The 57,671-nt window shown below is 54.1% G+C and carries 51 protein-coding genes and 1 tRNA gene (1 of these 52 running past the window's edge); 22 read left to right on the forward strand and 30 right to left on the reverse strand.

Translation table 11 applies throughout. From position 1 onward, the window contains the following. The first annotated feature begins 457 nt into the window (after window positions 1-457). Genes JRG72_08170 through JRG72_08190 form a run of 5 tightly spaced genes read left to right on the forward strand, consistent with a single transcriptional unit; the run spans window position 458 to window position 4,674 of the window. Window positions 458-1,006 carry a 2-oxoacid:acceptor oxidoreductase family protein gene (locus JRG72_08170; GenBank protein ID MBW2135191.1) on the forward strand — a complete coding sequence of 183 codons (549 nt, stop codon included), beginning with the start codon at window positions 458-460 and terminating at the stop codon, window positions 1,004-1,006. Window positions 1,007-1,018: 12 nt separating this feature from the next. Then, on the forward strand, window positions 1,019-1,321 hold the full coding sequence (locus JRG72_08175; protein MBW2135192.1) for a 4Fe-4S binding protein: 303 nt from the start codon (window positions 1,019-1,021) through the stop codon (window positions 1,319-1,321). Window positions 1,322-1,323: 2 nt separating this feature from the next. Further along, the gene (gene porA, locus JRG72_08180; protein MBW2135193.1) at window positions 1,324-2,505 is read left to right on the forward strand and encodes a pyruvate ferredoxin oxidoreductase; all 1,182 of its coding nucleotides are present in this window, start codon (window positions 1,324-1,326) and stop codon (window positions 2,503-2,505) included. Beyond that, window positions 2,505-3,548 (forward strand): pyruvate synthase subunit beta, encoded by a 1,044-nt coding sequence (locus tag JRG72_08185; protein ID MBW2135194.1) that lies wholly within the window; start codon window positions 2,505-2,507, stop codon window positions 3,546-3,548. The genes porA and JRG72_08185 overlap by 1 nt, the downstream gene beginning before the upstream one ends. 58 nt (window positions 3,549-3,606) lie before the next feature. Beyond that, window positions 3,607-4,674 carry a GAF domain-containing protein gene (locus tag JRG72_08190; protein ID MBW2135195.1) on the forward strand — a complete coding sequence of 356 codons (1,068 nt, stop codon included), beginning with the start codon at window positions 3,607-3,609 and terminating at the stop codon, window positions 4,672-4,674. Window positions 4,675-4,792: 118 nt separating this feature from the next. Here JRG72_08190 and JRG72_08195 read toward each other — a convergent pair whose 3' ends face one another. From JRG72_08195 to JRG72_08225, 7 genes are all read right to left on the reverse strand, one after another. Then, window positions 4,793-5,887, reverse strand: a complete 1,095-nt coding sequence (locus tag JRG72_08195) for a carotenoid 1,2-hydratase (protein ID MBW2135196.1) — start codon at window positions 5,885-5,887, stop codon at window positions 4,793-4,795. A 1-nt stretch (window position 5,888) separates the two neighbouring features. Then, entirely contained in the window at window positions 5,889-6,113 is a 225-nt protein-coding gene (locus JRG72_08200; GenBank protein MBW2135197.1) for a hypothetical protein, read from the reverse strand. 526 nt (window positions 6,114-6,639) lie between these two features. Then, a complete protein-coding gene (locus JRG72_08205; protein MBW2135198.1) occupies window positions 6,640-7,530 on the reverse strand; it encodes a complex I NDUFA9 subunit family protein in 891 nt (296 codons plus the stop codon). Between the two features lie 20 nt (window positions 7,531-7,550). Then, a complete protein-coding gene (locus JRG72_08210) occupies window positions 7,551-7,931 on the reverse strand; it encodes a holo-ACP synthase (GenBank protein ID MBW2135199.1) in 381 nt (126 codons plus the stop codon). 50 nt (window positions 7,932-7,981) lie between these two features. Next, on the reverse strand, window positions 7,982-10,372 hold the full coding sequence (gene lon, locus JRG72_08215) for an endopeptidase La (protein MBW2135200.1): 2,391 nt from the start codon (window positions 10,370-10,372) through the stop codon (window positions 7,982-7,984). Between the two features lie 62 nt (window positions 10,373-10,434). Further along, window positions 10,435-10,881, reverse strand: coding sequence for an Hsp20/alpha crystallin family protein (locus tag JRG72_08220; protein ID MBW2135201.1), 447 nt, complete (start codon window positions 10,879-10,881; stop codon window positions 10,435-10,437). 178 nt (window positions 10,882-11,059) lie between these two features. After that, on the reverse strand, window positions 11,060-11,920 hold the full coding sequence (locus JRG72_08225) for a DUF89 family protein (GenBank protein MBW2135202.1): 861 nt from the start codon (window positions 11,918-11,920) through the stop codon (window positions 11,060-11,062). Window positions 11,921-12,075: 155 nt separating this feature from the next. Here JRG72_08225 and JRG72_08230 point away from each other — a divergent pair, with 155 nt between their 5' ends. The 4 genes from JRG72_08230 (at window position 12,076) to JRG72_08245 (ending at window position 15,691) form a co-directional block, all read left to right on the forward strand. Then, the gene (locus JRG72_08230; protein ID MBW2135203.1) at window positions 12,076-12,705 is read left to right on the forward strand and encodes a threonylcarbamoyl-AMP synthase; all 630 of its coding nucleotides are present in this window, start codon (window positions 12,076-12,078) and stop codon (window positions 12,703-12,705) included. 32 nt (window positions 12,706-12,737) lie between these two features. After that, on the forward strand, window positions 12,738-13,715 hold the full coding sequence (locus JRG72_08235) for an ROK family protein (protein ID MBW2135204.1): 978 nt from the start codon (window positions 12,738-12,740) through the stop codon (window positions 13,713-13,715). Between the two features lie 1,275 nt (window positions 13,716-14,990). Then, window positions 14,991-15,224 carry a carbon storage regulator CsrA gene (gene csrA, locus JRG72_08240; protein ID MBW2135205.1) on the forward strand — a complete coding sequence of 78 codons (234 nt, stop codon included), beginning with the start codon at window positions 14,991-14,993 and terminating at the stop codon, window positions 15,222-15,224. Between the two features lie 26 nt (window positions 15,225-15,250). Then, window positions 15,251-15,691 carry a flagellar assembly protein FliW gene (locus tag JRG72_08245; GenBank protein ID MBW2135206.1) on the forward strand — a complete coding sequence of 147 codons (441 nt, stop codon included), beginning with the start codon at window positions 15,251-15,253 and terminating at the stop codon, window positions 15,689-15,691. Between the two features lie 100 nt (window positions 15,692-15,791). On the opposite strand, the gene JRG72_08250 is transcribed toward JRG72_08245, so the two are convergent. From JRG72_08250 to fdhF, 3 genes are all read right to left on the reverse strand, one after another. Further along, window positions 15,792-18,572 (reverse strand): UPF0182 family protein, encoded by a 2,781-nt coding sequence (locus tag JRG72_08250; protein MBW2135207.1) that lies wholly within the window; start codon window positions 18,570-18,572, stop codon window positions 15,792-15,794. Between the two features lie 290 nt (window positions 18,573-18,862). Further along, window positions 18,863-20,713, reverse strand: coding sequence for an NADH-quinone oxidoreductase subunit NuoF (gene nuoF / locus JRG72_08255; GenBank protein ID MBW2135208.1), 1,851 nt, complete (start codon window positions 20,711-20,713; stop codon window positions 18,863-18,865). Between the two features lie 68 nt (window positions 20,714-20,781). Continuing rightward, window positions 20,782-23,475 (reverse strand): formate dehydrogenase subunit alpha, encoded by a 2,694-nt coding sequence (gene fdhF, locus JRG72_08260; protein MBW2135209.1) that lies wholly within the window; start codon window positions 23,473-23,475, stop codon window positions 20,782-20,784. A gap of 759 nt (window positions 23,476-24,234) precedes the next feature. Between fdhF and JRG72_08265 the strand changes: the two genes are divergently transcribed. Next, entirely contained in the window at window positions 24,235-24,687 is a 453-nt protein-coding gene (locus tag JRG72_08265) for a cache domain-containing protein (protein ID MBW2135210.1), read from the forward strand. A gap of 263 nt (window positions 24,688-24,950) precedes the next feature. On the opposite strand, the gene JRG72_08270 is transcribed toward JRG72_08265, so the two are convergent. The 8 genes from JRG72_08270 to JRG72_08305 form a co-directional block, all read right to left on the reverse strand. Further along, the gene (locus JRG72_08270; GenBank protein MBW2135211.1) at window positions 24,951-26,198 is read right to left on the reverse strand and encodes a ThiF family adenylyltransferase; all 1,248 of its coding nucleotides are present in this window, start codon (window positions 26,196-26,198) and stop codon (window positions 24,951-24,953) included. Further along, window positions 26,198-26,995: a hypothetical protein gene (locus tag JRG72_08275; protein ID MBW2135212.1), complete on the reverse strand. Its 798-nt coding sequence runs from the start codon at window positions 26,993-26,995 to the stop codon at window positions 26,198-26,200. The genes JRG72_08270 and JRG72_08275 overlap by 1 nt, the downstream gene beginning before the upstream one ends. Next, window positions 26,992-28,095 carry an AAA family ATPase gene (locus JRG72_08280; protein MBW2135213.1) on the reverse strand — a complete coding sequence of 368 codons (1,104 nt, stop codon included), beginning with the start codon at window positions 28,093-28,095 and terminating at the stop codon, window positions 26,992-26,994. Before JRG72_08280 ends, JRG72_08275 begins: the two co-directional genes overlap by 4 nt. A gap of 70 nt (window positions 28,096-28,165) precedes the next feature. Beyond that, window positions 28,166-28,489, reverse strand: a complete 324-nt coding sequence (locus tag JRG72_08285) for a hypothetical protein (protein MBW2135214.1) — start codon at window positions 28,487-28,489, stop codon at window positions 28,166-28,168. 109 nt (window positions 28,490-28,598) lie between these two features. Beyond that, complete coding sequence (locus JRG72_08290; GenBank protein MBW2135215.1) at window positions 28,599-29,753, reverse strand: hypothetical protein; 1,155 nt, start codon at window positions 29,751-29,753, stop codon at window positions 28,599-28,601. Window positions 29,754-29,797: 44 nt separating this feature from the next. Continuing rightward, window positions 29,798-30,610 (reverse strand): GNAT family N-acetyltransferase, encoded by an 813-nt coding sequence (locus JRG72_08295; GenBank protein ID MBW2135216.1) that lies wholly within the window; start codon window positions 30,608-30,610, stop codon window positions 29,798-29,800. 183 nt (window positions 30,611-30,793) lie between these two features. Then, window positions 30,794-31,795: a KpsF/GutQ family sugar-phosphate isomerase gene (locus JRG72_08300; GenBank protein MBW2135217.1), complete on the reverse strand. Its 1,002-nt coding sequence runs from the start codon at window positions 31,793-31,795 to the stop codon at window positions 30,794-30,796. A gap of 52 nt (window positions 31,796-31,847) precedes the next feature. Beyond that, on the reverse strand, window positions 31,848-32,927 hold the full coding sequence (locus JRG72_08305; protein ID MBW2135218.1) for a sensor domain-containing diguanylate cyclase: 1,080 nt from the start codon (window positions 32,925-32,927) through the stop codon (window positions 31,848-31,850). 176 nt (window positions 32,928-33,103) lie between these two features. Here JRG72_08305 and JRG72_08310 point away from each other — a divergent pair, with 176 nt between their 5' ends. Further along, window positions 33,104-33,586: a universal stress protein gene (locus tag JRG72_08310; GenBank protein MBW2135219.1), complete on the forward strand. Its 483-nt coding sequence runs from the start codon at window positions 33,104-33,106 to the stop codon at window positions 33,584-33,586. 41 nt (window positions 33,587-33,627) lie between these two features. On the opposite strand, the gene JRG72_08315 is transcribed toward JRG72_08310, so the two are convergent. The 3 genes from JRG72_08315 to JRG72_08325 form a co-directional block, all read right to left on the reverse strand. After that, window positions 33,628-34,500, reverse strand: coding sequence for a hypothetical protein (locus JRG72_08315; GenBank protein MBW2135220.1), 873 nt, complete (start codon window positions 34,498-34,500; stop codon window positions 33,628-33,630). A 115-nt stretch (window positions 34,501-34,615) separates the two neighbouring features. Beyond that, entirely contained in the window at window positions 34,616-35,188 is a 573-nt protein-coding gene (locus JRG72_08320) for a methyltransferase domain-containing protein (GenBank protein ID MBW2135221.1), read from the reverse strand. A gap of 44 nt (window positions 35,189-35,232) precedes the next feature. Beyond that, window positions 35,233-35,880 (reverse strand): cyclodeaminase/cyclohydrolase family protein, encoded by a 648-nt coding sequence (locus JRG72_08325; GenBank protein ID MBW2135222.1) that lies wholly within the window; start codon window positions 35,878-35,880, stop codon window positions 35,233-35,235. A gap of 267 nt (window positions 35,881-36,147) precedes the next feature. Here JRG72_08325 and JRG72_08330 point away from each other — a divergent pair, with 267 nt between their 5' ends. From JRG72_08330 to JRG72_08345, 4 genes are all read left to right on the forward strand, one after another. After that, window positions 36,148-36,480 carry a hypothetical protein gene (locus tag JRG72_08330; protein MBW2135223.1) on the forward strand — a complete coding sequence of 111 codons (333 nt, stop codon included), beginning with the start codon at window positions 36,148-36,150 and terminating at the stop codon, window positions 36,478-36,480. A gap of 2 nt (window positions 36,481-36,482) precedes the next feature. Beyond that, window positions 36,483-37,325: an ATP-dependent Clp protease proteolytic subunit gene (locus JRG72_08335; GenBank protein MBW2135224.1), complete on the forward strand. Its 843-nt coding sequence runs from the start codon at window positions 36,483-36,485 to the stop codon at window positions 37,323-37,325. Beyond that, window positions 37,326-37,658: a hypothetical protein gene (locus tag JRG72_08340; GenBank protein ID MBW2135225.1), complete on the forward strand. Its 333-nt coding sequence runs from the start codon at window positions 37,326-37,328 to the stop codon at window positions 37,656-37,658. A 118-nt stretch (window positions 37,659-37,776) separates the two neighbouring features. After that, window positions 37,777-38,259 carry a universal stress protein gene (locus tag JRG72_08345; GenBank protein ID MBW2135226.1) on the forward strand — a complete coding sequence of 161 codons (483 nt, stop codon included), beginning with the start codon at window positions 37,777-37,779 and terminating at the stop codon, window positions 38,257-38,259. A gap of 171 nt (window positions 38,260-38,430) precedes the next feature. Here the strand turns inward: JRG72_08345 and JRG72_08350 are convergent, their stop codons facing one another. From JRG72_08350 to JRG72_08365, 4 genes are all read right to left on the reverse strand, one after another. Next, a complete protein-coding gene (locus tag JRG72_08350) occupies window positions 38,431-39,102 on the reverse strand; it encodes a polysaccharide deacetylase family protein (GenBank protein ID MBW2135227.1) in 672 nt (223 codons plus the stop codon). Window positions 39,103-39,232: 130 nt separating this feature from the next. Further along, window positions 39,233-40,993 (reverse strand): chloride channel protein, encoded by a 1,761-nt coding sequence (locus JRG72_08355; protein MBW2135228.1) that lies wholly within the window; start codon window positions 40,991-40,993, stop codon window positions 39,233-39,235. 227 nt (window positions 40,994-41,220) lie between these two features. Further along, window positions 41,221-43,005 carry a chloride channel protein gene (locus JRG72_08360; GenBank protein ID MBW2135229.1) on the reverse strand — a complete coding sequence of 595 codons (1,785 nt, stop codon included), beginning with the start codon at window positions 43,003-43,005 and terminating at the stop codon, window positions 41,221-41,223. A 164-nt stretch (window positions 43,006-43,169) separates the two neighbouring features. Further along, window positions 43,170-44,831 carry a peptide-binding protein gene (locus JRG72_08365; protein ID MBW2135230.1) on the reverse strand — a complete coding sequence of 554 codons (1,662 nt, stop codon included), beginning with the start codon at window positions 44,829-44,831 and terminating at the stop codon, window positions 43,170-43,172. Between the two features lie 104 nt (window positions 44,832-44,935). Between JRG72_08365 and JRG72_08370 the strand changes: the two genes are divergently transcribed. After that, window positions 44,936-45,012, forward strand: a tRNA-Pro gene (locus tag JRG72_08370). 75 nt (window positions 45,013-45,087) lie between these two features. On the opposite strand, the gene JRG72_08375 is transcribed toward JRG72_08370, so the two are convergent. Beyond that, window positions 45,088-45,813, reverse strand: coding sequence for a ubiquinone/menaquinone biosynthesis methyltransferase (locus JRG72_08375; GenBank protein MBW2135231.1), 726 nt, complete (start codon window positions 45,811-45,813; stop codon window positions 45,088-45,090). 232 nt (window positions 45,814-46,045) lie between these two features. Between JRG72_08375 and JRG72_08380 the strand changes: the two genes are divergently transcribed. The 3 genes from JRG72_08380 (at window position 46,046) to JRG72_08390 (ending at window position 47,800) form a co-directional block, all read left to right on the forward strand. Then, window positions 46,046-46,273, forward strand: coding sequence for a hypothetical protein (locus JRG72_08380; GenBank protein MBW2135232.1), 228 nt, complete (start codon window positions 46,046-46,048; stop codon window positions 46,271-46,273). 209 nt (window positions 46,274-46,482) lie between these two features. Next, the gene (locus JRG72_08385; GenBank protein MBW2135233.1) at window positions 46,483-47,376 is read left to right on the forward strand and encodes a bifunctional 5,10-methylene-tetrahydrofolate dehydrogenase/5,10-methylene-tetrahydrofolate cyclohydrolase; all 894 of its coding nucleotides are present in this window, start codon (window positions 46,483-46,485) and stop codon (window positions 47,374-47,376) included. A 238-nt stretch (window positions 47,377-47,614) separates the two neighbouring features. Next, on the forward strand, window positions 47,615-47,800 hold the full coding sequence (locus JRG72_08390; protein MBW2135234.1) for a hypothetical protein: 186 nt from the start codon (window positions 47,615-47,617) through the stop codon (window positions 47,798-47,800). 74 nt (window positions 47,801-47,874) lie between these two features. On the opposite strand, the gene JRG72_08395 is transcribed toward JRG72_08390, so the two are convergent. Then, window positions 47,875-48,444, reverse strand: a complete 570-nt coding sequence (locus JRG72_08395) for a class II glutamine amidotransferase (GenBank protein MBW2135235.1) — start codon at window positions 48,442-48,444, stop codon at window positions 47,875-47,877. 490 nt (window positions 48,445-48,934) lie between these two features. Between JRG72_08395 and JRG72_08400 the strand changes: the two genes are divergently transcribed. Beyond that, the gene (locus JRG72_08400) at window positions 48,935-49,267 is read left to right on the forward strand and encodes a succinylglutamate desuccinylase (GenBank protein MBW2135236.1); all 333 of its coding nucleotides are present in this window, start codon (window positions 48,935-48,937) and stop codon (window positions 49,265-49,267) included. Between the two features lie 339 nt (window positions 49,268-49,606). Here the strand turns inward: JRG72_08400 and carB are convergent, their stop codons facing one another. The 3 genes from carB to carA form a co-directional block, all read right to left on the reverse strand. Beyond that, entirely contained in the window at window positions 49,607-52,855 is a 3,249-nt protein-coding gene (gene carB, locus JRG72_08405; protein ID MBW2135237.1) for a carbamoyl-phosphate synthase large subunit, read from the reverse strand. A 77-nt stretch (window positions 52,856-52,932) separates the two neighbouring features. Continuing rightward, complete coding sequence (locus tag JRG72_08410) at window positions 52,933-54,144, reverse strand: glycosyltransferase (GenBank protein MBW2135238.1); 1,212 nt, start codon at window positions 54,142-54,144, stop codon at window positions 52,933-52,935. An 81-nt stretch (window positions 54,145-54,225) separates the two neighbouring features. Then, window positions 54,226-55,341 (reverse strand): glutamine-hydrolyzing carbamoyl-phosphate synthase small subunit, encoded by a 1,116-nt coding sequence (gene carA, locus JRG72_08415; protein ID MBW2135239.1) that lies wholly within the window; start codon window positions 55,339-55,341, stop codon window positions 54,226-54,228. 531 nt (window positions 55,342-55,872) lie between these two features. Here carA and JRG72_08420 point away from each other — a divergent pair. Both JRG72_08420 and JRG72_08425 read left to right on the forward strand, forming a co-directional pair. Next, on the forward strand, window positions 55,873-56,667 hold the full coding sequence (locus JRG72_08420) for a class I fructose-bisphosphate aldolase family protein (protein MBW2135240.1): 795 nt from the start codon (window positions 55,873-55,875) through the stop codon (window positions 56,665-56,667). Window positions 56,668-56,683: 16 nt separating this feature from the next. Next, window positions 56,684-57,671 carry the 5' portion of a 3-dehydroquinate synthase II gene (locus tag JRG72_08425; GenBank protein ID MBW2135241.1) on the forward strand. Its footprint extends 5 nt past the window's final position, so the window shows 988 of its 993 coding nt (coding positions 1-988); it begins with the start codon at window positions 56,684-56,686; its stop codon lies beyond the right edge, outside the window.

Consider the following 57,671-nt stretch of genomic DNA (forward strand, 5'->3'; position numbering starts at 1 on the left):
AATGCCTGAGGAATCAATCTTAAAAATTAAAATATCTTTTGATTCCCTGGAATTATATGCTAAATTATTAAGTAGTGGGGTCCGGCAGGCACCGAAAGCTCGGGGCGTGGATGCTATTGGTACTTGGATTACTTGAATTTTCCTATACTTCATCATCAATCCGGGAAAATTAATACCGATGCCCTTGGGTTCCCATAAATATCCGGTCACCGTTAAGTAGACCACCCTGGGCAAGTCAGGGGTAGTTAGGAACCCAATAGCTCAAAACGCGGCTTTCTCCTTATCTTCAGTCTATCTCGTTTTATAGAATTCGTTCCGGTAATCTCCAGGCTTGCGGACAGAAAAATCGGATGCGGCCATTGTGAAGGCCGACGGGGACCGGACCTGAAAGCAGTCTCCAAGCCCAACATAGGTGGTTAGCCCAAATGGACGATTTTTTGACCAAAGGAGCTCCGGGGTGATCGAGATCCGTTTTCATGGCCGTGGGGGACAGGGGGCAGTAACTTCCTGCGAAATTCTCAGTATGGCCATCATTGCGGAGGGCCGCTATGCCCAGGGTTTTGCCAGTTTTGGGCCAGAGCGCCGCGGCGCCCCGGTGCTGGCCTTTGTGCGGGCCGGTAATGAAGCCCTGAAATTGCGCGAGCAGATCTATGAACCAGATATTGTGGCGGTCCTCGATCCTACACTGTTGCGTATTGTCGATGTCACTAGTGGTCTTAAAGACGGCGGCTGGCTGATTCTGAACAGCAAAAAAACCTTAGAAGAACACAAACCTAAACTGCGCTCCGATCTCCACCTGGCAGTAGTTGACGCCACCAGTATTTCATTGGAAGTGTTGCACGCGCCGATCGTCAGCGTGTCCATTTTAGGGGCCCTGGTGCGCGCTGCCGGCATTGTGGAGCTGACCTCACTGGAAAAGCCGCTGCTGAAGCGCTTTGGCACCCTGCTGGCCCGAAGAAATAAAGAGGCCCTGATGCAGGCCTATTGGAATACCGCCATCGATTAGGAGGCTGGGGCAATGGCCGAAAAGGTTGAAAAAAGAGCTATCATTGGCTGGCGCAACCTGGCGCTTGGGTGTGCTATTCTGGAACCGGGCAGTTCCACTCACCTGTTGACCGGCACCTGGCGGCTGCAACGACCGGTGGTCGATCCGGAGAAATGTAACCGGTGCGGCCTCTGTTGGATTTATTGCCCTGACCTGGCCATGACCAAAACTGCGTCCGGAAACTATGAGCCCGACTTGAATTATTGTAAGGGCTGCGGCATCTGTGCGGAAGAGTGCCCCAAAGACGCCATCACCCTAGTAGAGGAAGAGGAGTAATCATGCCGACTCGAACCCCGATGGAAGTGTCGATCGCGGTGGCCAAAGCCGTGCAGCAAGCCGATGTCGATGTCATTGCGGCTTACCCCATTACTCCGCAGACCCATATCGTGGAGCACTTGTCCGAACTGGTGGCTAATGGTGAGCTACAGGCCAACTTTATGAATGTCGAATCGGAACATTCAGCCATCAGCGCCATGGTCGGGGCTGCAGCCGCCGGGGCCAGCACCTTTACCGCCACCAGTTCCCAGGGGTTGGCGCTGATGCACGAAATTCTCTTCATTGCCTCCAGCCTGCGGTTGCCTATCGTCATGGTGGTCGCCAACCGCGCCTTATCGGGGCCGATCAGCATCTGGAACGATCACAGCGATATCATGGCGGAACGGGACATCGGCTGGATTCAGGTCTTTTGTGAAAACGGTCAAGAGGCCTATGACTCTATCCTGCACGCCTTTCGGGTAGTGCGCGATCCCCATGTGCTGTTACCTATGGTGGTTAATATTGATGGCTTTAATCTGACCCATGTCATCGAACCGATCTATCTCTTTGACCAAGAAGAACTGGGTGATTATCTGCCGGAACACCGTCAGCAATTGAAACTGGATATCGACCATCCGGTGACTATGGGGCCGGTAGGCATCCCCGAGGTCTATACCGAAGCCAAAAAGCAGGTAGAAGACGCCTTGGTCAACTCGAAACAGACCATCCTGGCTGCCTGGCAGGAATTTGCCCGCCGTTTTGGCCGGACTTATGCTCCGATTGAAGCCTATCGGGTGGAAGGTGCCAAGATTCTGCTGATGACCATGGGGGTCATCAGCCGCACCGCCATGGGCGCGGTGGATCGTCTGCGGGAGAGGGGGAAGGCAGTGGGCCTGATCCGCTGCCGGCTGTGGCGGCCGTTTCCGTTGCCGGAGTTTCGGGAGGCAGTGCGCCAGGCCAGCATTATTGCCGTGGTCGATCGCCATATTTCCCTGGGAGCCCACTCCGGGCCGGTGTGTCAGGAAGTGCGGTCGGCGCTCTATACCTTGCCGAACCGCCCCCAGGTATTTGGTTTTGTGCTGGGTTTAGGGGGCCGCGATGTTACCGTGCACGACTTCTTTGAGATCGTCGAACTGTCCGAACAATACGCCAGCCAAGGCCCTCCAGCCTCGGAATACACCCACATCGGCCTGAGGGAAGTATAATGGAAACCGCACTGGATACTTTTGAGAAATTTGATCCGCAGCACTTGCCGGAGTTTGAGCCGCTGGCCCCGGGACACCGAGCCTGTCAGGGTTGCGGCGAAGTGTTGGCCCTCAGATTGGCGGCCAAGGCGTTGGGGCGGGAAATGATAGTGGTCAGCGCTACCGGCTGTATGGAAATCATCTCCTCGGCCTATCCCCAGACCGCCTGGCGGGTCCCCTGGCTGCATGTGGCCTTTGAGAACGCCGCGGCGGTGGCAAGTGGGGTTGAGGCAGCACTGCGCATCATGAAGGGAAAAGGCAAGATCACCCGGGATGATATTCCCATCCTGGCCGTGGCCGGGGACGGCGGCACCGCCGATATCGGCCTCCAGGCCCTGTCCGGGGCATGGGAACGCGGCCATAACTTTATCTATCTCTGTCTAGATAACGAAGCCTACATGAATACCGGTATTCAGCGTTCCAGCCTGACCCCCTACGGCGCCGCTACCACCACTTCACCTCCTGGTAAATTATCGATTGGCGAAGGCCATTTCAAAAAAGATCTGCCGGCTATTGCCGTGGCCCACAAAATCCCTTACGTCGCCACCGTCAATCCGGCCTACTATCTCGACCTGATGAACAAGGTGAAAAAGGCCGCGCTGATCCAGGGACCGGCGTATCTCCATGCCTTTTCTCCCTGTCCCACCGGGTGGCGACACGAGGGCCGCTATGCCGTGAAAATCGCCCGCCTGGCGGTTCAGACCCGGGTGTTCCCGTTATACGAAGTAATCAACGGCAAGTACTTCTTGAATCGCAAGGTCACCAAGCCCAAGCCGGTGCGGGAATACCTGAAGCTGCAAAGACGCTTTGCGCATCTGACCGAAGAGGACATTGAGATCATCCAGGAAAACGTCAATAATGAATATGACCGTCTTCTGAGACTGAGCGAGGAGGTTGATCTCGAAACCAAACTTACTACCAGTTTCCAGCAATACCTCGATCAACTCAAGCAGCAGATGGATGAGGCCTATAAGAAACTGCGGGAGGAATTTCAACATACCTGACAGCTAAGACTGGACGCACGGCTTCTAAAAATTTAATGTTTAAAAAGGAGATATAAAGATGACCACCAAAGAAAGGCTTTACCTGTTAAGTTTTCAGGAGATCAGCCGGGCCGTCAGTTCCACCCTGTCGGTGCACGAGGTCATGGAGTTGATCGTCAACAAGATGACCGAGGTGATGAATCTCAAGGGTTGCACCATCCGCCTGGTCAACCCCCGGACCAACACCCTGGAATTGATGGCTTCTACCGGCATCAGTGAAAAATACCTGCATAAAGGGCCGGTGGATATGGATAAGAGTGTCGCCGAGGCCTTAAGCGGCCGCCCGGTGGCGATTTATGATGCTACTAGCGATCCCCGCATGCAGTACCCTCAGGAGGCCAAAGAGGAAGGCATCGCCACCCTGGTGGCCATTCCCATTCTGGTAAAAGGCCAGGTTATCGGGGTCATGCGGCTGCTGACCTCAGAGCCCCGGGAATTTACCATGGATGAAGTGGAATTTGCCTGCGCGGTGGCCGAACTGGGGGGTCAGGCGATCATTAACGCCCAGATGTACGAAGCTCGTCTCAAAGAACTGGAGTTGCTGAAAGCCCTGCAACAGGTCTCCAAGGCCATTAATTCCACCCTGGAAGTGCAGAAGATCCTCCATCTCTTAGTTAAGACTGCGACTACCGCCCTGGATATCAAGGCCGCGGCGGTGCGGCTCTTGGATGAAAAACGCCGCCGGATGGAGCTGGTCGCCAGTTACGGTCTGAGCGACCGCTATATCAACAAGGGCCCGGTTGAAGCCGATAAATCGATTGCCGAGGCCATGACCGGCAAAGCAGTGTCTATGTATGACGTCTCTTCCGATCCCCGGGCCCAGTATCCTCAGGCCTGCGCCGAGGAAGGCATCAGCTCCATCCTTTCAGTCCCGATCAGCCTGAAGGGTAATGTTATCGGAGTGTTGCGCATTTATAGCAGCGAACCCCGGGATTATTCCGAAGATGAAATTACCTTCATTTCTTCCCTGGCCGAGCAAGCCGCCCTGGCCTTGGAGAACGCCCGCATGTATCAGAAACTTAAAGGCGAACACGAGGAGATCATGAGCGATCTCTATCGCTTTACCGGTTTTACCCGCAGTATTTAGATCATAAGGACTAGGGGCTGATTTTAGCGCCGCGGCCCCTGGCCCGACTTATCGAGGCTGATCTAGGAAGGAGCTATCCATCCTCGTTTTCCAAGTCTAGCAATTTTTATTTAACTATCTAGAATTTTCCCCCTAGGGGCGTGGCATAGCCGGTAAGTTCGACATAGCCCTGGCCGCTCACCGGTTGGCCGAATCTGGTGCCGATGACCCGGACGCTTCCCTCCCAGTAAGTGATCCGGGTGCTCAGAGTGGTCACCAGTTCCTGGTCGGCGACCGTGGGAGTGATTTTCAGTTTGTAGCCCGACTGTGGAATGGCAATCTGCCAGCCCGCCGGGTAGCGGGCCCCGGAATGCCGGGATTGCCAGGTAGCCGTGGTTCGGACCTGAAAATCCGCCAATTTCAGATGGCGGCCGCGACCCTGGGCATCGACCAGGGTCCCGGAAGAATGGGGATCAACACCTCCGTCCCGGTGGCGCAGCAGATATAGCATAATCTCCTGCCCGTCCGCGAGTTGCAGGGCGAACCAGTCCCAACCCACCTGGTAGTCTTTCAGATGGCTGCTGCTGAACTCATGATCCATCCAGCTCTCACCCCGGACCGGAATAGTGCGGCCATGATAAGTCAATTGGCCCTGGGTGGCCAGACGGGTAAAGGAATAATAGTGGCTGGCAAACCCGGCTCCTTCGGCCTTCTGGCTGATATTGTCGGCGCCGTGCACCACTAAAGGCTTTTCCGGGCTGAGCGACAGCGCCAGGGTTAATTCCGGCGATCGGGCCTGTAGTTGGTGAATCTGACCGTGGAGTTTGACCTGCCAATCATTGATCCACACCCGGTAGCGGTCGGTAGCCGCCCCCGACATGCCCAGCGCCCCCCGGCCCACCTTTTCCTTATAAAAAAAAGTTCCCCGGTTAATATCGGTCAGGGCCAGATGGGCAAAATAAAGCGTGTGCAATGCCCAGGCGGAGCGGGCCTCAGGATCCGGTTTCTTCAAACCCACCCGGAAAAAGGTCAGCTCGTAACCGAACCGTTCGCCACCATCAATGGCTTCCAGATGACCGGTGTAATACCACCACTCAGTCTTAAAATCAGGATGCGCGGCGTGATCTTGGGGAAATTGAAAGGGCCGCCCCGGCAAGGCCATCTTAAAATCGCCCCCAGCAGCCAGGGCCACCCAGCCTAGGACCAGAATTAGCGCGGCGATCAAGGCGCCCATACTAAACAGCCCTGGCCGACGGGTCCCACCGCAAGTTATTCTCCCCCGCCTGTTTGTAATCACCGGCCTGCTCATAGTTGAGCTTGAGACCGCGGTATAGCTCTTCGACGCGGGCATAGTCTTGCCCGCGAACATGGGACTTCGGATCGAGGCGATAAGTAAGCCGCCTCCAGATGAAGGGTTCTTTATCACGTAATAAGACCTCGATATACCGCCTCTCGGCCATGTAAAGAATGCCAGGAGATATTCTTGACTTCTAGGCGCCCCATATCGGTGCCGGAGAATTCAGCCTCGGCCAGCGACAGGTCTTGAAATAGCACACCCCTGGTTCCCGGTCAAAGGCAAGGTTACGGAAATCGGCCTGAAAAGGCCTATTAGAATGAAAAATTGCTCGATCAGTAAATTTTGCGATCCTAAATCCAGCCACACCATTAAATTTGGTCACCATAAAGTTAGCTGTACCAGCAAATTCGGCCTACCCAAAGTAAGCCGCAGCAAATTCGGTCTCCCTAAATTTGGCTGATTTGTCGCATACTTGCCCAGCAAAAGAGACCGGGCCAGAGAAGAAGACTCCCCTAAAATCATAGTCTGCCGTTGAGAGTTTCTCCTGAAGCGCGGGGTCAAAGGCAGTGCCATCTTTATCCGGCTGCCGGGAGTGGAGGATACACAACCCCTCGGTATCGGATGCCAAGGCAGGCAATTGGCACTTGATCATGGGTTTTCTTTGGTGGATCTGGCAGATTATCAAAATCTCAGCTCAGATAACGATCCAAGCCCTCCTTGAAAGAGATCGGTTCAAGGCCGAAGTCCTGGTAGAAGGCGGTCGGGTCGCAGGTGCTGCCTTCCAAGAGCATGCGAATCTGGCCGGGGGTCAGCGGGAACCAGGCAAAGCGGCCCAAATAACCGGCCAGCCAGTGCATCATCCCCACCGGCAGGTGCACCTTGAAGACCCAGCGGTGTAATACCTGGCCCAGGGTATTGATGACTTCATTGAAAGTCAGCGGTTCCGGGCCGCCGACGTCATAGATGCGGTTTTCGGTGGCAGGCTTTTCCAGGGCCAGGGCAAAGGCTTGGGCCATGGTCCACACCGGCACCGGCTGCATCTGATAGCGGCCATCGCCGATGATCGGCACGATCCGATGGGTCTTGATCTGGCGGACAAACAGATTGATCGACTGGTCCTCTGGGCCGTAAATCACCGATGGCCGGAAAATGGTATAGGTCAGGCCCGAACCTTGGACATATTCATCGGCCCGGTAGTTGGTGACATGGTAAGGATCAGCAGGAGCGGGGCGAGCTCCCAGGGCGCTCATGTGCAGATAGCGCTGTACTCCCGCGGCCTGGGCGGCCTCCACCACGTGCTGGGTGGCGTCCTGGTGGAGCTTTTCAAAGGTCACCCCGCGTCCGGGAAATTCCCGGATGATTCCCACCAAATGGATAACCGCATCACAGTCTTTGACCGCGGGCGGCAAGGTGTCGGGGTGGGTAACGTCGCCCGGGGCTACCTCTACCTGATTGAGCGCTTTTAATTTTTTCTCGGAGCCTCGGCGCAGCAGACACCGGACCCGGTGCCCCCGGGCCAATAATTCGGCGACCACCTGATTGCCGACAAATCCGCTGCCACCGGTGACCAGAACCAGCATAGGTACCCTCCCGTTTAATGTCAGGTTTCCAGCACCACCACCGCCACCCCGTACTCGCCCTCGTCGCTCAGGGTAACCAGCATCGCCCGGATACCGGCCTGCTGGCAGAGCTCAGCGGCTCGGCCGTAGATCCGCAAATCCGGTCGCCCGGAAGGGGCTGGCACCACCTCTACCTCCCGCCAGCGAATGCCATTCTGCCGCAGACCCACCCCCAGGGCTTTGGAAAAGGCCTCTTTGGCCGCAAAACGCAGCGCCAGATTGCTCTTCGGTCTAGCCCGTGCCTGGCAGTAGGCGATTTCTTGGGGGGTGAAGACCCGTTTCAGAAAACGGTCCCCAAATCGGGTCACGGTGGCGGCCAGACGCGAGATTTTGACCAGATCAACCCCGATACCGTAGATCATAATTTGTTATCCATATTCTGTCGGGGCCACCCGCCGGGTCGCCCCCAGTATTACCCCAGTTTCGGGGGATGATTGCTGAAGGCAATCTCCAAAACCTGGTCCATCCGCTCCACCAGGTGAAACTTAAGCCGCTTTTTTACATTCTCGGGTATCTCTTCGAGATCTTTGTCATTCCGGGCCGGGAGGATAATCTCCCGAAGACCGGCGCGGTGCGCCGCCAGCACCTTGTCCTTAATGCCGCCGACCGGCAGGACATGGCCCCGCAAGGTAATCTCGCCGGTCATGGCCAGCCCCTTTTTTACCGGCCGGTCAGATAACAGTGATACCAGGGCGGTGAGCATTGCCACTCCGGCGGAAGGACCGTCCTTGGGGATGGCCCCGGCCGGGACATGGATATGGATATCGGTTTTGTCGAAGAAATCCTCGGCCACCCCTAAATAAGGGCCGCGGGCCCGGATATAGCTCAGGGCAGCATCGGCCGATTCTTTCATAACCTCCCCCAGTTGCCCGGTGAGTTTGAGGCGGCTGTTGCCTGGCATGCGCAGGGCTTCAATAAACAGGATTTCTCCGCCGGTCGGGGTCCAGGCCAGACCGGTTGCCACTCCCGGTTCGGGATGTTCCAGGGCTGGCTCCCGGTAGAAGCGCAAAGGCCCCAAATAGGCTGGAATCTCGGCTTCGGTAATCCGCTTCTGGGTGCAAAGGCCCTCAGCGATTTCCCGGGCGACGCCCCGGCAGAGGGCGGCAATCTCCCGCTCCAGGTTCCTCAACCCGGCCTCTCGGGTATATTCGGCGATCACCCGCCGCATGGCCTCGGGGGTAATCTCCAGTTGCTCGGGTTGCAGGCCGTGGGCCGCCAGTTGCCGAGGTAGCAGGTAATCATAGGCAATCTGCAGTTTCTCCTCTTCGGTATAGCCCGGCAGTTCCAGGACTTCCATACGGTCCCGCAAGGCTGGAGGGATGGTGTCCAGCATGTTGGCGGTGGTGAGAAACATCACCTTCGACAGGTCAAAGCCGACTTCCAGATAATGGTCGGAAAAGGAGAAATTCTGTTCCGGGTCCAGGACCTCGAGCAGTGCCGAGGATGGGTCGCCCCGGAAATCGGCGCCGATTTTGTCGATTTCATCCAGGATAAACACCGGGTTGTTGCTACCGGCGCGGCGGATGCTCTGGATGATGCGCCCTGGCAAGGCCCCCACGTAGGTCCGCCGGTGGCCACGGATCTCAGCTTCATCCCGAACGCCGCCCAGAGACATACGGACAAACTTGCGGCCCAAGGCCCGGGCAATGGATTTCCCTAGCGAGGTCTTGCCGGTGCCGGGCGGCCCCACAAAACAGAGGATCGGCCCCTTCATGTCGGGCTTCAGTTTGCGCACCGCCAGATATTCCAGGATGCGCTTTTTGACCTTTTCTAGGTCATAGTGATCTTCATCCAGAATGCGGCGGGCCTGCTGCAGATCCAAGTTGTCTTCGGTGGCCACATTCCAGGGTAACTCGATCATCCACTCCAGATAAGTACGGATGACCTGATGATCGGGAGAGGTGGGCGGGATCCGGCTGAGGCGGTTCAGCTCGCGCTCGGCCTCCTTGAAGGCCGCTTCCGGGAGCTGACTATCTTCCAGCCGGGTCCGCAGTTCCTCAATTTCCCGGGTGCGGTCATCGACCTCGCCCAGCTCTTTCTGGAGGGCCTTGATCTGTTCCCGGAGGTAGTAATCCCGTTGTGCTTTATCTATCTCCCCTTTGACCTGGTTCTGGATTTTTTTGCCCAACTCGAGGATCTCCATCTCTCGATTAACCAGGCTCAAAACCTTGCGCAGGCGTTCCTTGACGTCGATGGTTTCCAGCAGATTCTGTTTATCGTTCTTGGCAATATTCATGCTGCCGCCGATGACATCGGCAAGGACCCGAGGATCATCGATCTCCCGAACCATGGCCCCCAGTTCCGTAGGCAGATAGGGCGACAGCTCCAACATTTTCAGAAACAGGCCCTTGACGTTGGAGACCATGGCTTCGATCTCCATGTCGGACTCAAAGTCCTCAGAGATCGGCGTCACCCGGGCCTGTAAATAAGGTTCCTGGGCCACCACCTCTTCCACCCGGAAACGATACAGCCCCTGAATCAACAGACGCAACACATCGTCCTGGGTTTTGCCCATCTTTAAGATTACCGCGGCGGTGCCGACTTTATGAAGATTTTCCAGGGTCGGGGCCTCTATGGTGGGTTGGCGGCTGGCCAGGATGCCAATGATTTTATCTTTTAGTAGGGTTTCATCCACTAGATGCTGGGCTGAGTCCTCCCACACCGTCAACGGGATTACCACCCGAGGAAAGAGCACCAGCTCGTTCATGGGCAGAATGGGCAATAACCGGGAGGCCTCGGCCTCAGTGGCCGCAGGGATTTCCGGTAGCGCCGATTCTGTCTTTAAGTTTTTCGGTAAGCTCATATTAATATTTTCCATTTAACTTGATAATCTCGTATTAAGGAAGCCAGGGAGCGCATCCTGCACTATTCTTCCTTTACGGGAATGGTTTTAGCCGGAGAAGGCCGACGGAAGGGCAGGCGCACTTCCAGGATGCCGTTATTATATTCCGCCCGAACCTGGCTCTCCTCAATTAATTTCGGAATCTGAAAGGTCCGGTCAAACAGGCCGTAGTCTATTTCCAGTTGCAAAAACCGCTGGACTGGATCATTGGTAAAGAACCGCCGCCGACCGCTGATGTTTAACTGCTGTTGGTTCAGGGTAAGAGACAATTCCTCCTTAATTACCCCGGCCAGTTCCATGCGCAGGACCATTTCGTCGGGAGTTTCGTAAACATCGACCGCGGGTCGGAACCGAGGCAGGGGTGAAGCTACAAAGGGATTCACCGGACCGAACAGGTTTTCCATCATCCGGCGCATCTGCTCTTCCAAGCGCTCAAAATCCTTGGCAATGCGAATTCTAATGGAGCCCATCGAGGCTCTCCTCACAAATTATTTTCCCATTTTAAGGTGACCGCAGGCCGCAGCCGAGAGTCAATCATCGGAATTGAATTAATGTTAAGGCAGGATAACTCTTTTGTAAAGAGTAAGTTAAGGTTTTTGGCGGGCGACAAATTTTCCCTGATAATCAAAGGCAGCAAAATTGGGGCTACTAACAGAGAGAGGATAAGGCCTTGAATACAAAACTAAACCGGGGCACCCCCAGGGCCTCAGCGATAGGACGACATTTGGCTTGCAGGAGAAAAAAGATCCGGGGATCGTCGAGATGAGCAAGGGTTTCAAAATGCCCCATACCTTTGGCAAGGATCAGGTCGGCGGCATCATAATGCTGGCGGAACTCGGGGCTGGCCTCGTCCAGCACCAGCCCGACCATAGGTGCTCCGCTATCCACCACCGGCTCCAGGTCCGGCGCCAGTCCGGAAGCCAATAGATCATTCCGGCTCAGATCGTTCTGGATGGGGCCTCCTTTCACCACATAGATTACCTGCCAGCCCTGTTGTCTAAGCCCGCGTACCAGTGGCAGGTCGAAGAACTGTTCTCCGGCATTGTCGGCCAGATACAGCATCACCCCGGGGCGGGCCAGACGGGCTTGGAACAACTCCAGGTCAGAGTCCACCAACTTCACCGGGCCGGCCAGCTCCTGCATGATTTCGTTGCCGGAGCGGAAAAAATCGATACCATTGCCAATAACCGCTAGCGACAACAGGGAAGACAGATCACGGCCCCAGTGCGGGATAATCTGGGCGGAGAACCGCCGCATCACCTCGGTCTCAGAAGACTTGGACGCGGCAAACGGGTCCGGATTGCCGGTAAGATCTTTGAGGACCTGATGAAACTGATTGGCAATCACCGCGGGAATCGCCCCTGGCAAAAACTGGCGGTCAAGGATCTCCTGGGCCTGCTGCCGGGCCTGGGCCTGCAAAAAGGGATCAGCAGTGGCCAATTCCACGGTCAGATCGATCAGCCGCTGCAAACAAGGATAACATTCCGGTTGCACACTCATCCGAGCCATGTCGCCGACCTCCTGGACAGATCAATTATCGCCCTCCCGGACCCTGGTAGTCAAGAGAGTGAGTCCGGGAAAAGACTTCCTAGGAATTGAGGGGAAAATCAGATCAGCCGATTTATTTGCTAATTGGGGCTGAAAACGGTAAATTGATCTAAGATATGGCACGCGTGATAAGCTGGCATTCACCGGAAGATCGCGCCTTACTCCAGGAGGCGCTGGAGATATTGCGAGCCGGGGGAGTGGTCGCCTGTCCAACCGAGACCTATTATGGTCTGGCGGTTGATGCCTTTCAGGAGGCAGCCCTGAACCGGGTTCTGGCCATCAAGGGTCGGGCTCAGAGCAAACCGCTTTTGGTATTGGTGGCCGATGTTCAGATGGTGGAACAGGTGGCGTTGAGAGTGCCTTCCGTGGCGCTCCAACTGATGGCCCGGTTCTGGCCCGGTCCCCTGACCCTGATCCTGCCGGCCAGCCCGTCCCTTCCGCGTCAGTTAACGGCCGGGACTGGAACTATTGGGGTGCGGCAATCCAGCCATCCCCTGGTCCGCAACCTGACTACGGCTTATGGTTCACCCTTGACCGGCACCAGCGCCAACCGTTCCGGCCAACCGCCCTTAGTTACGGCGATTGAAGTGGAAAGAGAGATGGGAAGCGAATTGGCGCTGATTCTGGACAGCGGCCCCTGTCCCGGCGGCTGGCCTTCCACGGTGTTGGATGTGACACAACAGCCCCCCCGGCTGGTGCGTCCAGGCGCTATAGCCTCTTCCGCCCTGAAGGAGTATCTTATCTGATTCAGTAATTTATTAATTCCAAAGGGATAAATATGCAAGTTGATAAAGAACCGGTAGTCATCGGAGTAGATTTGGGGGGCACTAACCTCCGTCTGGCTCTGGTCACCGGCCAGGGTGAGATCCGGGACCGGCAAGCTTTTCCTACTCCCAAAGGCCGGGGCGCTCAGGTCCTGCTGGAGAAACTGGCAGAGGCAATCACTACTATGGCCCGGAAAACCCAGAATCAGAGCATTCAGATTCAGGCGGTCGGTATGGGCGTCCCCGGTCGGGTGCTGCCTGAAGAAGGTCGGGTAATTTTTTCTCCTAATCTGCCTGAACTAAATGGCTATCAATTGGGCGCCGCGGCCCGGGATTTGCTCCCTTGGCCGCTGGTCATGGATAATGATGCCAATATCTTTACCCTGGGTGAGCAATGGCTGGGGGCCGGGCAGGGTAGGGCAAATATTTTAGGGATCACCCTGGGTACCGGCGTGGGCGGCGGGTTGGTGCTCAACGGCAAGATATGGCCTGGAGAAGCTGGGTCCACGGCGGAAATCGGCCATATTACCATTGATCCCCAGGGCGAGGTCTGCAACTGTGGCAACCGGGGCTGTCTGGAAACCCTGGCTTCCGCACCCTGGACTGTGGCCTGGGTCAAGGCCCGTCTGGCCGCCGGTGAATCTTCCTGTTTACGGGCCAGTTGGGAACAGGATCCGGAAAGTCTGGGCGGCCGTCAGTTGCAACAGGCCGCCGAGGCCGGAGATGCGCTGGCGCAAGCTGCCTTTAACCGGGTGGGCCGAGCCTTGGGTCAGGCTGTTACTGATGTGGTTCACCTCATGGGGCTCTCCCTGGTAGTCATCGGCGGCAAATTCAGCCTGGCCTGGGATCAGTTTATCGGCTCCTTAGAGGATGAACTAGATCACCGTCTGACCCTTTTTCCCCGTCGGCAACTACAGGTGGTCCCGGCCACGTTGGGGGACAACGCCGGACTCTTGGGCGCGGCCAGACTGGCCTGGGACAAGGTCCCATGACGAGCGGAGGTTAAAGGCGCAGAGGTTATCAGCCCCCTGGCTACCTATGATTTTCTAAAAAACAGACAAAAATCGTCTACTAAGGAGTCAATATCGTATCTGGTCCAGGGGGGGAGATTTAGCGAACCTGCTAATTCCGGAGGTGGGGAAGGTTTAGGAAAGTGAACATTCAAAACTTGTAGCAGGTCTTCCGCCGACATTTTCTGGTAAAGCTGGCTCATGGTTATTACCAGCTCAAAATGTTCATGGAATAACCAATGATTATACGGGCGCATGCCATCTTCCCCATGACTTTTGAGCCAATTTACCATAAGTCTGGGTCAAAACGCAAACTCTCGGTCGCAACCCGTCCCCTTAACCTCAGTCCATTTAGCCCCTACCGATACCTCGCCTCAGCTTATTGCCTTCTTTACGACTGCCACTAATACCGATTAGCTTTCAAATGAGTAATTTTATCCTTTATCCCCTCTCCCCCCCTGGCGGGGGAGATGGCGAGGGTGAGGGGGCATTTTAGCTCTTTGATCGCAACTTGGTATAAGTATTTAGAAACAAGGTTATTAAATTTAAGTAGTTTGGCATTAAAGTTGCATATAAAGGGCCCGAAAGGGTCATTTTGGTGAGGATTAGTGTGGTTACTGGTTATGCTATAGCGGCCTTCATGGGAACCACAACGGTTCAACCCCTGGAACTGGTCAGCCCTGACCGACGCCCTTCCAGGTCTGGAAGGGTTAAGAAGCATCGGTCAGGTCTATCTGGAAATGTTCAATGTTATGGCGGTCCAGGGATTGGTCAATTTGCCAGGCCTAAAATAATTTTTAAGGTGTTAAAGTAACACCATGATATTGACGATAAGAAGCTTAGGGAAATGTGAGGTATCGAGGCGTTTTGAGGTTTTGAGGCCCAGGGTTTCAGAGCTGACCCGGCGGGGGAAGGAGACCACCATGATGCCGCCCAGGTCAATAATCCTGGATGATCTGGCCCACAGATTGTTTGCGAAGGGAGAAACCCTGATATAGAGCAGGCGTTTTAGGGATTTCGCTTAAAACCGGTAACTTATCAACCAGAAACCCAAACTAATTCACCAGACCGGTTAGAACCTAGTGTTAGCCAGGTAGAGGGCTACAAGCTGTCGGTTACCATGCAAAAATTAACCTTAACCAGGTTGCTTTTCAAACAACTCAGCTTTCTTCTATCAAGGAAGAGGAATTCTGGTCTGGTAGAATTTTTCTAATTTTGGTAGGATGAAAATGCTGGCAGTTGCCAAGGAAGGGCATCGTGCTGATTTTTACGAGAAAAATTGGAGAAACCATCCGGATCGGAGATAATATCCGGATAAGGGTGGTGGAAATCAAGGGAAAACAGGTCCGGATAGGGATAGAAGCACCCCCAAATGTGGTTGTGCACCGGGAGGAAATCTATCTGAAAATCATTGAAGAAAATCTTCAAGCTGCGGATGTCGAAGGCATTGATCTAAATGAGGTTACCAATCTGTGGAGGTCAGAGAAGTAAATTCTGCCGGCAATAAGCAGAAATTTATGGAAGACGCATTCTCCGTAGAGACCAACCATTTTGGTACTATCAATGTGGCCCGGGACCAGATCATTACTGTACCTCAAGGATTACTGGGATTCCCTGATTGTCAGCGTTTTATTCTGATAGAACACCAAAAGGAATCGCCCTTCCACTGGTTCCAATGCCTAGATAACCCGGGACTGGCTTTTGTAATCATTGATCCCCGGTCTATTGTATCTGATTACCGGATTGGTCGATTAAATAGTTATTTAAGAGAACTCGGGGCAGAGAGTGCTGATGACCTGCAGGTCTTTGTTATCGTTACCATTCCCCGGCAGCGTCCCCAGGAGATGACGGCCAATCTTTTGGGACCCTTGTTAATCAACACCAAAAATCGACAGGCCAAACAGGTCGTCCTCGATATTCCCCGGTTATCACATCAGTACCGGATCATCAAGCGATAATCAGATACGGGATAAGAAAGCCATCGCAAACGGCCCGATTCCGATCGAGAGTAGAAGGATTATATTGTTGCCCCCGCTGATCCCGATCCCGCCGCGGATTTTAATCTCCCTCTGGCTCAGGTGGTGGGGGAGCAGCTTTCCCTGGGCGCTTGGCCCCAAGTTCTTCTAAGACTGCTTGCAAGCTTTGCATTTCTTCCCCAAAGCCTTTCCAATTGCCGGTTTTTAGATATTTTTGGGCCTGGCGTAAATGACTGAGCGCCTGAGCCGGATCTCTGGTCAACAGGGTCGAAGGTTGGACCTCGGTAGGTAACGAAGGGGTAGCCAATTTAGTGCCGACCTTTTTTAATGCTTCTGCCAAAGTGTCGCCAAATACCAACTGTGGTCCATTAACCACCACTACTTTTTTGAGTTCCGGCATCTGGGACTGGCTGGATACCAAAAAAAGCGGCTCGACATAAAGTAGAGAATCTTTGATTGGGAGGGCCAGTAGATCGCCGCGCAGCACCCGAGAACCTCTCTGACCCCAAAGAGTCATGAGACGGGAGATTTCCGGATTCTGATTAATCCGGGCCTCAATTTGCATAGGGCCATAAATCAATTTGTCTTTAGGGAAGGTATAAATCAACATCTGACCATAATTTGGTGGATCACACCTGGCTGCCAGCCAACTCACCATATTTTTCTTTCTAACCGGAGTATAAGGCAGTAATAATAGAAACTCCTCCTGGGACTCCTGAGGCAGGTGCATGACCATATAATAGGGCTCAAGAAATTGTTCCTGATCTTCATAGATTTCGGAAGGGAAATCCCATTGATCTTCCCGGTTATAGAATACCTGTGGATCTTGCATGTGGTAGGTGCGGAAGATGGCGGCCTGCACATAGAAAAAGCCCACTGGGTAGCGGATATGGCTCTTCAGATGATCGGGCATGGCCTCAAAAGGCCGGAAGAGTGTGGGGTAGATCTGACGCCAGGTGGCGGTTAGGGGTTCCTGCGGGTCCATCAGGTAAAATGTGATCTGACCATTATAGGCGTCGACCACTACTTTAACACTGTTTCGGAGATAATTAAACCTGCCCTGCTGGGCAGCAAAGGGAGAGGAATAAGGGTAACGAGAGGTTTGGGTGTAAGCATCCAGAAACCAGAACAGGCGGCCCTGGGAAATTACCGGATAGGGCTGGGCATCGAAGCTTAGAAAAGGCGCCAGCGTCTGTGCCATTTCGTTTACCGTCCGCCGCATCAGAATGCGGGTGTCTGCTCCCAGATAGCTCGAGAGAATGATTTTCAAATCCCCAAATTTTAACGCCATCAGCAAGCGTCTGGAGAAGCTGTCCAATTTGACCCCCCCAGAACCCTGATAATGGGTATATCGGTTTACATCTCCCGCCGGGAAGTCAAATTCTTCGGTTTTGGTATTGACCAGGACATATTCTTTAGTCAGGGTGCCAAAGTAGATTTCTGGGCGCTCCAGTTTGAACTCTTCCTTACCAACCGGCGGCAGGTCTTTTAGCCAGAATTCCGGCATGCCGGTAGGAGTAACTTGATTCACCGGGCTCAGACAGACCCCATAGCCATGGGTAAACTTTAACCGCTCATTGACCCAGGTCCGGGCTTCCAGAGACAGTTGGCTGATGGCCAGCTCGCGCGGCGACAGCATCACCTGGCGGAGTTCCCCCTCCACCCGATAGCGATCTACTGCTACCAAAGGAAATTCATAATAGGGGCGGATTTCCTGAAGTTGCTTGTAGGTGCTCAATATCGGCCGTTTATCCCAGACCTTGATGTTTTTTAGGGTCCCCTGGGCCGCGGCTAGATCTGCGCTGGTCAAGGTATCGCGGGCCGGATAGCTGACTTCTTGGATCTGATCCAGACCATAGGCCAGACGGGTGTATTTTATGTTGTGCTGAATATAAGGGTTTTCTTTGAGAAGCTCGTTGGGTTTTACCAGAAAGTTTTGAAGCAAGGCAGGATAGAGATTTAATCCCAGAATGGCCACCACCACGGTGGAAATCAGGCCGCTCAGGGTGAGACGATAGGCAGGTCGCCATAGATTAGCAAAAACCAGCCCCACCGTAATCAAGGCCAATAAGGTGACCACCGGGTAAATGGTCAAGACCCCTTTATCTTCGGCATATCCGGCTCCAAAGAAGATACTATGATCCTGATAAAGCACTTGGTAGCGATTCAGCCAGAACAGCCAGGTAAACACCAGGAGCAAAATACCCCCTAGGATCAAAAGATGCTTTTGGACGCGGGGGTCCAGATATAGATGATGGGTGTCGGGGCTATAAAAAATGGCCTGGTTCTGGACATATTTGATCAACACCAACAAGACGACAGCAATTCCGGCCAGCAATAGGTCCCCGGCAATGGCTCGATAAAAAGGCAATTTAAAAATATAAAAGGCAACGTCCTGATAGAAAACCGGGTCTTGAACGCCAAAATTTTGGCCATTCCAGAACATCAGGATGGTTTGCCATTCCCGTGCCGCCAGACTTCCGGCCACATACGTGAAAAGGCCCAGACCTCCCCACAAGGCGTATTTTAAAGATTGCTGGATTCCTGCCAAAGCCGAGAGTGATATGCTGAAAGACGATCCCCGCGGTCGAGGACCGCGCGGGGAGAAGCGTTGGGCCAGATAAAGGTTTAAAATGGCCAATAGAAAGAAAAAGGCGCCTCCCAACACGGCCGCCAAGCTCTGCGCCCCCAGGGTTATCAGATAGACTCGAAGATATCCTAGAGAATCGAACCACAGCCAATTAACCAGGAAATCCACGGCAAACAGCAACAGGAACAGTAACAGTCCCAGGGCGATGAACAGGCCAATAAGCAGTTTCCGCAGCCCGCGGTAGTCTTTCCAGTTATCCGGGTAACGCCTCACCTTATAAGTCCTCGACACTTATCGACTTAAGCTGCTTCAGGTTTATCCCTTTTGGTTTCCAAGCCGAACAACCCCAATAATAAGCTACCACTGTTATTTAATATCTTACCAGAAAGCCGGAAATCGAAAACCTAAAACGGTATAATATCTTAAAATTCCATACCATTTTTTGTAAGTTTAGAAAATTCATAACAAAATGGGCAAGTATCTCTACCTGCCCATGCCGCTCCTGTTTTAAGTCTTGGTTTATCAATCAATCTGAAATGTCGCCGGGGGCAATGGTGCCAATTTCAGACCAACCGGCATACCCCCGCCCGGCATTTTTTCTCCCTGATATGCTCCTCGAATTCCGGGCGGAAAAGTTTTAAGGCGCTCATCAAGGGGCCGGGCGCGGTCTGCCCCAGCGGGCAGAACGAAGCGTCTACCATGGTGGCCGCTAGGCGCTCTAGAAAGGCCAGATCATCTTCTTTGCCCTGGCCCTGGCAGATGCGGGTCACCGTTTCTAAAATGCGGGGCGTTCCTTCCCGGCAGGGAGTGCACTGGCCGCAGGATTCGTGAGCGAAAAATTTCGCTACCGAACGGATAAAATCTACCACACAGACACTTTCATCCATCACCAACATGGTGCCTGAACCCAGGGCGCCCCCGACTTGAGCCAGCGAGGCCAGATCCATCGGCAGGTCCAGGGCGTCGGCCGTCACCAACCCGGCGGAGGCGCCGCCGGTCTGACACATCTTGAACTTGCTGCCGTCGCGCAGGCCGCCGCCATATTTGTCGATTAATTCCCGCAAGGTAATGCCCACCGGGACTTCAACGATCTGTGGGGTCTTGACGTGGCCGATGATCTGATAAATCTTGGTGCCGGTGGTATTCTCGGTTCCCAAGGATTTATACCACTCGCCGCCCCGGTTGATGATGGCCGGAACACTGGCCAGGGTCTCGACATTGTTGACAATAGTAGGTTTATGCCACAGCCCAGCGACACCGGGGAAGGGCGGTTTAGCCCGCGGATAACCGCGATGGCCCTCAATCGATTCAATCAGCGCGGTTTCCTCCCCACAGACATAAGAGCCAAAGCCGGAGCGGACTTCGATATCAAAGGAGAAATCAGTGCCAAACAGTTTTTCTCCCAGATATCCCTTGGCCCGCGCCTGCTCAATGGCATTTTGCAGCCGGTACTTGGAGAGATAATATTCACCCCGCACATAAATGAAACCTTTACTGGCGCCGACCGCATACCCCGCGATGGCCATGCCTTCCAGCACCTTATGGGGGTCGCCCTCCATGATGTAGCGGTCTTTGATGGTGCCGGGCTCGCCTTCATCGGCGTTGCAGATGATATATTTGGGGGTAACGGTAAGCGGCCGGGTAAAGGACCATTTCATCCCACAAGGGAAACCGGCGCCGCCCCGGCCCCGCAGCCCCGAAGCTTTGACCTCCTCGACTACTGCCTCCGGGGTCATGGTAGTGACCGCCTTCTTTAACGCGCTATAGCCGCCTTTGGCCAGATAGTCTTCAAGGTTCATGGGATCGATAACCCCAACGTTGTTTAGCACCACCAGTTCATGCGGACTCTGTTTGTACTTGCGAAAATCATTGGTAGTATAAGGTAATTGCCTATAATCTACCACTTTGCCCCCCCGGTAATCATTGAGCACCTGCTTAACCTTATCCCGGGTCAGGTTGCCGAACACCACTTCGTTGATCTGCATGGCCGGGGCCACCTCGCAGACTCCCAGGCAAGCCGTCAGTTCTAAAGTAAACAGGCCATCGGTGGTAGTCTCCCCGACCCCGACGCCCAACTCTTCCTTCAGCACCTGAAGGATATTTTCAAAGCCGTTGACATGGCAGGGCGGGGATTCGCACATCCGAATAATATATTTGCCTTTGGGGGTCCAGGCATACATGGAATAAAAACTCATGGTCCCAAAGACTTCACTAGCGGGAATATTTAGACCAGCGGCGATGCGGTCCTGGACCGCCACCGGCAGGTAACCTATAAGGTTCTGGGCCTCTTGCAGGACTGGCATTAAGGCCCCGGGTTGATCCTGATAACGGGCGATAATAGCCTCAAGCTTGTTCCATACCTCCGGGCTAATGTCGACTGCCGTTTGACTGGCACTGTGAGAATGGTGGATCATTTTCTGCCTCCATATGGTCTATGGTCTGCAAGGGCGCGGCCGGGCCACGCCCTTGGGGGCCAATAATGTTAGCCTTTTTGAATCTGCACGGCGCAGACCTTGTATTCCGGGATTTTGGCCACGGGGTCGAAGGCGGCGATGGTGAGTTTGTTGGCCGCGGCCTCGCCATAGTGGAAGGGCACGAAGATGGTGCCGGGAATGGCCTTGGCCGAGATCTGGGCTTTGGCGGTGATTTCGCCGCGGCGGGAGCGCACCTTGACTCGGTCGCCCTCGCCAATGCCATAGCGGGCGGCATCTTCCGCAGCCAGCTCCACGAAACACTCCGGGGCCTTTTCCACCAGGCCCGCGGCCCGCCGGCTCATGGTGCCGGTATGATACTGGTACAGCACCCGGCCGGTGGTCAGGGTCAAAGGATATTCCGCATCAGGCAGCTCGGCCGGTTCGCGATGCTCAATGGCAAAGAACTGGCCGAGGCCGCGGGCGAATTTATCCTTATGGAGATATTTGGTGCCGGGATGATCGGTGGTGGGGCAGGGCCATTGCAGGCCGCCCTCGGTTTCCAGGCGGGCATAGGTGATGCCGGCATAGGAGGGGGTCACCTGGCGCAGCTCGTTAAAGATGGCCTCGGCATTGGCATAGTCCATGTCATACCCCAGCCGCCGGGACAGGTCGCAGATAATCTGCCAATCCGGACGCGACTGGCCCACCAGGGGAACCGCCCGGCGGATCAGGGCCACCCGGCGCTCGGTATTGCTAAAAGTGCCCTCTTTTTCGGCAAACGAGGCCGCCGGCAACACCACATCGGCCAACTGCGCGGTCTCGGTCAGAAAGATGTCCTGCACCACCAGAAAATCCAGTTTCTTTAAAGCCGCGACCGCATGGTCGGAGTCGGGATCGGAAATTACCGGGTTCTCCCCCATGATATACAGGGCTTTGAGCTTGCCTTCGGGTATGGCGGGCAGCATGTCGGTCATGGTCATCCCCACATAATCCGGCAGGCCGGTAACCCCCCAAGCATCCTCCATCTTCTTCCGGTTGGCCGGGTCGGTGACCGCCTGGTAGCCGGAGAAGACATTGGGCAGGCCGCCCATGTCGCAGGCCCCCTGGACATTGTTCTGGCCCCGCAGCGGATTGACGCCGCCGCCTTCAATACCGACATTGCCGCAGAGCATGGCCAGATTGGCCAGGGATTTGACGTTGTCGGTGCCGACGGTGTGCTGGGTGATGCCCATGGTATAGACGATGGCTGCGGCCGGGGCAGTGGCATAAAGCCGCGCTACCCGGCGCAACTGGTCGGCGGGGACGCCGCTGATCTGTTCGACATATTCCGGGGTGTATTTGGCCACCGTGGCTTGCAGGGCCTCAAAGCCCTCGGTGCGGGCGGCAATGTAGTCCTTGGCGTGGAGATTTTCTTGAATGATGATATTCATCAGGCCATTGATCACCGCGATATCGGTGCCGGGGCGGTGGCGTACCCAGATATTGGCATGCCGTACCAAGTCGATGCGCCGCGGATCAATGACGATCAAGGTTTTATGCTTCAGGCGGGCTGCCCGTTTGATGCGGGCGGCGATCACCGGATGATTCTCTGTGGTGTTGGAGCCGATCACCAGGATACAGTCGGTGTCTTCCAGCTCAGCAATGGAGTTGGTCATGGCTCCGGAGCCAAAGGCGGCGGCCAGACCGGCCACCGTGGAGCTGTGTCAGAGACGGGCGCAGTGATCGACGTGGTTGGTGCCGATCACCGCCCGCATGAATTTCTGAAACAGGTAGTTTTCTTCGTTGGTGACCCGGGCCGAACACCAGCCGCCGATCTTGTCGGCCCCGTCTTTTTCCTTGATTTTCTTGAGGCGTTGGGCCACCCGGTCCAGGGCCTCATCCCAACTGGCCTCCCGGAAGCTACCGTTCTCTTTGATCAACGGCGTGGTGAGGCGGTCGGGATGGTGCACAAAGCCCCAGCCAAAGCGGCCTTTGACGCACAGCCGGCCCTCGTTGGGAACCTCATCAGCGCCAGTCACCTTGACTATGCGACCGTCCTTGACCTGCAGGTCGATCTGGCAGCCTACCCCGCAATAAGGGCAGGTGGACCGGACCTTAGTACGCTCCCAGGGCCGCCCCTGAAAGCGGGCCGCCTTGTCCAGCAAGGCCCCTACCGGACAGGCCTGCACGCACTCCCCGCAAAAGACGCAATCGGCGTCGATATAAGGATAATCTCCGCGGGCGACGATCTTGTTGTGCGAGCCGCGGTAGCCGATGTCGATGGCCAGATTGACCTGGCGCTCGCAACAGGCCCGCACGCAACGGCCGCACATAACGCACTTGGAAAAATCCCGCACGATCATACTATTATTGTCTTCATAATAATACGCCGTGTCGGGGGGGTTGGCAAAGCTGGGGGTCGGCACCTGGTAGCGATAGGCCAAGGCCTGCAATTCGCATTCCCCATTGGCTTCACAGATCAGGCAGTTATGATTGCCGGAGGCCAGCAGCAGTTCGATGACCATCTTGCGGGCCGCGACCACCCGTTCCGACTCGGTCTGAACCACCATGTTGGCGGCGGCCTGGGTGGAGCACGCCGGCAGCAGGGTGCGGGCCCCCTCGACTTCGACTACGCAGACCCGGCAGGAGCCGGTGGGGGTGGTGCCTTTCAGGTAACACAGGGTGGGGATGTCAATTCCCGCCCCCCGGGCCGCCTCCAGGATGGTCTGGCCCGGCGTGAATTCTACGGTTTGTCCATTTATACTTAGAGTTGAATTGGCCATGCCTCTTGAACCTCCATCTCAAGGTGGGCGAATAACACTATCTGAGGCTATTAATCCTTTATGCATCTTATATAAGGCAATATGTGAAAGTCAACACATAAATGTCTCAATATTTTATGTCTTTTATGGCATAAACGGGAAGCCTATATAAAAAAATTGGAAATCTGGAAAGGATTTGGCTTAGATGGGTTGATTACCAGGAAGATGTTGGAGGGAAACCAAGCTTTTCCGATCTGGACGGCGCAGACCCCCAAGCATCCTCCAGGATGGTCTGGCCCGGCGCAAATTCTACGGTTTGTCCATTTATACTTGGAGTTGAATTGGCCATCGAAGGTCCCACTCCATTTGCTATGGGTGGTTAACCCTGGGTTTAGAGCCATTTAAATAAAACGGCAAAAAAACGAAAATCAAAGAAGAGCTTAATCAGGAATGATCATATAGGGCACCCCCGGATTAGGCGGGTGGGAAGTTGCGACTCTTACTTTTTTGTCGATTTTGCCATAGGTATCGATAGGTTGCCTTGAAAAGATCATTAATAAGGCTCAACCGGTTAGGAAAAAGACTTGTAAACCACAAAATATAATAACAGCTGTATTTAAAAAGCTTGACAAATAAATGAATTTTATGGCAAACTACTCCAAAATCAAAGCACTACAAGTTGGGAGGTGATATCTGGCGGCAATCCAGTCGAAGGCAGAGATTTGCGCGGCGATGGAGGGTTGGAAGAAATGTAAAGGAACAGTAACCAAGGAGGGACAAATGAACAGGAAGTTAATACTGTTGGCAACCTTGATCGGTTTTGTCTTTTGCGCCAGTTTGGCTTTTGCCCAAGCCACCCCCGACGATGCCAAAGACTGGGTAGTAAAGGCGGTTGCCTTTTACAAAGCCCAGGGAAAAGATAAGGCGCTGGCGGCATTCAAGGATCCCAAAGGCGATTTTGTCAAAGACGACCTATATATCTATGTCTTGGATGCCAACGGTAAGATGATCGCCCATATCAATCCGAAATTGATAGGCACAGATTTTCTCACCGTTAAAGATGCTGACGGCAAGATCTTTGCCAAAGAGATCGTCGAGACCGCCAAGGCCAAAGGTAGCGGTTGGGTGGACTACAAGTGGGCCCACCCCCAGACCAAAAAGGTGGAACCGAAAACCGTTTATTTTGAAATGGTCGATGATGTAATTATTTGCAGCGGGGCCTATAAGAAATAAGCAATTGTCAAAACTGTGGTGGCCGACCGGAACAGAGCCGGTTTGGCCACTTTTAAGACCCGAACCCAATTTAACCGGCCTCCGTGGTGGCCCGGAGAAAATATTCCCTCTCCCTCTCCCCAGCTCTGGCAAATTAGCAGGCCAGAGAAGTCCTCGGTATTGTGCCCACCAAACCCGGTAGGGGCGGTTTACCCACCGCCCCTCGCCCCCTTTTTTACTTTGGTAAGCCTGGTGCCCAAAGGGGTCCAGATTTCCCTTTCCCCTCAGAGCCGCTGGTCGCGGCTGGCGTCGTAAAATATATTGTCTGGCTCCTGCTGGCCCAGCACCCGGCGGTAGGCCTCCACCATAAAGCCGGCGATGATCTGGTTGGTCATGATTACCGCGGGATCGGGACGGTACTGGCAAGAGGCCCGGGGGTGCGAGTGGGGGGCCGTCCGGCGCTGGCGCACGATCTCCGCCAACCCCAGCAGTTCCGCCGGGGTCCGGGTATGGCGGGCCGGATCATAAACCACCACCTGACCGGCGGCGACATCGCTGCCGCCGCTGATCAGGATTTTCTGGTGAGCTTTACATAATTCACTCAGAATGATCCTAGTCTCAAAATTATCGACCCCGTCAAAAATTATCTGGTACGGGGAGATATCGGTTTCCTGGTCTAAGGCGACCGGGAGGAACCGGCTATTGAGGCCGAACAACCGGTTCAGGCGGGCCGACAGAGCTTGGGCCTTGTTTTTCCCCAGGCCCTGGGAGAGAAACACCTGGCGGTTTAGATTGGTCATCTCCACCACATCCGCATCCATAAAGGTGAGGTTCGTCGCGCCCAGCAAGGCCAGCCCCAAGCCGATAAAATTGCCTAAAGCCCCGGCCCCCACCACACAGAGGGGGGGATGGCAGCGCGGGAGCGGCAGTGGCGGTCGCGCATAGGCAATCACCTCTGGCGATACCGGCTGCCCCATGAGGATATTCTTGGTCTCTTCCAAGGCCAGCCCGGCAATGATGATGTTTAGCACGTCGTCATCAAAAGGCGCGGCGGGCAGGTTGCGGGGGGACAGCAACTGCTCCAGTTCCTGCCATTCCCGCCCCTTCAGATAAGTAAAGACCTTGAAGCCTTGCTGATCAGCCTGCTGGTAAGGGAAGCCGCGGATCACCGGCCGGGGGGCGCGGCCGTCTTGAGCCAGCAATAATTTGTTGGCCAACCCGTACTGACTGAGATCCACCAGCACCTGGCAACCAGTAAATAGGTCCTCCAGCACCGGGTGGGTGAAGTATCCGGGCAGATGGACCAGGCGCAGGTCAGGATTGACTTGGCGCCCAATGTCGATCAGGTGCGGCTCCAGACGGGGGGCGATGACTACTAGTTGATTCAGCCCCAGGGCCGCGGCCGACATCACGTACAGCGAGGCCAGGCGATCATCGTCGCCGACCACGCCGATCCGGGCCGCCGCAAGTACCGCTTGATTCCAACCCGGGATGCGCAGTTGTCGATCCAGTCTTACCGACGTCGGCCGCATTACAATATTTCCAGCTTTTCCAGCTTATAGGTGATGGGATTGATTTTTTCCTTGACTTCCCCGGCCAAAGCGGCCAGTTCAACCGGCGTCAGGGACTGGCCATTGTCCACCAGGACGATCTCGGCGTTTTGGTGGCTCACCGTGGTCTGGCCCGAGAGGATGGCCCGCCGCTTGTAATAGATCTGCTGCTGATGCCAGCCCTCGTCGCCGATGACGATGCCGTAACTGAACCCACCGTAAATGGTTTCCAGGATCCGGGCTTGGGCCACCGGGACATCAGTAATCAGCGAGACGCTGCCTTGGGCTAAATCGGGCTCGGCGAACCGGTCGGCCACCAACAGGGTCAAGTCCTTGATCAAAATTTCTTTCTTGGCGATGGGCTTCTTAGAGAGGGCGGTGACATAATCGAGCACAGTGAGGTGATTCTGCTCATCAATGGCGGAGAAAGCATGGAACTCGAGTTCGCCATGCGAGTGAATCCAGCCGTTGATAAAGCGGTCGGCGGCCAGGGTTTCCTGAAAAGCGGCGATTTTCTCCGGGTCGATGCTGGTGTACTCCAAGACATTCTGTTCATTTTTGGGCAAGCCGATATCGATAATGAGCTCCGGGTTATCCCGCCGGGCCAGGGTATAGCCGTACCATTCATAACTGCTGTGGTGGATGGCTCCCACCAATTCGTTGATCTTAAAGGCCTTGGAGCGGGCGTAAGAGGTCATAGGAATTTCCTGGGGCAAGGAGTCCAGGATGATCTCTTGCGCCACTGGGCGTTGCAGTTGTGACAGGCTTTTAAATCTCAATTTAATTTCATCCTGACATATCGCTCATCCACTACCAGCTTGCCAGTATGGCTGCCGGGCAGCCGGAACATATCCTCAAATAACACCCGGTGGATGATACTGATCAGGCCGCGAGCCCCGGTGCGTTCTTGTTTGGCCCGCTGGGCGATCACCTTCAAGGCATCGTCGACAAAGGTCAGCTCGATGCCCCAGGCCTTGAGGTCGTTGATATAGGCGCGCAGCGGACTGTCTTCGCTTCTAATCATGATTTCCTGGAGTTCTTGCGTGGTTAATAAGTCATAGACAATTCTCACCGGAAAGCGGCCCATGAGTTGTCGTTCCATGCCAAATACTACCAGGTCCTCGGTCAGGAGATGATCCTGCCAATTGCCGCCGAAGCCATGGCGCTCCATCCGTTTTTCGACAATGGCGTCGAGCTTCTCGTAAACCCCGCCGGCAATGAAAAGCACGTGTTTGGTGGACAGGGTGATTCTTTCCTTGCCCATCTCAATGGTATTTTCCACTCCCTCCACCAGCTTTAAGAGGCCTTTCTGAACGCCGCGGCCCGATACATCCCGGTAGGCCACGTTCTCAGTGGCGATTTTGTCAACCTCATCGAGATAGACTATGCCCATCTGGGCCAAATGAGGGTTGCCGGCGGCGGCGACCAGTAGGTCGGCCAGGATATCGCTGGTGTTCTGTCCGACATAGCCGGTTTCACTGAATTTGGTTAAATCTTCGACCACAAAGGGAACCCCCACCAGTCCCGAGGCGGTTTCGCAGGTGTAAGTTTTGCCGCAGCCGGTGGGCCCGATCATTAACAGGTTGGCCTTGGGAGTTCGGGTGTGGCGCAGGGCGGCGCCGATGTCACCGCCGTCTTCGGCCAACATCTCTTTGAGGGCGTTGCCTAAGCGTTTATAGTGGAAGGCAATGGCGGTGGCGATAATCTTCTTGCCTTTTTCCTGGCCGATCACAAACCGATCTAAATGCGCCTTAAAATCAGCCGGGGTTTTATCAAATTCGACGACCTGTTGAATGGCCTCGAGAGTTTGAGCTTCTCGTTGTTGCTCAATTTTCTCTTTGATCCGCCGCCGGCTTTCCTCTGATAATCTATCAAACATAGTTCACCAAATATTGTTTTAGCTTTGTGTTAAATATTCGTTTATCCGGGATGACCGGCCTTTTCTGGCGTTAGGCTCGGCCTGGTCCCCGGAGTCGCTTCCGCTGCCACAGGGTGAGAAAATGGAAGCGGCCCAGTAGTTCCGGGTTAAGAGCCGGATTTAATTTAAACAGCGGTCCACACAGCAGAATCTCGGCTGGGGAGTGCACGAACTGCAGGTAAGGATTGTTGACTGCCGCGATAATTGCCATGGTCACTTGATATTCCGGGGCAGTACCCAGAGCAAACAGCGGAGGTTGGAAAAAAGCTTTGTTTGGCACCGGCTCGTGTGCAAAGATTTCCACCGGCCACTGCTCTAAGGGCTGATCGAGGAGGGCGACAAAGCTGTTCCCCAAGCCATAGGCCTTTACTAAAGTGCATATTCTGGTAAAAAGGCTGCATTGAAAAGGCGGTTTGTTTTTTCTCTGCGCCCTTTCCCCTCTTATTTGCTGCAATAGGGCCATATCAGGTGTATCTGTTTTTTACCTCGACCTGCCCGGAGACAATTTTGGGATGATCGGCGGAAATCCGGTAATCATCGAAATCGACGGTCCGAACATGCTGAGTTATGCGATCCAGACTGTGATAACCGTTGCGGCGGCGACTGTTGTAACCATAATACAGGGCGTTAATGCCTTCCTCCAGGGCCTGGATGACATTTTCGGCAGTAAAGTTTTTGGTTGTCTCGTAATCGCCGGTGCAGATTTTCTGCCAGGAAGCGTAGCCGAACAGGAAGGGGTGTTTATATCTTTCCAGCACCAGGGGCTGTAGACCGGCCAGAGTGGAAACCGCCACCCGACAGTCGGGGAATAGATAAAAGCGACCATAGTAATCTTTGAGGACATATTCGCCGATGTGTTTATAGATGATGTATTCGTTGCTGAAGCCGGTTTTAAAAAACCCGAAGCCATCCACCTCTAATGAACCTTGCCGGGCTAGGGCGAGGAGAATTGGGAGATAAGTACTTTGGGTCCGGACCAGCTGTTGTCGTTCCGCCAGCGCCTGTCGGAGACGATCTCTTTCCTGATCAATTATATATTTTTCCAAAGCCAGGCGAAACCACTCGTACAACTGTGGGGCCAACATCAAACCTTCTAAAGGTTCGGGTCTGGTTGCCGCAGTGGCTTCAAGCCTTGTCACTAAATTTTGCAGTAATTCTAAATCCAGCAGCTTATCTACCTTTTGGTCATCGATTTTGGAGATTTCCAGCTTCTCCCGCAGCAAATCCATTATTTCTGTTTCGGTAAGTGGTATTCTCTTTAAACCGGCTTTTCTTCTCAAAAAGTGGGGCATTACCTCGAAAATTATGGTTCTGACCTGACTATCGATAGGTAGATCATTGATCTCCGGATCATGGCCAAATTTCTGTAAACCGGCCCGCCGCAGTTGCTGATAGGAGGTGGGGTGGATTTTTTCGTAGTTTTCCACCAGGGAGGCCAAACTCAAGGTTTTGACAAACAGCTTTCCCGCCCTGGCAATTAGGGGGCTACCAGGGGGTGGCGTGAACTGACCATCCGAGTTCTGAACTTCGCAAGCTATTTCCGGATCAAACAGTAGTGGTAGATAGATAAAGCCGCCTTCTATGACAATCTCAAGATTTGATTCCAGCAACTGTTGCATTACTGACTGCTCCAGTAATGGCAGACAATAATCATAGTTTAAGGCTAGTTTAAAGTTAACCTCATCATATAGAAACTATCATTATTTTCATGATCGAGGGAAAGCACCTTCATAATTTGAAAGCCCAGGCGCTCATAGAGTTTTACTGCGCCGATCTTAACCAGCTCAACGTCTAATTCTACATATTTAACCTTTTTTTGCTTGAAGTTAGCGATACAGTTTTCAATTAACGCCGTCGCGATGCCCTTCCCTCGATGCTCGGGATGCACTGCGATCCTCAAGATCACCGCTCGGTGGCCTAGTTCACAGATACAGCCGATCAGGTAGCCTAAAATTTCTGTTGTTTCAAATATATAAAATAAGTGGTTCAGGGCCTGGCGAAAATTATGGTATTCCCAGAAGTCCAGGAAGGATAGCCGATCGATTTCCAGGACTTTATCCAGATCGCTCTCCGTAGCCATGCGGATGTAATTACTGTAATTGCGATAAGGTCTACCTCCTTCTTGAGGTTTGATGGCCCGCACCGGCACGTAGAGATATTGTTCTCCGACTTCAGTTTCCTGCACTTCGGCATAATCTCTAGCCTTGCCGTCAACCTCTCGACCTCTGCAGAGCAACTTGCCACCGGCCAACTGTCTTTTAATGTCTTCAAGGACTTGTTGTTCTTCGATGCTCCAATTGGTTTTACTTAAGGTTTCTTCACACAGCTTCCGGAGCGGTTTACCCTCGTAACTGCCGGGCTCGAAAATCTCGATTAACCCTTCTCCGGCCTGTCCCGGCATGATTTCGATCACCAATGATTGCGGCTGTGCCCGTTCAGCCGGTTGCTCAGCTTTCTTTGATTCTATTTCGGTCATATTTTGGCCTCTTAATTATAAAGCTAATTTTGCTCCGGGCCGGGGGACCCAAGACCGCCTGGCCCCAAAGCCATTTTTCTAAACCTAAATAATATCTCCCTTTCAAAACTGCTTCGCCTCTGTTTAAGATATCCTATCTAGTTTCCTTAAAGCTACTGGGAAAACTGTATTTAGTTTACTGCTTCAGTTAGTGAATTTAAACTCTCCCCGCCCCAGCAGATCATGCAAATGGATGATACCCACCACCCGCAGTTGTTGGTCTACCACCGGCAAAACCGTAATGGCCTGGTGTTCCATCAGTTCCAGGGCCTGCGAGGCCAAGGCCTCGGGGCTGATGGTCTGGGGGGATGGCGTCATGATCTCCTGAACCTTTTTATCTAATAGATTACTAAATTTTTTCAAGGCCCGACGTAGATCCCCGTCCGTAATAATTCCTTGCAGAATCTGCTGATCGTCCACTACCAGGGTGGAGCCAAGGCGTTTTTTATCCATTTCGACAATGGCTTCCCGCAGGGACTGTCCGGGGCGACTCAAGGGCAGGCGGTCGCCACTGAGCATTACCTCGGAAATGGCCAGGGACAGGCGCGCCCCCAGGCTGCCGCCGGGATGGAAGCGACGGAAATCGCTGGATTTGAAACCGCGCTGGGTGAGCAGAGCCACGGCCAGGGCATCGCCCATGGCCAGCGCCGCGGTGGTGCTGGCAGTGGGCGCCAACCCCAGCGGACAGGCCTCCCGGGGAACGCCGACATCGATGACCACCGCACTGTGTTGGGCCAGGGTTGAGTGCCGCCGTCCGGTCAGGGCGATTAGAGGGACCCCCAGACGCTCAATACTAGGGAGCAGGATGGTCAATTCATTGGTCTCACCGCTGTTTGACAAAGCCAGAACCACATCTTGGGCCGATACCATTCCCAGATCGCCGTGCATGGCTTCCACCGGGTGTAAAAACAGAGCCGGAGTGCCGGTTGAATTAAAGGTGGCTACCAACTTCCGGGCCACGATCCCGGACTTTCCTATACCGGTCACTATTAACCGCCCCTTAGCTTTAAGGATCACCTCCACGGCCCGGATGAATTGGTGATCGAGCTTCTGGATCAGGCCGGAGATGCCCTCTGCCTCAATGGTTAGAACTTCCCGGGCTAGCTGCAGCAGACCATCGGTTTTCCGTTGCTTGGGCAGTACCATGTAAAAGCAGTGGTCAGTGAACCAAAACCAACATTCTTCGCAAAGATAACTATTAATCCGCCTTGTCAGGGCCGGTTGCCGGCTCTCCGAGCATAATGGTGTCTTTACCCCGGTCTTTACTGGAATACATGGCCTGATCGGCTAACAGTAATAGGGTCTGCTTATCGGTAGCGTCATATGGCAAGGTAGCAATTCCATAACTGGCAGTAAGAGCCAGATTTAAGCCTTCCTCAGGAAGGAAACGGCTCTGATTAAGCGTTTCCCGTAATTGGCACACAAAGTCATAGGCCCTCTCCTTGCTCTGGCCCGGCAGCAGAATGATGAATTCGTCCCCCCCGTAGCGGATCAGACTGTCGCTGGGGGACAATAAGGAGCCAATAACCCTGGCAATTTCTTTAAGGACCTTGCTTCCCTGGAGATGCCCATAACGGTCCACCACCTTTTTAAAGTCGTCGATATCCAGAAATACTACCGAGAGTTCAGAGTTATCGCTAAGGACCTGGCAGACCAGTTTATCCAGGTGCCAGGTGAGGTAGCGGGTATTGAAGTAGCCGGTGACATCATCGATGAAGGCTTCCACCTGAAGCTTTTGAAAATTACGGACATTATCTACCGCAATGGCGACGTAGTCGGTCAGGATGGCTAACAGGGGGAGATATTTTTTGCGGAAGAAGTTTTCGTTGTCCAGGTTGACCACCTCAATCACCCCGATCGCCTGTCCCCGGATGATGAGCGGCAAACAGATGATAGAGCGGGTTGCAAAGCCGGTGAGTTCATCGACCTTGGGGCAGAAGCGTTTATCCTGGCGGGCGTTCCTGATAAAAATCGGTTCACCCGTCTGGGCTACTGTGCCGGCAATGCCTTCCCCGATTTTAAGCCGGAGATGGCGAACTTTTTCCAGATCAAGGCCCACAGCCACCGAAAAATAGAGTTCCTGGCCTTGGGGATCAATCAGCAAGAGGGACCAATTGCTGGCCGGGACCAGGGCATTGATCCGCTCCAACACCGCGGTCAGCAGGGTTTCCATATCAAAGGTGCTGACCAGAGTCTTGGAAATCTCAATACAGGTCAGCAGTCGCTCTACTTGGTTTTTGTCCGTAAAAGAATCTAACAACTCTTTACTCCTGACCATGGATGCCTCCCAAGTCTTGCTGAATTTTACCTGAAGTGGTAAAAATTGCAAGTGAATTTAGGAATGACCCAGGATGCCGAGGCACGGAGAAAATTATTGTTAGGGTTCAGTTATTAATTGACCTTAACCGGGTATCCGGATAAACTGCGATTAGCAAGTCTAAATAGGAGGACAAAATGCCGGCGAAGCTGTTAATTCCTCTTGATGGCTCGGAAGCGTCTCATCGCGCGGTAGAATATGTGGCCAATACTTTTGGCCAGACTCCTGGTGTAGAGGTCAGATTGCTCCATATTCTTGCCGGTACTCCCCCGGCCTTTTGGGATGATGGCCATATCTTAGACAATAAAGAACGCCAGGCCCGTCAGAATCTGATTGCTAATTGGCAAAGCGAACAGGAAAAAAAATGGCAGGGCCTGTTTGCCCAGGCCCGGGATAGATTGATTCAGGGCGGCATGACCCCTGAGGCCATCAGCACCAAGTTCATGCCCAAGTACTTCGACGTGGCCGAAGATATCCTGGCCGAGGCCGATGCCGAAGGTTATTCGACCATCGTCATGGGCCGCCGGGGTTTAACCGGAGCTCAAAAAGTGTTGTTGGGCAGTGTTTCCAGCAAGGTGGTGCACCGCGCCAAAGGCATTGCTGTCATTATCGTGGACTGAAACCACCTCCGGAGATCTTCGAGGGCTGCCTGAGCTCGACCTTAGGCTTTCCGCCGACAACGCATTTCAATATAGTTATCATTCAGATAACGGGCTAAGGTGAAGTCTCGGGCGGCCTCTTCCTGGTTAATGATAATGCCCTGGGAGGTCAACTCCTTGGTGATCAGAGCCGGGTCATGTCCGGCAAACAGCCGGGTGATGACCTGATGCATGGTCCCGACCGAAACATTGCCTCGGGGCGGCAACTCCCGGGTAACGTCGTTCTTGATGCGGTGAAACAGGAAATCCACCAGGTAATCCCCGGCCGGACTGCTGAACCGTACTACCTTCTCTTCTTCAATCCCCTCGTTTAGGATCTCCTGCGGCACGTAGCGATCCAGGATCCAAGCGGTTAAATTCAGGTAAGAAGAAAGCAGGATGGCAACCATATCATAATGATCTAGGGGGCGTTGTTCATCCTGTTCGACCCGGCTGGTGCCAAAGCGCCGAAAGCGGTATTCCTGAGCATTTTCATCCCGACTGACCAATAAATCAATCCCCACCGTGCCTATGGAGCAGGACAGATTAATGGTGTGATCAGCCGCAACCGGAACGCCATAGCGGGATAATTTGGTTAGGATCAGACCATGGCGATGCCCTAACAGCACCCGTCGGATCAGGGCTTGCATGATATAGGGGGTAACATTATATTTGGCGGATAAGGCTAAAGAAGTCAACTGCTGAACCGTCATCTGAATAAAATAATCTGGGGGATAGAGCTCGAAATTTAGGGTTTCAAACTCCCCGGGTTTGCGACTATACCGTCTCCAGATCTCTTGCCAGCGATGATCCTTAACCAGTTCCAAGACTTCGATCAGGTCATAAGAATCCAGTTCCCGATTTTCCGCTTCTTCCACCAGACATTTGGCAGCCATAGCATCCTCCCAGTAATCCAGTTAGATTTAACAATAAAATAACTATCTTCTTCGTTCAGTGCAACCTTATCGGCTAGCGCGATTATCCGGCTACCATCCGCTATTAAACCAAAATTTACTGTTTCCTGAGGACCAGCGCATAGTAGTGCGGACGGCGTTCCTGACGTTGGACCTCTACCAGTCCCAGCGGCTGGGCCAGAACCAGGATGTCTTCCGGAGATAAACGCACCTTTGGCGGTGGGCCTTTGGAACTCTCTTCTTTGGGCCACTCGATTACCAGAATCCGGCCTCCTGAGGCAACCAGGTTATCGGCCAAGGCCAGCAATTGGGCGGGCTCTTTGACTTCATGTAAGACAAAGGCCAGCAACACCCAGTCTACCGGTGATTGCCGGGGCAGTTCGTAGTCCGGGCCCGGGAAAATCTCGACGTTGGCGAGGCCTTGGGCGGTTACTACGTCCTGAACCGCGGCCAGCATTTCGGGTTGGATATCAGTGGCCAGCACTTTACCCTCAGGTCCGACCAGTTGAGCTGCCGGGACGGTAAAAAACCCGGTGCCGCAGCCGATGTCAAGCAGGGTCTGTCCGGCGGTTACTCCGGCCCACGCCAACAGTTCTTGGGGTCGGGTATTTTGGTACCGGGCTGGACTATCCAGCACGTGTTTCTTGGCAGGATCGAATCGATGTACCATGAGGAACCTTAGAATTTAATCTATAAGATCACCTTCTGTCAATGCTAAGGCCGTTTGCCAATCTGAGCATCGAGCAACGATCTCAGCAGAGTGACAAGGCCTTGCAATTGCTCTTTTATTCGCCAGGCCTGTTCCCGAACAGTCCTGGTCAGGGTGGAATCACGGATTATACTGAGGTTAGAGAAGATATTGATTAAGGCCCCCTGAACTACGGCCTCTGCCAGAAAGGCCATGACTCCGACATCGGCCAGGGTGACCGGGTAGCCTTGTTCAGCCAGGAGCGCAGCCCCCTGGAGCAGTTCTAACCCCCGGTGGGCCATCCCTAATGGTGGTTCGCAAGCCTTAAGAAACGCGGCATCGAGAGCCTGGCGGCGGCTGAGGCTTTGTTCGGCGGTGTGACCAGGCAGACGTTGGGCCTGCACTACAGCCTGATAGGCCAAGGCATCGGCATCCAGAAAATTCAGGAAGGCAGACTGATGCTCCTTGATTTTATCCAAAAATTCTCCATCCCGCTGGTCATCGCCATGGTGCCGGGGGTTTTTTAAGCTAAGTTGAGTGGCCAGAGATCCCAGAGCCGCAGCCAAGGCTCCGGCCAGGGCGACTGCACAGCCTCCGCCCGGTAGGGGGTTGGCCTCTGCCAGGCGCTCCACAAAGCTTTGTATGGGCCATTCAGGGAATTTGGGAGATTCCATGCGCGTCAGTTTTTTGATTTGAGTCTTAACACTTGACCCAGAATTTATTATGGTCGTTTCGGTAATTGTATGGTAGGGGGGAACCCGGCGGGTCGCCCCTACGCCAGCCGATCTTTGGGCCACACTGATTGGTTTCTGGGGCCCAAGCCAAGATTCATTAATTTTACCATCAAGACCCCAAGATACCAAGGGTAATAAAAGCTGGGCCAGGTTTGTATCTTGACCATTGGGGCGGTTTTGGTTATGTTGGTAATCGAGAGGAATCTGATGAAACGCTCCCTGATTGCCTTGTTGCTTTCGGCGCTGGTCTTTCCGGGACTGGGGCAGATCTATAACCGGGACCTGAAAAAGGGTCTTTGTCTGATCCTTTTGGCTAGCCTGGGGGTTACGGTGATTTTCCTGGGAGGGCTGATTCTATTAAACTACGAATACGCCGCGATTTATCCCGCCCCGTTAACTAAGCCAATGTTCCAGGAGATGGTGATTAAAATTTTACAACACCCGTTGATTCTGATTGCCCTCAGTCTATTTTTAGGGGTCTGGGTTTATGCGATCCTGGATGCCTTCCGCACCCCTTTGAGACAGCCACTGCAGGAGTAAGTATGGGAACAATCGATCTATTCTGGATCTTTCTGATGGTCATGGCCCTGCAACCGCTTATCCGCCAGAAATTCCTGGTGATGTCCAGACAACGATTGCTGGCCCGTTTAGAGAAGGCCCGGCAATCCCGGGTGATCATGATGATCCACCGCATGGAGACCATGAGCCTGCTGGGCTTTCCGATCGTGCGGTATATCGACGTCAATGATTCTGAGGAAGTCATCCGGGCCATCCACCTGACCGACCCTGAGGTCCCGCTGGATTTAGTGCTACATACCCCGGGCGGCTTGGTGTTGGCTTCGCTGCAGATCGCTCGGGCGATCCACCGACATCCTGGCAAGGTTACGGTCTTTGTGCCCCATTACGCTATGTCGGGAGGCACGCTGATCGCCTTGGCCGCGGATGAAATTGTCATGTGTGAACATGCGGTGTTGGGGCCGGTTGATCCCCAGTTGGGTCAATATCCGGCTGCCTCGCTGTTAAAGGCGGTAGCCCGCAAGCCGGTGGCCGAAGTGGATGATCAAACTCTGATTCTGGCCGATCAGGCTGAAAAAGCTATCTGGCAGGTACATACTAGTGTCCGGGAGTTGCTGGCCGACAAGTTCCCCACCGATAAGGCCGATGAGTTGGCCAAGCTGTTGACGGAAGGCAAGTGGACGCACGATCATCCCATCACCTTTAAGGCAGCCCAGGAAATGGGACTGCCGGTGAACAGCGAGATGCCGCAGGAAATCTTTCAACTCATGGGACTCTATCCCCAGCCGGTGCGTCATCAGCCCACGGTAGAGTATCTCCCCATCCCCCGGCGGTTTGACCGGCGGGGTTCGAAATCAACCGGAGCATAAATGCGGCAATACTTATTAGATGAGATCAGCAAGGCCGATATTCCGCGCATTAAAAGCTATCTCAACGAACATGCCATACCGGCCCGATTGGAGGGCATCTGGTGGGTAGACCTGCAGGACGACCTGCTCAACGAGATGCAATATGCCCATCGGGAATACCAACCGTTTTGTTTTGCCATTGAATTAGGGGATAAATTTATCAAGTTCGAATTTCTTATCCGCAGTCGGATGTACATGCGTTGCCCCTGTACCGGCTATGCCAACCGCCAGCAGCGGGATTTTATCATGAGGTTTGCCGATCGCCTGGTAGAAGAACTGGCCCTGCGAACTTGACAACCACTTTTCCGGTATTAAGATTTTAATTATAAAAAGGTGTCCTCCTGGGGCTAGTAGAAAGGCTCGTGTTTATTAAGGCTACCCTGACAAATAGGTTTATGATGAGGAGGATGATATGCCAGCAAAAATTCTGATCGGTTTGGACGCCTCTGATAATGCCCGGCGGGCAGTGGCTTATGTGGGCAAAGCCTTTGGCCAGAATCCAGAGGCCCAGGCAACTCTGTTCCATGTCCTGCCCGGTTTACCCCCCAAGTTTCTGGAGGAGGGCCGCATCTTAACCCCGGAGGAAAAACAAGCCCGGAACCAGATGATCGCCAATTGGGAGAAGGAACAAGAAAAGGCCTGGGAAGAAGTCTTTAACGAAGCCAAAAAGACCTTAATCAACCATGGCTTCAAGCCGGAGGCGATTCAAATCAAATCCGTCCCCCAACACCTGGATGTGGCCCAGGAGATTTTGGATGAAGCCGAAGCCGGAGGCTATACCACGGTAGTCCTGGGCCGACGCGGCCTGTCGCCGATCAAAAGGCTGCTCTTGGGCAGCGTATCCCGCAAGGTGATGGAGTACGGCGGAAAATTTTCGGTAATTGTCGTAGATTGAGCTTTCTGGGACTGAGGCCCGGTGGCACTTAAGAACCTTATGAGATTGGGGGCAGGCCATTGTCCCTGCCCTTAGAAAAACTTGATAACCCCCCTAGTGGACGGGCCCGGAGATCCGTATCCAGGCAAGTTGGTCTGCAGCCAGCGAATTTCTAACCAAGTGTGTCTGGGTTTAACGGTCTTTTAAAAGTTCAGAGACCGTCAGGCAACGAAAGCCTCGTCTCTGAATATGCGGCAGTAAAATGCGCAGGGCCTCCACGGTGGGCTGACGGTTGGCATTGTCGTATTCATTATTGTCGTGAAAGATTACGATAGCTCCATTTTTTAGATCATTAAGCACCCGGTTAACGATGGTTGCGGCGGGGTAGCCCTGCCAGTCACCGGAATCGACACTCCACAAGATAATCTTGCGCCCCGTGCTTTCCACATAGGCAATTACCTTCTGGGATAACTCACTATATGGCGGACGGAACAGCCCATTTAATCCAACCCCGAGGCGGGTCAGCAAATATTTGGTCTTTTCCACTTCCCATGCCAAAGTAGTCTGGTTTACTTGGACCAGATGCGGGTGGCTATAGGTATGGTTGCCGATTTCGTGTCCTTCCGCTACCAGGGCCTGGACCAATTGGGGGTAGCGCTGAGCATGGCGGCCCAGCAGGAAAAAGGTGGTGTGAATCTTATGTTTCGCCAGTAAAGCGAGAATCTGGGGAGTGAACCGGGCTGAAGGCCCGTCATCAAAGGTGAGTGCAATAACCGGGCGCGACTCATCACCATGCTGGTAAATAATTCCCGGCAAGGGGAAAAAGTACTCGGTTAGAGGCGACCCCAACCATAACAGGAGCACGAGACCCACAAGAAGCCAGAATCGACGAGTAGGGTTAAAAATCAAGGTTTTTCCGGAAATTCTACGTATCAGGCAGCCCCCACTTAGATTGATTCTGCTCTTCCGTAGCGGTTACGGCGAGGAAGGATTTTCAATACTTTTCTATTTCTCGACGAAACACTGCCTTATTATAGGCAGCCACCACATCCTTTTCATTTACTGTGCCGATTACCTTCCGGGGATGGTCGTCTGCCACCACGGGGAGTTGAGCAATCTGCCGGCTGCCCATTTTCTCTAAGGCCACTTGGAGGTTATCCGAAGGCCGGATGGTAATGACGTCGGGGGTAGCCACGTCTTTCGCAATAATTAGACCTTGCAGGCTTTCTTCCTGGAGCAGCGGGCGGATATCGCGGAAGGAGATAATCCCCGTCAATTCCCCGTTTTCATTGATTACATGCAGATAGGAAACATCGCGGGCTTTGAGATTATTAAGGATATCTCTCAGTGGCATGCTTTCCGGAATGCTTACTACCTGCTTTCTCATGACGTCTCGTACCTGGATGGTTTGCAGGATACCCTGTTCCCAGCCGCGCGAAATGTCAATCCCCCGGCGCAATAGCTTGATGGTATAGATAGAACCGCGCTTCAGGGAAGTAGTAATAATAGTACTGAGAATACAGGAAATCATCAAGGGCAGGATGATTTTATAAGTGGCAGTGAGCTCGAAGATAATCAGTATGGCGGTAATAGGGGCGTGGGTAGTTCCGGCCACCACGGCACCCATGCCCACCAGGGCGTAGGCACCGGAACTGGCGGTAAGTGCCGGGAAAAGCTCATGCAGGCCCCAGCCGAGAAAGCCGCCGGTCATGGCTCCGATAAACAAGGAAGGCGCAAATATCCCTCCCGAGCCGCCGCTGCCAATAGTAATTGAGGTGGCCAGGATTTTGATAAAGACCAAAGTAAGGAGCAACAGGGCGGGCAACTGATTTTTGAGTGACAGGTTGATCGACCCGTAGCCTACCCCGAATACATGGGGCCATTTTACGAGCAGGCAGCCAAGCAGGAGACCACCCAAGGCCGGCTTGAGATACTCCGGAATCTTTAATTCCTCAAAAAGATCTTCACACTTATACAGGAGGATAATAAATAACAGGGCAATCAGGCCAGCCACGATGCCTAACAAAGTATAGAACAGGAATTCCCACAGGGAGATCAACTTGTAAGCAGGGATGATAAAGGCTGGAAAATCGCCCAGATAGTAGCGGGAGATGGCGGTGGCGGTTACCGAGGAAAGAACCACCGGGGAAAAGGTGGCCAAGCCAAAATCCCCCAAGAGGACCTCTACGGCAAACAGGACGCCGGCAATCGGCGCATTGAAGGTGGCCGCAATCCCGGCCGCGGCGCCACAGCCCACCAGGGTCCGTTGTCGCAGGTGGGGGACCTTCAGTATCTGGGCCAGAGTGGAGCCAATGGCGGAGCCGATCTGGACAATAGGACCTTCCCGACCCACAGAACCACCAGAACCGATGCAAATCCCGGAGGCCAGGATTTTGACCAGAGAAACCCGCGGTCGGATGACACCCCCTCTGAGTGCCACCGCTTCCATGACTTCCGGCACCCCGTGGCCTTTGGCTTCACGAGCCCCAAAGTAAACAATGGGACCTACCAGGAGACCGCCCAGGGCGGGAAGGCCGATTTTGAGATAAACCGGCAGGCGGTGAGCAAAGGTCAAGATGTCCTGCGTGTTCTGATAAAAGCAGTATTGCGCCACTTTAATGGCCAAGCGAAACAGGAGTGCCCCGTAACCGGCGAAAATTCCAATGAGAATAGCCAGAAGCGAGAGATAAACATGGGGGTGGGGACGCCATCGGCTCAGAGCTTGGGTAATTTTCTGATAGGCTGCGGTCGCCATTATTTAGTAGAGATTAGCCCCTAGGCTGACTGTTACCAGCTGATTTTTTTCCACCCAGAACGCCGGACTATGGAGAACCTTAGGAAAAGCCAGGGTTGGCTATGAATATAGCACCTCCTGGCCTGGTTCAAAACCCTGGTCGGTTATTCTTCTTATCAATTCTGGCTCCCAGGGGCTTTCGGGGTCATGGGCGGGATAGGGCTCAATTCCCATAAGCAGCTATTAAATCAGATCTCAATCTTACGGTAATAATAGCTGATAATATCCCGTTTGGATAACATGGTAATAATATGATCGGGATTTTCTTCTTTAACTACTGGAAGTTCATCCACGTTCAGCTCAGTCAATTTCATCATGGCCTGGTTCAGAGTCTCATTCCAGAAGACCCGGATCACATTGGGATTGGCTACGTCTTTGGCGACGATCAGATTGGAAACGGACTCCTCAAACAGGATTTCCCGAATATCGTTGATCGACAGAATGCCAGTCATCTTCTTCTGATCATCCACCACAGGAAAATAATGATCAGGAGAGATGGTTACTATTCGGACCAGTTGCTCGAATGGCATGGACTCGGGAATCAGTTCCACCGGACGATGATTGATAGCCTGATAGACATACAGGCGATCCAGCAGGCCGGAGGCGAAACGCCGAAAATGGGTTGGGGAAGACAAGCGGGTAGGGAGTTGTTTTTCATAAAGATTGGTGTGCCACAGGCAAAGAAAAGTGATAGTGGAGACCAGCATTAAGGGCACTAACAGGGTGTAACTACTGGTCATCTCAGACAACATGATGATAGCCGAAATGGGAACCTTGGCCACTCCAGCATAAAATCCGCCCATGCCGATCAGCAGATAAGAGGCTGGATGGATTACCCATTGCGGAGCCAATTGGTGACCCAATGTCCCAAAAGCCCCGCCCAACATCGCCCCCATGAACAAAGAAGGCCCAAAGACGCCGCCGCTGCCGCCGGAGCTGAGGGTGAAAGAGGTAACGATAATTTTCAGGATGGCCAGAATAAGCATGGTATGCCAGAGAAAATGGCCCTCCAAAGCCCACTGAATCCAGCCATAGCCGCCGGCCATAATCTGTGGAAAGAAGAAGGCCACGCAACCCACCAGAAAACCTCCTAACGCGGGCTTGAGAAGGTCGGGAATGGGAAGTTTGGCAAAAAAGTAATCCCGCATCCCATAAAAAAACCGGACGTAAAAAAAACCGATTAGGGCACAAACCAACCCAAATATGGTGCAGGGTACCAACTCGATCGGTAAAGAGATCTCCGCAGATTGGGGAAAAACTACCGGCCCATGGATATAGAAGCTGGTAAAAATGCAATAAGCAATGATGGAAGAGGTAAGGCAGGGCAGAATGGCCTCAAACTCGAATTCGGTCTCGGCATAGAGGACTTCCGCCGCAAATAGCGCCGCGCCCAGGGGGGCCCGAAAAATTGCTCCCAGTCCGCCGGCCGCGCCCGCCAACATCAAGATTCGTCGTTCCCGGGGTCTTAGTTTAAAAACCGTGGCGATAAAGTAGCCAAACCCAGAACCGATTTGGGAAATAGGGCCTTCCTTGCCAGCGGAACCACCGCTACCGATGGTTATGGCGGATGAGAGAATTTTTATAAACGGTACCCGGGTGCGGGTTACTCCGCCTCGATAATGGTAGGCTTCCAGCATGGCATCGGTGCCGTCACCTTTGGTTTCGGGAGCAATCAGAAAAACCAGCAGACCCGAAATCAGTCCCCCCAGCGTTGGAACCACTAAGAATAGCCAATGCCCCCAAGGGAGAGATGAACTACCTGGGGGTAGTCCGAAGGGCAATGGTGTCGGTTCAATGTAGTTGGTGGGCAGTTCGATGGAATAATGCAGAATCAGATGCAACAGCCAATCAAAGACAATGGCCCCCACGCCGGCCACCACCCCGATGGCGGCACTGAACAGCGGCCAACGTAACCGGCGTTGCCATTCAGGGATTTTCTGGATTTTCCTCCAAAACGCTTTAAATTTTCCCAAATTAGCCTTTGCTCCGTTATTCCAGCCATCTACCGCTCACCTTCAAATCTTATCGGAATTTTCCGAAAAGAACAAGTAATTAGGGGGAGGTCTCGCCTAGGCGAAAGGAGACTAGTCACGATTAGTAGCTTTGTGGTCAGAGGAACCCAGGTAGCGGTCCGGGCTTAATCGAGAGCGAAAGTATATTTTTGTTCAGCTTTAGGCACGTACCACTTGATGAAATTGTAATCAATCCCGGCCGGCGCCGGTTTAATCCCCCGGAAGCGGCGGTGTACCACTGGCAAGGCGTCGGGTACGAACAGGAAAGTATAAGGCTGGTCCCGGGCCAGTATTTCCTGGAATTCAAAGTAATATTGCCGCCGTTGCTGGCGGTTGAAGGTATGACGGCCTTTCTCCAGCAGAACGTCAACCTGGGGGTTCTGATAATGGATAAAATTCAACTCCCCGGGTCGGATTTTAGAAGAATGCCAGATATCAAAAACATCCGGATCCTGGCCGGTGGTCCAGCCCAGCAGCACGGCCTCGAAGCGGCGCTTGTTGATAAATTCCTTAAGAAAAGCCGCCCACTCCACGGTACGGATGTTAACCCGGATACCGATTTCTTTCAGTCGCCGCTGAATGATCTCGGCGGTGTGGGCCCGGATAGTGTTACCCTGGTTGGTAAGAATGGTGAACTCAAAAGGTTGCCCGTCTTTTTCCAGCCATCCCTGAACGTTGGGCTGCCAGCCCGCCGCCGCCAGCAGGGCCTTGGCCTTCTCGGGATCGTAAGGAAATTTGGGCACGTCGGGATTATAAAACCAGGTGCCGGGTTTGTAGGGGCCGGTGGCCACCTGACCCAGCCCCATCAGCACGCCATCGATAATTTCTTGTTTATTGATGGCGTGGGTTAAGGCCTGCCGCACCCGCCGATCAGCAAAACGGGGGTCAGTGAGGTTGTAACCCAAATAGGTATAAGAAAAGGATAAGTATCGATATTTGTTGTACATTTCTTTAAAACGGCGATATTCGGTCTGGCGGCTGTACTGTAGCGGGGTCAGGCCCATGCGGTCGATATTACCGGCTTTTAGTTGCAGAAACATGGCAGCCGGATCCGGGATGATCATATAAATATAGCCATTCAGATAGGGGCGTCCTTCAAAATAGCGGGGATTATGAGCGAGGATAATCCGATCGCCGGTTCGCCATTTCTTGAAAATATACGGCCCGGTGCCGATCGGGTGGCGGCTCAGGGGTGATTGGGTGATGTCTTTACCTTCCAGGAGATGCCGGGGTAAGATGGCCAATCCCCAACTGCTCAGGGCCGGGGCAAAGGGCCGGGGATAAGTTACCCGGAAAGTGAGGTCATCCAGAACCTCAGCCCTTTTGACCTGTTTATAATCCCCAGAGTAGGCCGTGGGAGTCTGGGGATCGACCATTACCCGGTAGGTGAATAACACGTCGGACGCGGTAAATGGATGCCCGTCGTGCCATTTCACCCCGGGGCGCAACTTAAAAGTGATGGTCAGGCCGTCCGGGGAAATCTCCCAGCTTTCGGCGAGATCCCCGACCAGATTCAACTCGCCGTCATATTTTACCAGGCCATTATAGACCAGACCACAAATGCCGTGGGAAGCCGAATCAGACGCCAAGGGCGGGATGAGATTGCTGGCGTCGCCGATGGAGCCATCGATAAGTATGTCACCGTAGGCCGGGCCGGTATCTGGTCCGCCATAACGCTGGGGTTCCTCACCCGGCGGTTGGCAGGCCACCAAAAGCAGTCCCAAGAAAAATATTATCCCTAAGCTGTTGATTTTTAAGAACTGGATAATCCTCCCCTTGCATTGCATGCCCATTCATGTACCATATACTGGTTTAGAAGACAAGGGCGAGGCGGGCCGGCGGATTAAATTTCCCTTGCCAATTCCGGATAGTTTGGATAAATTTAACCTGTCGGGACGTGGCTCAGCCTGGTAGAGCACAGCGTTCGGGACGCTGGGGTCGCTGGTTCAAATCCAGTCGTCCCGACCATTTCTCATAATTCAGCAGTTCCTGCCTGTTCTATCTTTAACACTATCGACCACAATTTCTGGACTTGGAAAACGACTATCTCGGGGCACGGGGTTTGCGCCCATAAAACAGGTAGGCCACGCCCCCGGTCAGGGGTTGGCTTTGGACCTGTTCAAAATCGGCCCGCTGAAGCTCGCGACCGAATTCCGAAGCGGTCGGAAAAGCACCTATCGATTCCACCAGGTAACGGTAGGCAAACCCCAAGGGTGACAGCAGGCGGCCCAACAGGGGTAAAATGTGGTGCAAATACCAACGATAGAGAACCAGGAAATAACCGGTTTGGGGCGGCACGAACTCCAGGATGGCAATTTGACCCCCTGGTTGCAAAATACGCTTGATCTCGGTCAAAGCGGCAGCGCGGTCCAAGAGGTTGCGGATGCCGAAGGCCATAGTCACCGCGTTAAACTGTTCGTCCCGGAAGGGCAGGGCGTAAGCGTCGGCGGCAATCAGGGCGATAGAGACCGGGCTAGGGGAAGCGGCTAATTTGGCCTGGCCCTGGCGCAGCATTGCCAGGCTGAAATCTAGCGCCACGATCTTACCTAGCGGGAAATTGCGGCTCAGTTCCAGGGCAACGTCCAGGGTCCCGGCCGCCAGATCCAGCACCCACGGAGATGGCGGTAGATTCAGACCCCGGACCAGGGCCCGCCGCCACCCGACATCCCGGCGCAGACTGAGGATCCGGTTGAGCCGATCATACCAGGGGACGATCCCGGAAAACATCCGTTCAATGTGCTTCCCCCAATCGCTCCTCGGTTCTGACATCACTATCCCCCTGAACAGGACCAGCCTTATTGTGGCCTGTGGACCGACGTCTGTCAACCACGTTACCCAACCATTACCTTGTTCAACTTTGAAGAGACAAAATCCGCTGGGAGTGCAAATTTATGATTGTAAAATATGCATTAATTTTGTTTAATGGAAAAAATATTATTAAATCATCATTGACAGGCTAAGAGCAATACGGTTACACTACCAAAAAGAAAGGAGGCGAGACATGCGTAAAATTCTGGCTTTATTGATGGCAGCGCTATATCTATCCGTTTTACCCTTAACTATCGGATGCCAGCAGAAGCCGGCCGAGAAACCCAAGGCTGAGAAGCCGGCCGCGGAACCCAAGGCTGAAAAGCCGGCCGCGGTAGAACCGGCCAAACCGACCGCTCCGGAACCGGCTCAGCCGGCAGAGGAGAAGCCGGCCGAGGAACAGCCCAAAACCGAAAAGTAAAATTAGGGAAAATCTTCAAGGCGTAGTGTTGCTCAAGGGGCCCGGTCCGGGCAGTGGTTCCGGAGACGGGCCTCAATTCTTTTCCGTTCCTCTCTACCATCCCTCGATTTCGCCGGGCTGACCAGGATATTAAAGCTTTTTTCGGTTGACGTGGAGGGTTATTTGCTGCTAATTAATGAAAAAAAGAACAAGGAAAGGAGAATTCCCCCATGACTGCCAAGCTGATAAAAGGTGCTGAGGTGGCAGCACAGATCCGCGAGGAATTAAAAAAAGAAGTAGAAGAGTTGAAATCCAAACATAATGTCACCCCGGGTCTGGTGACCATTCTGGTCGGGGAGGACCCGGCCTCGGTCAGTTATGTTACCGCCAAACAGAAAACCTCCCATGAACTGGGCTTTTACTCTATCCAGGACAATCAGCCCCCTGATATTACCGAAGAACAACTACTGGCCCTGATCGACAAATATAACAAGGATCCGAAGATTCACGGGATTTTAGTTCAGCTGCCCTTACCCAAACATATCGACTCCAATAAGGTGCTCTATGCAATCGACCCCGACAAAGACGTCGATGCCTTCCATCCGGTCAATGTGGGGCGTTTGTGCATCGGTACCGGCATCTTTCTGCCCTGCACCCCGGCAGGCTGCAAAGAGCTGATCAATCGGGGTTACGGCGATCCTAAAGGCAAAGAACTGGTAGTGGTCGGCCGCTCCAATATCGTCGGCAAACCCATGGTTAACATCATGTTGCAGAAAGCCCCCGGGGCTAATGCCACTGTAACCGTAGTACATACCGGCACGCCCCCAGAGAAAATCATCGAGCACTGCCGCCGGGCCGATATCCTGGTGGTGGCCGCCGGCGTCCCCAAGTATGTCAAAGGCGACTGGGTCAAGGAAGGAGCCTGTGTCATCGACGTCGGCGTCAACCGCATCGGCGTCACCGAATCCGGCAAGGCTAAACTCTGCGGCGATGTCGATTTTGACGAAGTCAAGGAAAAGGCTAGTTGTATCACCCCAGTGCCCGGTGGCGTCGGCCCCATGACCATCACCATGCTGATGAGCAACACTGTAATGGCGGCCAAACATGCGGCGGGGATAGTTTAAGGTTTAACCAGAGCAAAGACTATTCACGGGGGCAAGCCAGCAGTTGCTTGCCCCCGTTTTGGTTAGAGGTTAGCTGCCTAAATCAGCCAAGGATTTTCCGAGGTGTTGATTTTTGACCCCCCCAACAGCCAGCGCAACTTTAAGGCTTAACCTCCAGGCTTTAATCGGGCCCCAACAGAGCCGGAGCCGGACGATGGAGCGGGGCCAGGCCGGTCCTGCGGCCTAGGGCGGTGATCCAATGGATCCCCGGCGTCGCCCCGGCCGGCACCGTTATCATATTAATGAACTTGCCGACATCGGTAGTGGCCGCCAAGACCAGAGCGGTGGTGCTGAGCTAGATATCAACCACCTCGTTATTACCAAAGGCGGTGCCGGTCACCTGCACTGCCGACTAGGGCGGCCCCACGGCGGGGGAGCGCGTTAAAGTCGGGGCTGCCGCCGCTGCCAGCAGCAGGACCAGCAAAATTACCAGTTAAATGCCCAACAATCCCCAAAATGTTAACCGTTGTATCTGCCTGTCCTGCTCTTTAGGGAATAAGCCCCGCGTACCTCCTTTAAAGCCTCGATCAGGGCCTCTACCGGGCTGGCGCGGCGCTGCCGGGCCATCAGGTGGACAATGACCTCGGTATCCATGGTGGATTGAAAAATAGAGCCTTGCTGCTCTAGACGTTGGCGCAGTTCCTGGGCGTTGACCAGGTTGCCGTTATGCCCGATAGCCATGGTCTGACCGGCATGATGGACCACGAAGGGTTGGGCGTTGACCACAAGCGATGACCCCGTGGTGGAATAGCGGACATGGCCGATAGCCAGGTGTCCCTTCAGTACCTCAAGGGCCCGGGGGTGGAAAACTTCCGAGACCAGTCCCATGCCTTTATGCTGCCGCACCTGCTGTCCATCCGCAGTAACAATGCCGCAGGATTCCTGACCGCGATGCTGCAGGGCATACAGGCCAAAATAGGTCAATCGGGCCGCATCGGCATGGCCGTAGAGGCCGAAGACGCCGCAGTACTCCCGAGGGCGGTGGTTGGCCCGGTTTATGAGATTTAAGCTAAGGGCGCGTTTGGGCATGTTAACCAGAGTATGAAGCCCTCAAAAGTTAGATGAGGTTATTAGCTACCTGCCGTGATTCTCACTAAAACTGCCAGAGCTTCCGAGTAATGCAAAAATAACTGACTGGAAAATATGAAAGGTTGACAAGATGGCAGCGTGACCAATTATAATCGAAATATAAATGGTTTTCCCAGGCAAGTCAATGATCATTGAACTGATTATTAGGCGTTATACGCTGGTCGGCCTGCCTTATTTGCGGTTTTGCTGTATGCCTGTATCAATTTATCCATTGAAATTGTGAGTCGGCAGCATTATAATGCAAAGGTGGGTTTCAGGTGGTAAATCAATAATACTTCAGTGAGATCGGCGACCCCAGTTCTCCACGGTGGGGAATCGGCAGGGGTGGAAAAGGAGGTGGTGCCTCAACCAGCGAGATCAGAATTACGCAGTTATAAGAGCAAGGAACAAGAGATGATCGGTTAAAACCACCATAAAGGAGACAAGCGACATGATGAGAAAAGTGATCTTAGGCCTCATCCTGGCTGTGGTAGCTGTAATGCTTATCGCCTCTGGCGCTATGGCGGCCAAATTACTCTGCATCTCGAAGGAGACACACCAAGGCGATCAGACGGTGGCCTCCTGTCTGGCTAAAGGGGATGAATTCGCCATTGTTGATGACCATGGCATCGTGCACGTTTTAACCCCCCGGGAGGTGGAACTAACCAAAGCCTTTAATCCCCAGGTTTTTGAGCAGCGGGCCTTCAGCATCCGATATCGCGAACTGGCCCCGGAGCTGAAAATCTTTGGGAAAACCATCCGTCCCGCCCACGAGAAAAAATAAAACCAATTTTCCTCTGGGGGAGGGTAAAGGCTTCTTAACCCTCCTCTCATTTGAGACTTGCCCGCCAGTATTAAGAGCTTTGACCAATTGTACTCCTGACCGGCCTGGCTCAGGCCGGATTGGAACGTGTCAGCAGCCCGGCTCGCCGTGATGACCGCAACAGTTCCGGCGGTTTTTGATTTTCAGCCAGTTATTGCGCCACAGCAGGCGCAATTTCATGGACCAGGGAAGCGGCCCCCGGAGATTGGTGAAAAACGCACCGGGACTAGGCCGATATTTGTTGCCGGCGCACATTTAAAATACCCGATCCAAGTCTAGAGTTGATAGTAGGGCCAGAAACTATCTGCGCCGCAAAGCAGCATGATATTCCTGCAAGCTTTTGACTGCCATCTGACCGTTCTTCAAAGTCCGGATGGCCTCCAGGGTCGCTTTGGCGGCCGCCATTGTGGTGGTATAAGGGATATTATACTCCAGGGCCGCCCGGCGGATGGAATAGGAATCACTGGTGGTATAACGGCCTCGGGGGGTATTGATCACCAGCGCGATCTGCTGGCTCTTGATCAGATCGATAATATTCGGCCGTCCTTCCCGGATCTTGTTGACCGGGGTGACTGGCAGCCCCTGGTCCTCTAAATAATGGGCGGTCCCCCTGGTTGCGATTAATTTAAAGCCCAGTTTTTGAAAACCGTGGGCCAAGGCCGGAAGCCGGGGTTTATCCCGGTCTTTGACGCTGAGCAACAGCCCCCCGGACAGGGGGAGATGTTGTCCGGCCGCCAGTTGCGATTTGGCAAAGCTAATCGCAAAACTCGCGTCTAATCCCATCACTTCACCGGTGGAGCGCATTTCCGGACCCAAGACCGGGTCGACCTCTGGAAAGCGGCCAAAGGGGAATACCGCCTCTTTGACCGCAAAATAGTGGGGCCGGACCTCTTCTTCCAAACCCAGGTCAGCCAGTTTCTGGCCCCACATCACCTTGGTGGCCAGCTGGGCCAGGGGCACGCCGGTAGCCTTACTGACAAAGGGCACAGTGCGGGAGGCCCGGGGATTGACTTCCAGGACGTAAACTTGCCGGTCCTTGACTGCAAACTGGATGTTGAGCAGCCCCACCACCCCCAATTCCTGGGCCAAAAGCCGGGTCTGGGCCTTGATTTCCTCCAGCCCCGCGGCCGCGATCGAATAAGGGGGCAAAACACAGGCAGAATCGCCGGAGTGGATTCCGGCTTCCTCAATATGTTCCATGATCCCGCCGATCACCGTGCGCTCGTTGTCGGCGATGGCATCCACGTCCACCTCAATAGCGTCTTCTAAGAATTTATCGATCAGGATAGGCTGGTCCGGGGAAACCTCCAAAGCCCAGTTCATGAAATTGACCAGGGTCTGATCATCAGCGACGATCTGCATGGCCCGGCCGCCCAGCACGTACGAGGGGCGGACCACCACCGGGTAGCCGATCCTCTGGGCAATGCGCCGGGCCTGGGCGGTGCTGGTGGCGGTATCATTGGCCGGCTGCTTCAGCCCCAACTGGGCTAACAATGCCTTAAAGCGCTCCCGGTTCTCGGCCCGGTCAATGGCATCGGGGCTGGTCCCCAGAATCGGCGCGCCGGCTTGGGCCAGGGGCACGGCCAGATTCAGAGGGGTCTGGCCGCCGAATTGCACGATCAGCCCCGTGGGCTGCTCGGCATCGATAATATTCAACACATCTTCCCGGGTCAGAGGCTCGAAGTAAAGTTTATCCGAGGTGTCATAATCGGTGCTGACCGTCTCCGGGTTGGAGTTCACCATGATCGACTCAATGCCCATCTCCTTCAAGGCAAACGCGGCCTGGCAGCAGCAATAGTCGAACTCTATCCCCTGGCCGATGCGGTTGGGGCCGCCGCCCAGGATCATTACCTTGGCGCGCTCCGTGCGGCGGCTTTCATCCTCGATTTCGTAAGTGGAATAATAGTACGGGGTATAAGCCTCGAATTCGGCGGCGCAGGTGTCGACCAGTTTATACACCGGCCGCAGATCGTAATCTCCCCGCAACTGCTGCATCTTCACCTCGTCCCCGCCCCAAAGGTGCGCCAGTTGGACATCAGAAAAGCCCCACCCTTTGGCTCGACCCAACATCACGCCGACCTGTTCCTGGCCCCGGCCCTGTTGACGTAAGATTCCGAAGTTAGCCAACTCTTCGGAGAAATAGACCAGGTCTCGGATCTGATATAAAAACCAGGGATCTATTTTGCTAAGCTCATAAATTTCCTCAACTTTAAGCCCTTGCTGAAAGGCCTGGCGCAGGTAAAACAGGCGCTGGGAGTTGGGAACCCGCACCTTCCGGCGTAATTCCTCCGGGGCTAACAGAGGCTGGTCGCGGCCATCTGCGCCCAGCCCGAAGCGGGAGATTTCCAAAGAGCGCAGGCCCTTCTGGAGTGCTTCCTTGAAGGTACGACCGATAGCCATGACTTCCCCCACCGACTTCATCGAAGTGGTGAGCATATCTTCGGCTCCTGGGAATTTCTCGAAGGTCCAGCGGGGGATTTTGACCACGCAATAATCGATGGTGGGTTCAAAAGAGGCGTAAGTTTCCCGGGTGATGTCATTGCGGATTTCGTCCAGAGTAAAGCCCACTGCCAGCTTGGCGGCAATCTTGGCAATGGGGAAGCCGGTAGCCTTGGAGGCCAGGGCGGATGAGCGGGATACCCGGGGATTCATTTCGATCACTACCATCTCCCCGGTCTGGGGATGGATGGCGAACTGGACGTTGGAGCCGCCGGTTTCGACCCCGATCTCCCGCATGATGGCGATGGAGGCGTCCCGCATCTGCTGGTATTCCCGATCGCTCAGGGTCTGGGCCGGGGCCACGGTAATGGAGTCGCCGGTGTGCACCCCCATGGGGTCGAGGTTCTCAATGGAGCAGATGATCACCACATTGTCGGCAAAATCCCGCATTACTTCCAGCTCAAACTCCTTCCAGCCCAAGGCCGATTCCTCCAGCATCACCTCCTGGATCATGCTGGCCTCCAGCCCCTGGCCGGCCAACAATTCTAGATCCTCCAGGTTGTAGGCGATCCCGCCGCCGGTGCCACCCAGGGTAAAGCTGGGGCGCACAATGATCGGGTAGCCCAATTCCGGGGCCGCAGCCAGGGCCTTGCTGAGAGTCCGCACAATGACGCTTTTTGGCACCCTGAGGCCGATCCGGGCCATGGCGTCCCGAAACAGTTCCCGGTCCTCGGCCTTCTTGATGACGTCTGGTTTGGCTCCGATCATCTCCACCCCATAGTGCTCCAGGAGGCCGGTCTCGGCCACGGCCACGGCGCAGTTCAGCCCGGTCTGGCCGCCCATAGTGGGGAGCAGGGCGTCAGGGCGTTCGCGTCGAATCACCTGGGACACCATGTCCGGGGTAATGGGCTCGATGTAGGTGCGGTCCGCCATCTCCGGGTCGGTCATGATGGTCGCCGGGTTGGAGTTGATCAGCACCACCTGATAGCCCTCTTCCTTCAGAGCCTTACAGGCCTGGGTGCCGGAATAGTCAAACTCACAGGCCTGACTGATGATGATCGGCCCGGAGCCGATGATTAGAATCTTTTTAATGTCCGTTCGCTTGGGCATAGACTGTTAATTTATGGATTGACATATTACACTTGACCTCAAGTGATGGAGATTAAACAGCGCTCCACCGAGATTCTTTAATCGTACCGTTTTAGAAGGTGGACAGTGTCCCCCTGACGGGCTAGGGACAGGGATTGACTTAAGTTTATCAACTGCTCGGCTCGCCAGGTCCAGGAGCGCTCCCGGCCGTGCGCCTCGGCCGCACGCACCATCTGCACAAACCGCTCCTCATCCGCGAAAATCCGTTTGATGGCCTGGGTTAAACTCTGGACGTCGTCGGGTTGAAAGAAAAAGGCATCCTCACCTTCGGACAGCAGCAGCTCAGTGGTAGGAAGCCGGGAGGCCAGCACCGGCAGGCCAAAGGACTGGTAATCACCAAGCTTGGCGGGCGAGGTTAAATTTCTAGTATAGAAGGTATCTTTGAGGGGCAGGACCCCGACACTGGCCTGGGTAGCGCAGATCCGGTATAGTTCCGCCGGAGGCAGTGAACCCATGAATCTTACCCGCCCCGTTAATCCCAGGCTGTCAATTTCCTGGCTCACCGTGGCATTGGCCGTCCGGCTGCTGCCGCCGATAATCAACAGAGTGATGCCCGGATCAACCCCGGTTAAGGCTTGCAAGAGGGTCTTGATTCCCTTGCCCATCGAAAAGGTCCCGATATAAACTAGGGTGCGCTTCTTGAATTTCTCCGCCGCCGACAGGCTGGGCCGGGGGCGGGTCCCCAGAGGCAGCACCGTCTTAGGGAGGTTCGAAAAGACCTCCTGGTAAAGCTGGGCCTGAGGAGCCGTGATACAGACCAACATATCAAGATATTTGCAAAAAAGGCGTTCCAACAAGTAATTTTTCTTTTCTTCCAGGCTTAATCTTAAACCTGCGGCCCGGAGGCGGGGAAGATTGGCATAGGCATGGTGAACTTCCAAAAAAATCCGCGCCCGCCCCCAGAACTTCAGAAAAACCATGTAGGGCAGCATGCCGCTATCCCGGCTTAAAATATTCATTGGTTCTCGGGCAAAGCGCCGTGACCTGGATCTAATAAAAGGATAAAGAAAAATGGGTAAGCTGGAAGAAACTCTACCAAGACAGAATCTATCAATTACCCTGACGGTGAGGCGAGGATGGGGTTCCAGGCCATAGTGCTGGCGCATATCGGCCCGCCAGTCCTGGGTTTGCCCGGCAACCACGAACTCCACCCGCTCGCCGGCCTCGGCCAGACCATAAGCGCTTTGCAGGCTGATATTGACCATGGCCCGGTTAGTTAACCAGGGACGCTTATTAATGATCAGCCACATGGTCTGCCATAACCGTATAAATAATCTGGGTAAGAATAGCTCACCTTCGACCCCCTGAGTAACCCAGGCCAGGAGGTTATATTATTTTAAGATCTTAATAAATTCATCAAAAAGATATCCAGCGTCATGTGGACCGGGGCTGGCTTCGGGGTGGTATTGGACCGAAAAGGCCTGAAGGCGGCGGTGACGCAGCCCTTCCAGGGTGCCGTCGTTGAGATTGATGTGGGTCAGCTCCACCTCCGGGTCGGGGATGGAATCACTGTCGACCGCAAAGCCGTGGTTCTGTGAAGTGATCTCCACCCGGCCGGTGAGCAGGTTTTTCACCGGCTGGTTGGCCCCGCGGTGGCCGAATTTGAGCTTGAAGGTGCGGCCGCCCAGGGCCAGGCCCAGGAGCTGGTGCCCCAGGCAGATACCGAACAAGGGCCTCACTCCCAGACATTGACGCGTGTTTTCAATAGCATAGGTGACTACCGCCGGATCGCCCGGACCGTTGCTGAGGACAATCCCGGCGGGCTCCAGGGCCAGAATTTCTGCTGCCGGGGTCATGGCCGGGACCACCAGAATTTCCATACCCCGTTCAGCCAGGCGGCGCAAGATATTAAATTTGACGCCGAAATCATAGGCGATGATCTTGGGGTGGCGACGCTGCGCCCAGAGGGTGGACAAATCCAAGGCAGGCGGTGGCGCGGCCTCCGGCCACCAATAGGGTGCAGCACAGGTGACATATCGGACCAGATCCAGGCCCTCCATCCGGGGCAGTTGTCGGGCTCGCCGGATCAGTGATTCCGGATCCAGGTCCTCGGTGGAAATTATGCCGCGCATGGCCCCGACTTCGCGTAGGTGCTTGGTCGCCGCCCGGGTATCGAGGCCTTCAATGCCCAGGACGCGATTTTGCTTCAGATAGGCGGCCAAATCGCCCTGGGACCGCCAATTGGAAGGGTAGGGGTGATACTCCTTGACGATGAAGCCCTCAACCTGAACCCGAGAGGACTCAATATCCTCAAGATTGACGCCGTAGTTGCCCATTAGGGGATAGGTCATGGTGACGATCTGTCCCTTGTAGGACGGATCGGTCAGAATCTCCTGATAGCCGGTCATGGAGGTGTTAAATACCACCTCACCGGTGGCTTCCCCAGGGCCAGTAAAGGAGCGGCCCGATAAGACCAGGCCATCTTCCAGGGCTAAATATGCTCTCATTTACTGGTTAACCGAAATTAATTATAGATATTATTCCGAGCATCTAAAAGGTTAACTTTTAGAGGAGGGGACCGGGGGACCGCTGGCTCCCCGCCCTTCCCTCAAGCTGTTTATTTTAACCCCAATTCATTCATTTTATGACCTGAGTAATAAATTAAATTACCTTTTATATCATTTATTTTTAGATTTCCAAACTTTTCCCTGCTGGAGTCTGTTACCGTGAACAGCGGCGGGCTGACAAAAATTTCCGTGGCATAAATTTTTGCTTGACATGGTGCTAAAATTTTGATTAATAAATTCGGTATAAATAGTCGAGGAAAAGAAGAGCATGGACGCTGATCGGGCCGGGAGAAACGTTAGCTGTTATTATTACTTTTGGCCCTGGACCTGCGCCTCGACTTTTAAAAGCAAATAGCCAATAAAAACAGTGACTTTTAAAAGCCGTGGCGCAGCACAGGCGACCACGGCTTTTTTATTATTCCAGGTCGTGATTAGCCTGGCTACCAGACCCCGGTTCGAGGAGGAGAGCAAATGATTGGCAAACAGATTCGCATGGAACGCATTATTAATCGGGAGACTGGGCGCACAGTGGTGGTTCCCATGGATCATGGGGTCACCGTGGGTCCCATCGAGGGTTTAATTGACATGAAGACCACCGTAGATCAGGTAGCCCTGGGCGGTGCCAATGCCATTGTCATCCACAAAGGCCTGGTCGGGACTGGCCATCGCCGCCGGGGCCGGGATGTGGGACTGATTATTCATTTATCGGCTTCCACCAGCCTGTCGCCTTTTCCGCATGCCAAGACTTTGGTCTGCAGTGTCGAGGAGGCCATCAAGTTGGGGGCGGATGCGGTTTCCATCCACGTCAATATCGGGAACGGCATGGAACGGGATATGCTGACCGATCTGGGCCAGGTCGCGCAAGAGGCCCACGATTGGGGCATGCCGCTGTTGGCGATGATCTACCCCCGGGGAGAAAAAATCTCGGATGAGTACGAGCCCCGGGTCATCAAACACGCTGCCCGTTTAGGCGCGGAATTAGGGGCGGATTTAGTCAAGGTATCCTATACCGGGTCGGTGGAGAGCTTCCGGGAAGTGGTGGCTGGCTGTCCGGTGCCGGTGGTGATTGCCGGCGGTCCCAAGATGACCTCGGACCGAGACATCCTGGAAATGGTCAAAGGCTCGATCGAAGCCGGCGGTGCTGGGGTGTCCATTGGCCGCAATGTCTTCCAACACCGGGAGCCGAGTCGGATGGTGGGGGCCATCAGTCTGCTGGTGCATGAAAACAGCACGGTGGAGGAGGCCCTGTCCTTTCTGCAAACCTAATGATCAGGGAGCAAAGATGAAACAGGCATGGGTAAAGGTTGATCCCTGGGATAAAAAGCGGGTTACCACTGCCCTGGAAGGTGGGGCCGACGCGGTGCTGGTGCCGGGCGGCTACGCCGATGAGGTCCGGGCTTTGGGGCGCCTCCAGGTAGTTGCTCCGGATGGCGATCTGATCCCAGGACAGGACGTCCATACTATTACGCTGACTAGCATGGAAGACGAAGCGGAGGTCATTCGACTTTCTCAGAGCGGCCCGGTAATCGTGCAATGTTCTGATTGGACGATCATTCCTTTGGAAAATCTGGTAGCCCGCTCCGCTAATCTCTTTGTCGAGGTCACCAATGCTGAAGATGCCCGCACCTTTTTGGGAATTTTGGAGCGAGGCGTGGATGGGGTGGTGATTACCACCCCCGAGATGTCGGAAGTGAAGAAGATTTTACGGGTGGTTAAGGAGATTTCCCCGCCAGTTGAATTAACCGTAGCCCAAATCACCCAGATCAAGCCGCTGGGGATGGGCGATCGGGTCTGTGTGGATACCTGCACCAACATGGGCAAAGGGGAGGGTATGCTGATCGGCAACTCTTCCGCGGCCCTATTTCTGGTCCACGCCGAGTCCCTGGAAAACCCCTATGTGGCGCCTCGGCCTTTCAGGGTTAATGCTGGTCCGGTTCACGCCTATATCCGGGTTCCGGAGGGCAAAACCCGCTATCTGGGGGAACTGGCCGCCGGAGATGAAGTGTTGATCGTCAACCATACCGGCCGCACTTTACCAGCGGTGGTGGGCCGGATAAAATTGGAAAAACGGCCGTTGATGCTGGTTGCTGCCAGTTGCGGCGGACAGGAGTTCAGCACCGTGGTCCAGAATGCCGAGACCATTCGACTCACTCAACCGGGGGGCGAGGCAATTTCCGTAGTGCATCTTAAGCCCGGAGATGAAGTGCTGGTGGCCTTGGAAGAGGCTGGCCGCCACTTCGGCTATAAAGTTAGTGAGACCATAATTGAGA

The sequence above is a fragment of the Deltaproteobacteria bacterium genome, from assembly GCA_019309545.1.
In the GTDB taxonomy this organism is placed as follows: Bacteria; Desulfobacterota; Desulfobaccia; order Desulfobaccales; family Desulfobaccaceae; genus Desulfobacca_B.

Excerpts from the sequence above, each read along its gene's own strand:
- JRG72_08185 (MBW2135194.1), top strand. The coding sequence starts at position 2,505 with ATGGAAACCGCACTGGATACTTTTGAGAAATTTGATCCGCAGCACTTG.
- JRG72_08300 (MBW2135217.1), bottom strand. The coding sequence starts at position 31,795 with ATGGTACTGCCCAAGCAACGGAAAACCGATGGTCTGCTGCAGCTAGCC.
- JRG72_08190 (MBW2135195.1), top strand. The coding sequence starts at position 3,607 with ATGACCACCAAAGAAAGGCTTTACCTGTTAAGTTTTCAGGAGATCAGC.
- JRG72_08280 (MBW2135213.1), bottom strand. The coding sequence starts at position 28,095 with ATGTTTGATAGATTATCAGAGGAAAGCCGGCGGCGGATCAAAGAGAAA.
- JRG72_08395 (MBW2135235.1), bottom strand. The coding sequence starts at position 48,444 with ATGCCCAAACGCGCCCTTAGCTTAAATCTCATAAACCGGGCCAACCAC.
- JRG72_08225 (MBW2135202.1), bottom strand. The coding sequence starts at position 11,920 with ATGGCTCGGATGAGTGTGCAACCGGAATGTTATCCTTGTTTGCAGCGG.
- JRG72_08410 (MBW2135238.1), bottom strand. The coding sequence starts at position 54,144 with ATGTGGCTGATCATTAATAAGCGTCCCTGGTTAACTAACCGGGCCATG.
- JRG72_08345 (MBW2135226.1), top strand. The coding sequence starts at position 37,777 with ATGCCAGCAAAAATTCTGATCGGTTTGGACGCCTCTGATAATGCCCGG.
- JRG72_08385 (MBW2135233.1), top strand. The coding sequence starts at position 46,483 with ATGACTGCCAAGCTGATAAAAGGTGCTGAGGTGGCAGCACAGATCCGC.
- JRG72_08230 (MBW2135203.1), top strand. The coding sequence starts at position 12,076 with ATGGCACGCGTGATAAGCTGGCATTCACCGGAAGATCGCGCCTTACTC.
- porA (MBW2135193.1), top strand. The coding sequence starts at position 1,324 with ATGCCGACTCGAACCCCGATGGAAGTGTCGATCGCGGTGGCCAAAGCC.
- JRG72_08305 (MBW2135218.1), bottom strand. The coding sequence starts at position 32,927 with ATGGTCAGGAGTAAAGAGTTGTTAGATTCTTTTACGGACAAAAACCAA.
- JRG72_08220 (MBW2135201.1), bottom strand. The coding sequence starts at position 10,881 with ATGGGCTCCATTAGAATTCGCATTGCCAAGGATTTTGAGCGCTTGGAA.
- JRG72_08365 (MBW2135230.1), bottom strand. The coding sequence starts at position 44,831 with ATGCAATGCAAGGGGAGGATTATCCAGTTCTTAAAAATCAACAGCTTA.
- carA (MBW2135239.1), bottom strand. The coding sequence starts at position 55,341 with ATGAGAGCATATTTAGCCCTGGAAGATGGCCTGGTCTTATCGGGCCGC.
- JRG72_08295 (MBW2135216.1), bottom strand. The coding sequence starts at position 30,610 with ATGACCGAAATAGAATCAAAGAAAGCTGAGCAACCGGCTGAACGGGCA.
- JRG72_08315 (MBW2135220.1), bottom strand. The coding sequence starts at position 34,500 with ATGGCTGCCAAATGTCTGGTGGAAGAAGCGGAAAATCGGGAACTGGAT.
- JRG72_08325 (MBW2135222.1), bottom strand. The coding sequence starts at position 35,880 with ATGGAATCTCCCAAATTCCCTGAATGGCCCATACAAAGCTTTGTGGAG.
- carB (MBW2135237.1), bottom strand. The coding sequence starts at position 52,855 with ATGCCCAAGCGAACGGACATTAAAAAGATTCTAATCATCGGCTCCGGG.
- JRG72_08355 (MBW2135228.1), bottom strand. The coding sequence starts at position 40,993 with ATGGCGACCGCAGCCTATCAGAAAATTACCCAAGCTCTGAGCCGATGG.
- JRG72_08390 (MBW2135234.1), top strand. The coding sequence starts at position 47,615 with ATGGATCCCCGGCGTCGCCCCGGCCGGCACCGTTATCATATTAATGAA.
- JRG72_08265 (MBW2135210.1), top strand. The coding sequence starts at position 24,235 with ATGAACAGGAAGTTAATACTGTTGGCAACCTTGATCGGTTTTGTCTTT.
- JRG72_08330 (MBW2135223.1), top strand. The coding sequence starts at position 36,148 with ATGAAACGCTCCCTGATTGCCTTGTTGCTTTCGGCGCTGGTCTTTCCG.
- JRG72_08310 (MBW2135219.1), top strand. The coding sequence starts at position 33,104 with ATGCCGGCGAAGCTGTTAATTCCTCTTGATGGCTCGGAAGCGTCTCAT.
- JRG72_08400 (MBW2135236.1), top strand. The coding sequence starts at position 48,935 with ATGATGAGAAAAGTGATCTTAGGCCTCATCCTGGCTGTGGTAGCTGTA.
- nuoF (MBW2135208.1), bottom strand. The coding sequence starts at position 20,713 with ATGATCCACCATTCTCACAGTGCCAGTCAAACGGCAGTCGACATTAGC.
- JRG72_08200 (MBW2135197.1), bottom strand. The coding sequence starts at position 6,113 with ATGGCCGAGAGGCGGTATATCGAGGTCTTATTACGTGATAAAGAACCC.
- JRG72_08210 (MBW2135199.1), bottom strand. The coding sequence starts at position 7,931 with ATGATCTACGGTATCGGGGTTGATCTGGTCAAAATCTCGCGTCTGGCC.
- JRG72_08175 (MBW2135192.1), top strand. The coding sequence starts at position 1,019 with ATGGCCGAAAAGGTTGAAAAAAGAGCTATCATTGGCTGGCGCAACCTG.
- JRG72_08375 (MBW2135231.1), bottom strand. The coding sequence starts at position 45,813 with ATGTCAGAACCGAGGAGCGATTGGGGGAAGCACATTGAACGGATGTTT.
- JRG72_08245 (MBW2135206.1), top strand. The coding sequence starts at position 15,251 with ATGGAAGACGCATTCTCCGTAGAGACCAACCATTTTGGTACTATCAAT.
- JRG72_08340 (MBW2135225.1), top strand. The coding sequence starts at position 37,326 with ATGCGGCAATACTTATTAGATGAGATCAGCAAGGCCGATATTCCGCGC.
- JRG72_08420 (MBW2135240.1), top strand. The coding sequence starts at position 55,873 with ATGATTGGCAAACAGATTCGCATGGAACGCATTATTAATCGGGAGACT.
- JRG72_08335 (MBW2135224.1), top strand. The coding sequence starts at position 36,483 with ATGGGAACAATCGATCTATTCTGGATCTTTCTGATGGTCATGGCCCTG.
- JRG72_08235 (MBW2135204.1), top strand. The coding sequence starts at position 12,738 with ATGCAAGTTGATAAAGAACCGGTAGTCATCGGAGTAGATTTGGGGGGC.
- JRG72_08290 (MBW2135215.1), bottom strand. The coding sequence starts at position 29,753 with ATGCAACAGTTGCTGGAATCAAATCTTGAGATTGTCATAGAAGGCGGC.
- JRG72_08205 (MBW2135198.1), bottom strand. The coding sequence starts at position 7,530 with ATGCTGGTTCTGGTCACCGGTGGCAGCGGATTTGTCGGCAATCAGGTG.
- lon (MBW2135200.1), bottom strand. The coding sequence starts at position 10,372 with ATGAGCTTACCGAAAAACTTAAAGACAGAATCGGCGCTACCGGAAATC.
- JRG72_08195 (MBW2135196.1), bottom strand. The coding sequence starts at position 5,887 with ATGGGCGCCTTGATCGCCGCGCTAATTCTGGTCCTAGGCTGGGTGGCC.
- JRG72_08270 (MBW2135211.1), bottom strand. The coding sequence starts at position 26,198 with ATGCGGCCGACGTCGGTAAGACTGGATCGACAACTGCGCATCCCGGGT.
- JRG72_08380 (MBW2135232.1), top strand. The coding sequence starts at position 46,046 with ATGCGTAAAATTCTGGCTTTATTGATGGCAGCGCTATATCTATCCGTT.
- JRG72_08320 (MBW2135221.1), bottom strand. The coding sequence starts at position 35,188 with ATGGTACATCGATTCGATCCTGCCAAGAAACACGTGCTGGATAGTCCA.